This window comes from Candidatus Enterococcus avicola (genome assembly GCF_047470845.1).
Classification (GTDB): domain Bacteria; phylum Bacillota; class Bacilli; order Lactobacillales; family Enterococcaceae; genus Enterococcus_D; species Enterococcus_D casseliflavus.
Genome location: NZ_JBLGTY010000011.1, coordinates 57,672 through 110,772 on the forward strand (window position 1 = coordinate 57,672; position 53,101 = coordinate 110,772).

The 53,101-nt window shown below is 44.7% G+C and carries 53 protein-coding genes (1 of these 53 running past the window's edge); 40 read left to right on the forward strand and 13 right to left on the reverse strand.

Translation table 11 applies throughout. From position 1 onward, the window contains the following. Together ACI3E5_RS10550 and ACI3E5_RS10555 are read left to right on the forward strand one after the other, a co-directional pair. Nucleotides 1-231 carry the 3' portion of an ABC transporter ATP-binding protein gene (locus tag ACI3E5_RS10550; RefSeq protein WP_005230626.1) on the forward strand. The gene continues 552 nt to the left of window position 1, outside the view, so the window shows 231 of its 783 coding nt (coding positions 553-783); the start codon falls outside the window, past its left edge; the stop codon is at nt 229-231. After that, nucleotides 224-1,237, forward strand: coding sequence for an ABC transporter substrate-binding protein (locus ACI3E5_RS10555; RefSeq protein WP_005230628.1), 1,014 nt, complete (start codon nt 224-226; stop codon nt 1,235-1,237). Before ACI3E5_RS10550 ends, ACI3E5_RS10555 begins: the two co-directional genes overlap by 8 nt. Nucleotides 1,238-1,386: 149 nt before the next feature. Here the strand turns inward: ACI3E5_RS10555 and ACI3E5_RS10560 are convergent, their stop codons facing one another. Further along, nucleotides 1,387-1,728, reverse strand: coding sequence for a MazG nucleotide pyrophosphohydrolase domain-containing protein (locus ACI3E5_RS10560; RefSeq protein ID WP_005230638.1), 342 nt, complete (start codon nt 1,726-1,728; stop codon nt 1,387-1,389). A gap of 86 nt (nt 1,729-1,814) precedes the next feature. Between ACI3E5_RS10560 and ACI3E5_RS10565 the strand changes: the two genes are divergently transcribed. The 7 genes from ACI3E5_RS10565 to ACI3E5_RS10595 all read left to right on the forward strand — a co-directional run bounded on the left by ACI3E5_RS10565 (nt 1,815) and on the right by ACI3E5_RS10595 (nt 9,723). Beyond that, nucleotides 1,815-2,375, forward strand: coding sequence for an LOG family protein (locus ACI3E5_RS10565; protein WP_005230646.1), 561 nt, complete (start codon nt 1,815-1,817; stop codon nt 2,373-2,375). Between the two features lie 146 nt (nt 2,376-2,521). Further along, entirely contained in the window at nt 2,522-3,508 is a 987-nt protein-coding gene (locus ACI3E5_RS10570; protein WP_005230648.1) for a tRNA dihydrouridine synthase, read from the forward strand. A 150-nt stretch (nt 3,509-3,658) separates the two neighbouring features. Next, the gene (locus ACI3E5_RS10575) at nt 3,659-4,099 is read left to right on the forward strand and encodes a MarR family winged helix-turn-helix transcriptional regulator (protein WP_005230651.1); all 441 of its coding nucleotides are present in this window, start codon (nt 3,659-3,661) and stop codon (nt 4,097-4,099) included. Beyond that, nucleotides 4,096-5,532, forward strand: coding sequence for an MDR family MFS transporter (locus ACI3E5_RS10580; protein ID WP_034869469.1), 1,437 nt, complete (start codon nt 4,096-4,098; stop codon nt 5,530-5,532). The genes ACI3E5_RS10575 and ACI3E5_RS10580 overlap by 4 nt, the downstream gene beginning before the upstream one ends. A 155-nt stretch (nt 5,533-5,687) precedes the next feature. Then, nucleotides 5,688-6,593, forward strand: coding sequence for an EamA family transporter RarD (gene rarD / locus ACI3E5_RS10585; protein ID WP_005230654.1), 906 nt, complete (start codon nt 5,688-5,690; stop codon nt 6,591-6,593). A gap of 278 nt (nt 6,594-6,871) precedes the next feature. Next, nucleotides 6,872-7,714 carry a BglG family transcription antiterminator LicT gene (gene licT, locus ACI3E5_RS10590; RefSeq protein ID WP_005230655.1) on the forward strand — a complete coding sequence of 281 codons (843 nt, stop codon included), beginning with the start codon at nt 6,872-6,874 and terminating at the stop codon, nt 7,712-7,714. A 137-nt stretch (nt 7,715-7,851) separates the two neighbouring features. Then, a complete protein-coding gene (locus ACI3E5_RS10595) occupies nt 7,852-9,723 on the forward strand; it encodes a beta-glucoside-specific PTS transporter subunit IIABC (protein ID WP_005230656.1) in 1,872 nt (623 codons plus the stop codon). A gap of 187 nt (nt 9,724-9,910) precedes the next feature. Here the strand turns inward: ACI3E5_RS10595 and ACI3E5_RS10600 are convergent, their stop codons facing one another. Further along, complete coding sequence (locus ACI3E5_RS10600) at nt 9,911-10,582, reverse strand: cyclic nucleotide-binding domain-containing protein (protein ID WP_005230657.1); 672 nt, start codon at nt 10,580-10,582, stop codon at nt 9,911-9,913. Between the two features lie 196 nt (nt 10,583-10,778). On the opposite strand from ACI3E5_RS10600, the gene ACI3E5_RS10605 reads away from it, so the two are divergent. From ACI3E5_RS10605 to ACI3E5_RS10625, 5 genes are all read left to right on the forward strand, one after another. Beyond that, nucleotides 10,779-11,711 carry a phosphate/phosphite/phosphonate ABC transporter substrate-binding protein gene (locus ACI3E5_RS10605; RefSeq protein WP_005230658.1) on the forward strand — a complete coding sequence of 311 codons (933 nt, stop codon included), beginning with the start codon at nt 10,779-10,781 and terminating at the stop codon, nt 11,709-11,711. A gap of 160 nt (nt 11,712-11,871) precedes the next feature. Continuing rightward, nucleotides 11,872-12,663 (forward strand): phosphonate ABC transporter ATP-binding protein, encoded by a 792-nt coding sequence (gene phnC / locus ACI3E5_RS10610; RefSeq protein ID WP_005230661.1) that lies wholly within the window; start codon nt 11,872-11,874, stop codon nt 12,661-12,663. Next, a complete protein-coding gene (phnE, locus tag ACI3E5_RS10615; protein WP_010748971.1) occupies nt 12,635-13,414 on the forward strand; it encodes a phosphonate ABC transporter, permease protein PhnE in 780 nt (259 codons plus the stop codon). Before phnC ends, phnE (ACI3E5_RS10615) begins: the two co-directional genes overlap by 29 nt. After that, entirely contained in the window at nt 13,411-14,193 is a 783-nt protein-coding gene (gene phnE, locus ACI3E5_RS10620) for a phosphonate ABC transporter, permease protein PhnE (protein ID WP_005230666.1), read from the forward strand. The genes phnE (ACI3E5_RS10615) and phnE (ACI3E5_RS10620) overlap by 4 nt, the downstream gene beginning before the upstream one ends. Before the next feature lie 4 nt (nt 14,194-14,197). Beyond that, a complete protein-coding gene (locus tag ACI3E5_RS10625) occupies nt 14,198-15,010 on the forward strand; it encodes a metallophosphoesterase family protein (RefSeq protein ID WP_005230667.1) in 813 nt (270 codons plus the stop codon). A gap of 69 nt (nt 15,011-15,079) precedes the next feature. Here ACI3E5_RS10625 and ACI3E5_RS10630 read toward each other — a convergent pair whose 3' ends face one another. Then, nucleotides 15,080-15,556, reverse strand: coding sequence for an ImmA/IrrE family metallo-endopeptidase (locus ACI3E5_RS10630; protein ID WP_005230668.1), 477 nt, complete (start codon nt 15,554-15,556; stop codon nt 15,080-15,082). A gap of 5 nt (nt 15,557-15,561) precedes the next feature. Then, nucleotides 15,562-15,894: a helix-turn-helix domain-containing protein gene (locus ACI3E5_RS10635; RefSeq protein WP_005230670.1), complete on the reverse strand. Its 333-nt coding sequence runs from the start codon at nt 15,892-15,894 to the stop codon at nt 15,562-15,564. A 163-nt stretch (nt 15,895-16,057) separates the two neighbouring features. Between ACI3E5_RS10635 and ACI3E5_RS10640 the strand changes: the two genes are divergently transcribed. Next, complete coding sequence (locus ACI3E5_RS10640) at nt 16,058-16,423, forward strand: hypothetical protein (protein ID WP_005231942.1); 366 nt, start codon at nt 16,058-16,060, stop codon at nt 16,421-16,423. Between the two features lie 41 nt (nt 16,424-16,464). On the opposite strand, the gene ACI3E5_RS10645 is transcribed toward ACI3E5_RS10640, so the two are convergent. Together ACI3E5_RS10645 and ACI3E5_RS10650 are read right to left on the reverse strand one after the other, a co-directional pair. Next, entirely contained in the window at nt 16,465-18,216 is a 1,752-nt protein-coding gene (locus ACI3E5_RS10645; protein WP_034869465.1) for an ABC transporter ATP-binding protein, read from the reverse strand. A gap of 59 nt (nt 18,217-18,275) precedes the next feature. After that, on the reverse strand, nt 18,276-19,121 hold the full coding sequence (locus tag ACI3E5_RS10650; RefSeq protein WP_034869462.1) for a MarR family winged helix-turn-helix transcriptional regulator: 846 nt from the start codon (nt 19,119-19,121) through the stop codon (nt 18,276-18,278). A gap of 201 nt (nt 19,122-19,322) precedes the next feature. Here ACI3E5_RS10650 and ACI3E5_RS10655 point away from each other — a divergent pair, with 201 nt between their 5' ends. From ACI3E5_RS10655 to ACI3E5_RS10670, 4 genes are all read left to right on the forward strand, one after another. After that, on the forward strand, nt 19,323-19,928 hold the full coding sequence (locus tag ACI3E5_RS10655; protein WP_005230680.1) for an NADPH-dependent FMN reductase: 606 nt from the start codon (nt 19,323-19,325) through the stop codon (nt 19,926-19,928). A 36-nt stretch (nt 19,929-19,964) separates the two neighbouring features. Next, entirely contained in the window at nt 19,965-20,486 is a 522-nt protein-coding gene (locus tag ACI3E5_RS10660; protein ID WP_005230681.1) for an NADPH-dependent FMN reductase, read from the forward strand. A 224-nt stretch (nt 20,487-20,710) separates the two neighbouring features. Next, nucleotides 20,711-21,544: a glycosyltransferase family 8 protein gene (locus ACI3E5_RS10665; protein WP_005230685.1), complete on the forward strand. Its 834-nt coding sequence runs from the start codon at nt 20,711-20,713 to the stop codon at nt 21,542-21,544. Nucleotides 21,545-21,684: 140 nt separating this feature from the next. Then, nucleotides 21,685-22,152 carry a TspO/MBR family protein gene (locus ACI3E5_RS10670; protein ID WP_010748985.1) on the forward strand — a complete coding sequence of 156 codons (468 nt, stop codon included), beginning with the start codon at nt 21,685-21,687 and terminating at the stop codon, nt 22,150-22,152. A gap of 47 nt (nt 22,153-22,199) precedes the next feature. Here ACI3E5_RS10670 and ACI3E5_RS10675 read toward each other — a convergent pair whose 3' ends face one another. Then, nucleotides 22,200-24,005, reverse strand: a complete 1,806-nt coding sequence (locus ACI3E5_RS10675) for a M3 family oligoendopeptidase (RefSeq protein WP_060791883.1) — start codon at nt 24,003-24,005, stop codon at nt 22,200-22,202. 399 nt (nt 24,006-24,404) lie between these two features. Here ACI3E5_RS10675 and arcA point away from each other — a divergent pair, with 399 nt between their 5' ends. The 8 genes from arcA (at nt 24,405) to ACI3E5_RS10715 (ending at nt 31,940) form a co-directional block, all read left to right on the forward strand. Next, nucleotides 24,405-25,628: an arginine deiminase gene (arcA, locus tag ACI3E5_RS10680; RefSeq protein WP_010748983.1), complete on the forward strand. Its 1,224-nt coding sequence runs from the start codon at nt 24,405-24,407 to the stop codon at nt 25,626-25,628. 19 nt (nt 25,629-25,647) lie between these two features. After that, nucleotides 25,648-26,667, forward strand: coding sequence for an ornithine carbamoyltransferase (argF, locus tag ACI3E5_RS10685; RefSeq protein WP_005230693.1), 1,020 nt, complete (start codon nt 25,648-25,650; stop codon nt 26,665-26,667). Between the two features lie 17 nt (nt 26,668-26,684). Next, nucleotides 26,685-27,620, forward strand: a complete 936-nt coding sequence (arcC, locus tag ACI3E5_RS10690; protein WP_005230702.1) for a carbamate kinase — start codon at nt 26,685-26,687, stop codon at nt 27,618-27,620. Between the two features lie 41 nt (nt 27,621-27,661). Beyond that, nucleotides 27,662-28,351: a Crp/Fnr family transcriptional regulator gene (locus ACI3E5_RS10695; protein ID WP_005230704.1), complete on the forward strand. Its 690-nt coding sequence runs from the start codon at nt 27,662-27,664 to the stop codon at nt 28,349-28,351. A gap of 63 nt (nt 28,352-28,414) precedes the next feature. After that, nucleotides 28,415-29,866, forward strand: coding sequence for a YfcC family protein (locus ACI3E5_RS10700; protein WP_005230705.1), 1,452 nt, complete (start codon nt 28,415-28,417; stop codon nt 29,864-29,866). A 77-nt stretch (nt 29,867-29,943) separates the two neighbouring features. After that, complete coding sequence (locus ACI3E5_RS10705) at nt 29,944-30,450, forward strand: arginine repressor (RefSeq protein ID WP_005230706.1); 507 nt, start codon at nt 29,944-29,946, stop codon at nt 30,448-30,450. A gap of 214 nt (nt 30,451-30,664) precedes the next feature. Continuing rightward, nucleotides 30,665-31,180 carry a VanZ family protein gene (locus tag ACI3E5_RS10710; RefSeq protein ID WP_034869460.1) on the forward strand — a complete coding sequence of 172 codons (516 nt, stop codon included), beginning with the start codon at nt 30,665-30,667 and terminating at the stop codon, nt 31,178-31,180. Nucleotides 31,181-31,244: 64 nt separating this feature from the next. Then, nucleotides 31,245-31,940, forward strand: coding sequence for a YoaK family protein (locus ACI3E5_RS10715; RefSeq protein WP_005230708.1), 696 nt, complete (start codon nt 31,245-31,247; stop codon nt 31,938-31,940). A gap of 33 nt (nt 31,941-31,973) precedes the next feature. Here ACI3E5_RS10715 and ACI3E5_RS10720 read toward each other — a convergent pair whose 3' ends face one another. The 3 genes from ACI3E5_RS10720 to ACI3E5_RS10730 all read right to left on the reverse strand — a co-directional run bounded on the left by ACI3E5_RS10720 (nt 31,974) and on the right by ACI3E5_RS10730 (nt 33,863). Further along, complete coding sequence (locus ACI3E5_RS10720; RefSeq protein ID WP_005230709.1) at nt 31,974-32,303, reverse strand: SdpI family protein; 330 nt, start codon at nt 32,301-32,303, stop codon at nt 31,974-31,976. 159 nt (nt 32,304-32,462) lie between these two features. Continuing rightward, nucleotides 32,463-32,945, reverse strand: a complete 483-nt coding sequence (locus tag ACI3E5_RS10725; RefSeq protein WP_005230712.1) for a VOC family protein — start codon at nt 32,943-32,945, stop codon at nt 32,463-32,465. 39 nt (nt 32,946-32,984) lie between these two features. Continuing rightward, the gene (locus ACI3E5_RS10730; RefSeq protein WP_370447899.1) at nt 32,985-33,863 is read right to left on the reverse strand and encodes an aldo/keto reductase; all 879 of its coding nucleotides are present in this window, start codon (nt 33,861-33,863) and stop codon (nt 32,985-32,987) included. A 97-nt stretch (nt 33,864-33,960) separates the two neighbouring features. On the opposite strand from ACI3E5_RS10730, the gene ACI3E5_RS10735 reads away from it, so the two are divergent. After that, entirely contained in the window at nt 33,961-34,329 is a 369-nt protein-coding gene (locus ACI3E5_RS10735; protein ID WP_005230715.1) for a winged helix-turn-helix transcriptional regulator, read from the forward strand. A 62-nt stretch (nt 34,330-34,391) separates the two neighbouring features. Here the strand turns inward: ACI3E5_RS10735 and ACI3E5_RS10740 are convergent, their stop codons facing one another. The 3 genes from ACI3E5_RS10740 to ACI3E5_RS10750 form a co-directional block, all read right to left on the reverse strand. Next, the gene (locus ACI3E5_RS10740) at nt 34,392-34,691 is read right to left on the reverse strand and encodes a hypothetical protein (RefSeq protein WP_005230717.1); all 300 of its coding nucleotides are present in this window, start codon (nt 34,689-34,691) and stop codon (nt 34,392-34,394) included. A gap of 154 nt (nt 34,692-34,845) precedes the next feature. Continuing rightward, nucleotides 34,846-36,243 (reverse strand): L,D-transpeptidase family protein, encoded by a 1,398-nt coding sequence (locus ACI3E5_RS10745; protein ID WP_060791884.1) that lies wholly within the window; start codon nt 36,241-36,243, stop codon nt 34,846-34,848. Nucleotides 36,244-36,527: 284 nt separating this feature from the next. Then, nucleotides 36,528-37,511, reverse strand: a complete 984-nt coding sequence (locus tag ACI3E5_RS10750; RefSeq protein WP_005230720.1) for an L-lactate dehydrogenase — start codon at nt 37,509-37,511, stop codon at nt 36,528-36,530. A gap of 354 nt (nt 37,512-37,865) precedes the next feature. Between ACI3E5_RS10750 and pth the strand changes: the two genes are divergently transcribed. The 12 genes from pth (at nt 37,866) to lysS (ending at nt 52,780) form a co-directional block, all read left to right on the forward strand. Next, a complete protein-coding gene (gene pth / locus ACI3E5_RS10755) occupies nt 37,866-38,426 on the forward strand; it encodes an aminoacyl-tRNA hydrolase (protein WP_015510502.1) in 561 nt (186 codons plus the stop codon). Nucleotides 38,427-38,437: 11 nt separating this feature from the next. Continuing rightward, nucleotides 38,438-41,956: a transcription-repair coupling factor gene (gene mfd, locus ACI3E5_RS10760; RefSeq protein WP_060791885.1), complete on the forward strand. Its 3,519-nt coding sequence runs from the start codon at nt 38,438-38,440 to the stop codon at nt 41,954-41,956. Between the two features lie 15 nt (nt 41,957-41,971). Continuing rightward, complete coding sequence (locus ACI3E5_RS10765; RefSeq protein ID WP_060791886.1) at nt 41,972-43,603, forward strand: polysaccharide biosynthesis protein; 1,632 nt, start codon at nt 41,972-41,974, stop codon at nt 43,601-43,603. Further along, complete coding sequence (locus tag ACI3E5_RS10770; RefSeq protein ID WP_005230745.1) at nt 43,590-43,856, forward strand: RNA-binding S4 domain-containing protein; 267 nt, start codon at nt 43,590-43,592, stop codon at nt 43,854-43,856. The genes ACI3E5_RS10765 and ACI3E5_RS10770 overlap by 14 nt, the downstream gene beginning before the upstream one ends. 83 nt (nt 43,857-43,939) lie before the next feature. Beyond that, on the forward strand, nt 43,940-44,386 hold the full coding sequence (locus ACI3E5_RS10775) for an FtsB family cell division protein (protein WP_005230746.1): 447 nt from the start codon (nt 43,940-43,942) through the stop codon (nt 44,384-44,386). A gap of 74 nt (nt 44,387-44,460) precedes the next feature. Then, nucleotides 44,461-44,904 (forward strand): S1 domain-containing RNA-binding protein, encoded by a 444-nt coding sequence (locus tag ACI3E5_RS10780; RefSeq protein ID WP_010748998.1) that lies wholly within the window; start codon nt 44,461-44,463, stop codon nt 44,902-44,904. Between the two features lie 100 nt (nt 44,905-45,004). Next, on the forward strand, nt 45,005-46,405 hold the full coding sequence (tilS, locus tag ACI3E5_RS10785; protein ID WP_060791887.1) for a tRNA lysidine(34) synthetase TilS: 1,401 nt from the start codon (nt 45,005-45,007) through the stop codon (nt 46,403-46,405). Between the two features lie 19 nt (nt 46,406-46,424). Then, nucleotides 46,425-46,970: a hypoxanthine phosphoribosyltransferase gene (gene hpt, locus ACI3E5_RS10790; RefSeq protein WP_005230750.1), complete on the forward strand. Its 546-nt coding sequence runs from the start codon at nt 46,425-46,427 to the stop codon at nt 46,968-46,970. 73 nt (nt 46,971-47,043) lie between these two features. Next, a complete protein-coding gene (gene ftsH, locus ACI3E5_RS10795) occupies nt 47,044-49,152 on the forward strand; it encodes an ATP-dependent zinc metalloprotease FtsH (RefSeq protein WP_010749000.1) in 2,109 nt (702 codons plus the stop codon). Nucleotides 49,153-49,294: 142 nt separating this feature from the next. Beyond that, the gene (gene hslO, locus ACI3E5_RS10800; RefSeq protein ID WP_060791888.1) at nt 49,295-50,176 is read left to right on the forward strand and encodes an Hsp33 family molecular chaperone HslO; all 882 of its coding nucleotides are present in this window, start codon (nt 49,295-49,297) and stop codon (nt 50,174-50,176) included. Continuing rightward, nucleotides 50,177-51,190 (forward strand): tRNA dihydrouridine synthase DusB, encoded by a 1,014-nt coding sequence (gene dusB / locus ACI3E5_RS10805; protein ID WP_060791889.1) that lies wholly within the window; start codon nt 50,177-50,179, stop codon nt 51,188-51,190. Nucleotides 51,191-51,286: 96 nt separating this feature from the next. Beyond that, nucleotides 51,287-52,780, forward strand: a complete 1,494-nt coding sequence (gene lysS / locus ACI3E5_RS10810; protein WP_060791890.1) for a lysine--tRNA ligase — start codon at nt 51,287-51,289, stop codon at nt 52,778-52,780. Nucleotides 52,781-53,101: the final 321 nt, after the last annotated feature.

Consider the following 53,101-nt stretch of genomic DNA (forward strand, 5'->3'; position numbering starts at 1 on the left):
AAGATTGGCTTGTTGGCGGCGCTGCACAATTTGGAACAAGCAGCCAATTATTGCGACATCATCTATGCCTTAAAAGATGGTCGGGTCGTAGGGTATGGCGAACCAGAAACGCTGCTGACAGAAGAACTGATCGAAGAAATCTATGGCGTGAAATGCAGTATTTACCATCATCCGATCACAGGCGGATTAGGGTTTCATTATTATTTTGAAAAGGAGCAAACAGATGAATAAATGGGGAAAAATGATTGGGGTAGGATTGGCAGTCTTTACATTAAGCGCTTGCGGCAATACGAAGGATGAAGGAACTTCGGCTTCTTCCTCACAGGCAGAAAGTACGTATCCCTTAACCATCAGCAACTACACCAAAGCAGAAGGCGGTACGCAATGGACCGCCAAGGACCAAACCTTTAATGAAGCACCGAAAAAAGTCGTAGCCAACACACGACCAGCAGCGGAATTGCTGCTGCATCTCGGCCTCAAGGATCAGATTGCGGGTGTCGGTGCAACCTTTGGTGCCGCTGATAAGGAAGTTGCTGCTGATTACGCAGAACTAAACGACCTGGGCAGCGACTATATCAGTAAAGAAACGGCGCTCAGTGTGGATCCAGATTTGATTTTTGGCCGCGGAGGACTTTTTGATAATCAAGATTGGGGCGTTGGCACCGTTGATTCCTTGAACGAGATGGGCATTCCGACTTACGTCCAAGAAACCTCTGTCACTGGGGCGACGTTTGATTCTGTGTATCAAGACATTGAAAACCTTGGTAAGCTCTTCAATGTCCCCGAGGCAGCCGCTGCTTTTGAAAAAGAATTAAAGGATCGCCAGAGTGCCTTGGAAGAAAAAGTAGCAGACAAAGAAGAGCAAACATTTGCCCATCTCTTTATGTCTGATCCAAGTGTGGTCAGTGTCTATGCCGCTCAAGACGAGTCTTTTTTCAACAGTAACTTTGACATGATCAAACTGAACAATGTGTTTCAAGACTATTCAGGAGAAGTCAGTGTCGAAACCTTGATCGAAACGGATCCCGATGTCTTGATCGTCGGCGACTGGTCAACGATCGAAGGCAGTGTTTCTGGTCAAGAAATCATTGAAGGCTTGTACAAAAATGACAAACTCTCCAGCATGAAAGCCATCAAAAACAAACAAGTCTACAGCATGGACTACAATTATCTCTTTGGCTACGGCTACCAAGCCTTGACTGGTTTGGAAGAACTGGTAGAGCAAATGGCACAATAAACACCTCCTATTGCATAAAAAGGAGAACCAACTTTTTATATAATAGAAGAAAACCAACGTTTCACTGGCCGATCGACCACAGAAACGTTGGTTTTTTGTATTTAAGAAAAGCAACCTTTGCCGCTGCCCGTTCCGCAACAAGTATCCCGTTAGCTATTTTTTTCTGTCATATGGTTCATTTGATAGCGAGACAATAGCTTCTCTTTGTGTTTTTGCATGATCGTTTCTAGAGAAATATCGTATTTATCGGCGAGAATAAATAAGTTATCCAGTACATCGCCCAATTCTTCCGTCAGATTTGCCAGTTTTTCTTCCGGCAAGCCTTCTTGTTCATCGGGACGGTCACGGCCAATCTCCAATGTCCGAATGGCACGGCTCACTTCCCCGACTTCTTCTGCTAAAAAATTCGCCCGAATAAACGGATCATATTGATACCAGTTGCGGGCTTTGTAGAAGTCACTGATAAATCGTTGATATTCCTCAATGTTCATAATTTTTTTTCCATCCTTTCCCAGAACCTTTATCAGAATCATGATATACTATTTCAAAATGATTGAGAAGGATGATGGAGAGTTTTATGAAAATTGCAGTCTATTGTGGTGCCAGTGTCGGTAATGAACCTAGTTTTGCAACAGCCGCCCAAGAATTGGGGCAGTGGATCGCTTCACGGCAAAATACGCTGGTCTATGGCGGCGGAAAAGCGGGCTTGATGGGCGTGCTGGCAGATGCTGTCTTAGAAAATGGCGGTCAGGTGATCGGGGTGATCCCAACCTTTTTGAAAGATCGGGAACTAGCACATCCTGGATTGACCGAACTCCATGTCGTCGAGACGATGTCAGAAAGAAAACGAAAAATGTTCGAATTGTCGCAGGCCTTTGTCGCACTGCCAGGCGGTCCTGGTACGCTGGAAGAAATCACGGAGATGATCTCATGGTCAAGAATCGGTCAAAACCCGAATCCGTGTGCTTTTTATGATGTGAACAATTTTTACCGCGCAACGAGAGCCTTGTATGACAATATGGTGGAAAATGAGTTCTTGACGCAGGCCGATCGCGAAAAAATCGGTTTTGCGCAAACAACCCAGGAGCTTGAAGCTTTTATTCAAGCCTACGAACCGCCAGTTATTCGGCAGTATTAAGTATCTGTTGTAAAAGAGCAAGGCGAAGCACCGGCGGGTGTCGTCTTGCTCTTTTGCTTCTTTGACGCATTCTTAGTATAATGGGGTTTGTTTTGCAAGTGGGGTCATAAAATAAGATCCTTGGACAAAGAAATGGAGCGTAAATCATGACAACAAATTTTTGGGCTGAATTGCCGAAGCCTTTTTTTATCCTAGCACCAATGGAAGATGTCACCGATGTCGTTTTTCGACATGTCGTTCAAGCTGCCGGCGCACCAGATGTTTTCTTTACGGAATTTACCAACTCCGATAGTTACTGCCATCCAGAAGGACGCGACAGTGTGCGGGGACGTTTAGTCTTCACCGAAGATGAGCAACCGATGGTAGCCCACATTTGGGGCGACAAGCCAGAGTATTTCCGTGAGATGAGTATCGGCTTAGCGGAGATGGGCTTTAAAGGGATCGACTTAAATATGGGCTGCCCAGTGCCAAACGTTGCTGGACGAGGCAAAGGCAGCGGCTTGATCTTGCGACCAGAAGTTGCTGCAGAGCTGATCCAAGCAGCCAAAGCTGGCGGTCTGCCGGTCAGTGTCAAGACGCGTTTGGGCTATACCGAACTAGGAGAAATGGAAGCTTGGTTGACCCATGTCCTGCAACAGGATATCGCCAACCTTTCGATCCATTTGCGAACCCGCAAAGAAATGAGCAAGGTCGATGCCCATTGGGAATTGATTCCTGAAGTGGTTGCCTTGCGGGATAGAATCGCCCCACAAACGAAGCTGACGATCAACGGCGATATCCCTGATCGTACCAAAGGTTTGGAGCTAGCAGAAAAATATGGCGTAGACGGAATCATGATCGGCCGGGGTATTTTCAAGAATCCCTATGCCTTTGAAAAAGAACCGAAAGAGCATACCTCAGAAGAGCTATTAGGCTTGTTGCAGCTGCAATTAGATCTGCAGGACCATTACGCCAAAATGGTGCCACGCTCGATCGCAGGATTGCATCGTTTCTTTAAAATCTATGTCAAAGGCTTCCCTGGAGCCAGTGATTTGCGGGCAAAATTGATGAATACCAAATCAACGGATGAAGTCCGGCAACTGCTGGCAGAGTTTGCGGAGAAAAAGAACCACGAGGAAAGTATTGAAGCGTAAGTTTCAATGCTTTTTTCGTTTTTGGTTGCTGTACCCGCTCTCATTGTCAATCCTTCCTTGACAATAGGTAGGTACCTATGTAAAATGGAGAACAGACTTTTAATTAGGTACCTATCTAAATAGTGAAGAGGCGAAAGGAGCTGAAGGTCGATGGTTTCCGAACAAGAAATCGTGGAACGATTGTTTGAAGTGTATAAATTAAATCGGCGGTATGCGGAACAAAAATATGGGCGTTTTATGCCAGGTCGGGGACAGTTCAATTGCCTACTGGTATTGGACGAAAAAGGGACGTTGACCCAAAAAGATCTCGCCGCGTATTTAGCGATTCGCTCGACATCCACTGGCGAACTACTAAAAAAACTGGCTGAAAAAGGGCTGATCCAAAAAGAAGTCGATCCGAAAGATAAACGCAGCCATCTGATTTCGCTGACGGAAGCAGGCAAGGAAGAGGCACAGCGAATGAAAGAAAAACGCAGCAAGGCGCACCAAGAAATGCTGACCTATTTGACGGCAGAAGAAAAACAAGCCTTTGGTCAAGCCTTAGCAAAAATCGAACAGTTTTATCTTGAGAAGGAGGCGGACGTTGATTGAGTGAAACAGTCCAACGAACGGAACGTCAGCGGACGCTGATTTTTATTAATTTAATGATTACATGTATTGCCGTATCCATGTTGGCGACCGCCTTGACGACGGCTTTACCCGCCATTGTCACTGACCTGCAGATTTCCGTCACTACGGGCCAATGGCTGACTAGCGGTTATTCCTTGGCGATGGCGATCGTTATGCCCTTGACGGCATATCTTATGAATCGTGTGCCAACCAAAAAGCTGTATCTCGCTGCCTTAGGAATTGCGTTGGTGGGCTTGCTGCTTTGTGCTGCAGCGCCCAATTTTCTAGTCATGATGCTTGCTCGTATTTTGCAGGCCGTAGGCAATGGAATCTTGACCGCGATGGCGCAAGTGATCCTCTTATCGATCTATCCGATCAATCGTATCGGTGTGGTGATGGGCTGGTATGGATTATCGATCACCGCGGCACCCGTGATCGCACCGACTCTTGCTGGGGTGATCGTGGACCGCTTGAACTGGCATGCGATTTTTTATATCGTTGCCGTGATCGTTTTGATTTCACTGATTTGGGCCATAAAGGTTTTTGATGATGTGTTGCCAGTAAGCAACAGTAAATTTGATCAGACCTCTTTTGTTTTGAGTGCCTTCGCCTTTGGTGGGATCACTTTAGGCTTTGGCAATATCGGCAGCTATGGCTTTTTCAGCTTGCCGGTTTTAGGAACCTTAGGGATCGGTTTGGTAGCAGGGGTCTTCTTTGTCTTCCGTCAGTTAAGAGCGAAAACCCCATTTTTGGATCTGCGGGTCTTAAAAACAAAAGAGTATGCCATCAGTGTCTTTGGCAGTATCATGCTTTACTTGGTCTTGATGGGTTCGGCGATGCTGATGCCGCTTTACGTGCAGTCGATTTTAGGCAAATCAGCGACGATCTCGGGATTAGTCGTTTTGCCAGGCTCACTGGTCTCGGCTTTCTTAAGTCCCGTGGCTGGGCGAATCTATGACAAAGTCGGCATCCGTCTGTTGACACTTTTTGGCGGCGGCTCACTGGTCTTGAGCAACATCGGTATGTATTTCATCCATATGCACACGGGTATTTGGGTAGCAGTGGTTTTGAACATGCTGCGCTGTGCCGCCACAGGCTGTTTGTTGATGCCCTTCGTGACGTGGGGAAATAAAAATATTCCGCCGCAGCTGACGGCGCATGGAACAGCGTTATTGACTTCTTTGCGAACGGTGGCAGGCGCCATCGGGACAGCATTATTTGTCGGGATCATGAATAGTGTGGCGCAAAAAAGCACGACCTTAACAGGAACAAGTGCACTGCTTCATGGGATGAATGTTTCTTTCTTATTGATGACGATCGCTTCGGGAATGTTGTTTGCAACGGGGGTATTCTTGATTCGTGATCAGAAGCCAGAAGCCGTGTGGCTGGAAGGTGCAGAAGAACCACTGGAATAAAGAGGGCACCTTTCTTTGAAGGGTGCTTTTCTTGATTTATTTCATGAAACTCTATGAAAAACCAAAAAATTCGATATAATAAGATAACTTATGGTTTAGGAGGAGTATTTTTTTTCAGGAAAGACTTGTTTTAATGGAAAAAAATCAGGGAGAAAATGAAGAATAAAGGCGTTTATTTTGGGTTGTCTGCCTATGTATTATGGGGCTTGGTCACACTATATTGGAAAATAATCGTTGGGGTTTCGCCATTAGCAACGATGTGCTACCGAATCGTGTGGTCCTTTGTTTTTATGGTGTTGTTTATCGTGCTTTCTGGGAAGAAAACGCAATTTTTACAAGAAGCGCGTCTGCTGTGGAAGAACAAAGCATTTGCTGGACTGATCGTTTTAGCTTCTGTGCTGATCTCCATCAACTGGTTCACCTTTATCTTCGCGGTGAGTGCGGGCCACGTGATGCAAGCCAGCTTAGGCTATTATATCAATCCGCTTGTCAATGTCTTGTTAGCGACCGTTTTTTTGAAGGAACGTCTTAGTCGTACTGGCATGCTGGCGTGTCTGCTGGCAAGTATCGGGGTGATCTTATTATCGATCCAAACAGGAACGATTCCTTATGCCTCACTGATCATGGCCTTTTCCTTTAGTACGTATGGCTTGATCAAAAAAAGGATCCCCATTAGTTCGGTTACTGGGTTAACGATCGAAACGATGGTGATTTTCCCCTTTGCCCTCGTGTATATTTTAGGATTTTCAACCGTCGGCTTTATGAATTATCCCTTGCAAACCAATCTCTTATTGATGGGTGCTGGGATCGTGACGGCTATTCCGCTATTGCTGTTTGCGGAAGCCGCGAAAAATGTTTCTTACATTACGCTTGGGTTTATTCAATACGTCAACCCGACAATCATGCTTTTGTTAGCCATCTTTTTGTTTCACGAAACCTATTCACTGGCCCAATTTTCCGCCTTTGCGTTTATTTGGCTGGGGATCGCTGTCTTCACCTATGGTACGTTAGGAACGGCGATGAAAGAGCGGCGCATGGGACAGCAAAGAAAGCAACTTTGATACATTAGGAATGGCTGCAGCTGAGCCATTCCTTTTTTTATTAAAAAACAACTCAATTTAGATAGTGAAGGAAGTTGCAAGGAGAATTGTTCAATGGTATAACAAAGGAAAAGCACGTTGCAGAAATTCTGATTGAAAAGGGTTGCATCTGCCACAGGGGTGTGTTATTATTCTTTCAGTTACAAGGATTGTTACTGTTCGGCAGGCAAAACCAGAATTGACCGTAGCGCGCTAATGGGGAGATTCTAGGTTTTTTTATTTTGGAGTGAGGGAAAGCGATGATTATTGGAAAAATTTTAAATAATAATGTCGTCATCTCGACCAATGATGCCGGTCAGGAAGTGATCTATATGGGTCGCGGCATTGCGTTTAAGAAAAAAGTCGGCGATCCAGTGGATGAAGCCTTTGTCGAAAAAGAATTTGTGTTAAAGGATACCTTTACCGCAAATCAGTTTCAGCAATTGTTTTCAGACATTCCTGTGGAAGAAGTCGAAGCCGTCAAGCAAGTGGTGGATGATGCAGAAGCGTCCTTGGGGATCGAGCTGTCGCCAAATATTTATTTGACACTGACCGACCATATCCATTATGCGCTGGTTCGGGCACGTGAAGGCATTGAGCTGCCGAATCCATTGTTGTTTGAGACCCGCAAATTTTATCCGAAAGAGTATGCGGTTGCAGCAGATGCCGTTGCTTATTTTGAAAAAGTCTTCGGGATTTCATTGCCGGAATCGGAAATTGGCTTTATCGCCTTTCATATCGTCAATAGCGAACAAGCCAATGGTACGATGGAAACCACGATGCAAGCGGTAGAGATCGTTCGTGACGTACTGGCGATCATCAGTCGTTTTTATGGACGAGTCTTTAACCTAGATTCCTTGAACTATCAACGGATCACCACGCATTTACAGTATTTTGCGCAGCGCTATTTAAGCGATGAACTTTCGGGGGAAAAAGATGAATTTTTATTTGCCCTTGTGCAATCGAAGTACCCTAAAGCGTTTCAAACGGTCCAACGGATCAACGAGTACTTGATCAAAACCTACGACAAATCGATCGGTGAATCAGAAATGATCTACTTAACGATCCACATCGAACGTGTCGTCAATGATCAAACCAATTAACATTCAATCATTAACGGATTGTTACTGTCAGGCAGGCAATACCCAGATTGAAAAGACAACAGTCAGCGAGGAAAAGACTCGTTGGACGGTCGTTTTTTCAATCTGGGTTTTTTTATTAAAAAAGGAGTGTTGAAAAAATGAGTTCAAATAAAGAAATTGCAGTTCGCGTCCTCGATGCGGTGGGCGGCAAAGAAAATGTCAACAGCGTGGTGCATTGTGCGACCCGCTTGCGTTTCAAATTAAAAGATGAGAACAAAGCGGATACGGCACGCTTGAATCAAGACGACGACGTGATCCAAGTCGTTCAAAGCGGCGGACAATACCAAGTGGTGATCGGCAGTCATGTCAGCGACGTTTACCGTGAATTGAATGGAGTAGCGAACTTCGATGGCGAAGCAGACAGCAAAGGCGACAAAGGCAACCTCTTGAATCAACTGGTGGATATTATTTCGTCGATTTTTACGCCATTTTTAGGCGCAATGGCAGGTGCCGGGGTCTTAAAAGGATTCTTGACGCTGGCAGTCACCTTGAATTGGCTGGCAGCTGATTCTGGGGTCTACACCGTATTGTATGCGATTGCTGATGGGTTATTTACCTATTTACCAGTGATGTTGGCTTTTACTGCAGCGAAGAAGTTTCGTACCAATGAATTTCTAGCGGTTTCCTTAGCGATGGCATTGGTTCATCCAAATATTACCGCTTTGGCTGGACAAACCTTGAGTTTCTTAGGCCTCCCTGTCATTATTGGTGCGAGTGCTTATACGTCTTCCGTCATTCCGATTATTTTAGCGGTCTTTTTACAAAGTTATGTGGAGCGTTTCTTTAAAAAAGTCATTCCTAGCTTCTTACAGATCATCTGCGTGCCTTTAGCGGTCTTCTTGATCATGGCGCCGTTGACCTTTATTGTCGTCGGTCCACTAGGAACGATTTTAGGAAACTTGTTAGGTAGTGCTTACGACAGCATTTACCACTTCAGCCCACTGATCGCTGGCGCTGTCATGGGTGGTTTATGGCAAGTCTTTGTGATGTTTGGCATGCACTGGGGCTTTGTACCGATCATGATGTTGAATCTCAGTCAAACCGGTGTCGATACCATGGTGCCGATGCTGTTGCCAGCTGTCCTTTCTCAAGGGGGTGCAGCGCTAGCAGTGTTCTTTATGACAAAAAATGTGAAATTGAAAGGGTTGGCCCTTTCTTCAACGATCACCTCAATTTTTGGGATCACAGAACCGACGGTGTATGGGGTAACCTTGCCATTGAAAAAACCATTTATCGCCGCGTGTATCAGTGGTGCCATCGGGGGAGCCTTCATCGGCTTCAGCCAAGTCGAAAACTATACCTTTGGGTTAGTCAGCTTACTAAGTCTGCCTTCCTTTATCCCACAAGATACGAAAGATCTAAGTGGTCTGATCGCCGCTTCGATCGGAACGGCTATCGCTTTTGGCGCCGCGTTTGTCTTGACCTTCTTCTTACGTTTTGAAGATCAGCCAGCAACCGATGCCAGTGCAGCACCAGCAAAAGAGCCAGTTACACCCACCGATAGTTCGTCTAAAGAACGTGTGATCCTCAGCAGTCCGTTAGAAGGCAAAGTGGTTCCCTTAGCAGAAGTCAAAGACCAAGTCTTTTCTTCTGGTGCATTAGGAAAAGGTATCGCTATCGAACCAACTGTCGGGGCTTTATATGCGCCAGCAGATGGCACCATCACGACGCTCTTTCCTACCGGCCATGCCGTTGGTTTGACCACCACGGATGGAGCCGAAGTTCTGATGCATATTGGTATGGATACTGTGGAACTAGACGGCAAAGGCTTTGAGGTCTTTGTTAAACAAGACGATCAAGTCAAACGCGGCGATTTGTTAGTGAAGTTTGATCTAGATACGATCAAAGCAGCTGGCTTATCCACGATCACACCGATCGTTGTGACGAACACCCCGCAATATTTAGATGTGATGGATATGAACCAAACCGATGTCTTGCAAGGAGAAGACTTCTTAGCCATCGTGAAATAAGCAAAAAAAACCCGATCCTCGACTGAATATCAGCAAGGATCGGGTTTTTTGTAAGAAAATAAGGCGCAGTTGCCCTTCTCGCTTGCCTGACACGGTAGCAAACGCTTGTCACAGCGCGAGTTAAGGGCAAGACCAACATCAGGAACGCCTGCTCAGGGAAAACCCGAACATTCTTGGGGACTGCTCCTTACACATGGCTTAAATTTTCGGCAAGCGACTCTAAAGCGGGGAAATCGAGAATCGCATAGCCCTGTTTTTGTTTTTCGATCAGCTTGTCTTCCCGAAAGCTGGTAAAGGTTCGCAGCAGGTGGCGATAGCTGACATTCAAGATCGCGGCACAGGTGGTCAACTGAAAGGAAAAGTGTTGATTTTCTTGATGCGCAAGAATAAATTTGGCCAACCGTGTCTCTACAGGTTCCGTCAATGAATTCGCTAAGTTGATCCCCGAATTCAAGCGGGAACTTAGCAACTGACAGATGGTTTGCAAAAAGCGGACGTCTTGTTGCAAGGTGTTGCGGTAGCGATTCAAAGGGATGCAGACGCAGACGCAAGCAGAAGCGGCTTTGACACTGCTTTTCGGCAAGAGTTCCCACAAAGAGGAAGCTTCCCCTAAAGGTGCAGCCGGCTTAGCGTAATCAATACAAATCGTTTGGGTATCCGAAGAGAAGGAGTAGACCATCACGGTTCCTTCTACGAGAAAATACAAGTATTCAGAAGGCGTGCCCGTTCGAATCAGGTGCTCTTCTTTTTCAAAGGAATGCAAAGTGGCCATCGCTAACAAATCATTGTCCATATAAGATTGCAGATCGTATGTGTCAATGTAATTGCTGAGGCGTGCGGTATCATCGATTTTTTTCATGGGAATCAGCCACTCCTGAATGGTTTTCTTTAAGTATAGCTTAGTTCCCCTTTTGACTCAACACGAACGATAAATAAAAACTAATGTAAATTGTATGTAAAAATAAGGTAAAATAGGACATGTGTCACTTCATTTTGACGGGATACTTGGTATGATTTGAATGTAAGAATGCTTCAAACCATTAGGAGGAGAAAAAATGCCATTGAAACGAATTGTTAAAGGAATGTTAGGAATTGCGTTAGTTGCCGCATTGACCGGCTGTGGGAATGGGAGCAGCAGCAGCGACAGCAGTGCCGCAGCCGAAAAAGAAAAGCTGGTGGTACAATTCGTACCGACCAATAATGACGGCTCGATGCAAGCCAAAGCAAAACCGTTTGCTGAGTATTTATCAAAAAAATTAGACCGTGAAGTAGAAGTAACGTTAGCAACGGATTATTCGACGATCGTAGAAGCTATGGCTTCTGGACAAGTTGATTTAGGGATCATGCCGCCAGCCGCTTATGTTCAAGCCAAAGACATGGATGCAGCTGAAGCGATTTTGACTTCTCAATTAGGTGCTTATGATCCAGAGACGGGCTTGCCATTAGAAGGGGAAAAAACCAATACCTTCAAAGGGGAGATCTTGGTCCGTGCGGATAGCGACATGACAGAATTGACGGACTTAAAAGGGAAAAAAATCGCTACATTGAGTCCAAACTCTGCTAGCGGCTATATTTACCCAGTTGCCGAGTTGAAAGATGCAGGAGTTGATCCAACGACGGATGCTACATTAACGACCGTGAATGATATTCCAAGTGAGATCACTGCAGTCTTGAATGGTCAGATGGACGCCGCCTTTGTGTTCCAAGGGGCACGAAATGTCTTTGCGTCAAGCTTCCCAGACAACGACTTATTCAAAGACCTAAAAGTCCTTTACTTGACCGAAGGGGATATTCCAAATGACGCCATTGCCGTCCAACCATCAATGGATGCTGAACTAAAAGAGCAGATCAAAGAAGTGTTCTTGAACATGGCAGATGATGAAGAGGGTGCCGAAGCAATGAGCTTGTGGGGACACCAAGGGTATGAAGAAGCAGCAGATTCTGCTTACGATACCATTCGCGATTATACACAACGAGCAGCAGAGTAAAAAATCAGGGATTGCGGTAGAAGGATAACGGGACACGGAGATGTGCAGCGATTTACTAGGGGAATAGGTGGAATACGCAGTACCAGTGCATTTTTTAGTGAGATAGACCGTGACCGATTGGGGAAACTTTGCCGCGGTCCCTACATAATGGAGAAAACAGATGATAACTTTTGAGAATGTATCCAAAGTCTACCCAAATGGGGTCAAAGGATTACAGAACATAGATGTAACGATTGAGCAAGGTGAATTTGTGGCCATCATTGGCTTGAGCGGTGCTGGTAAGAGTACCTTTTTGCGCTCGATCAATCGCTTAGTGCCAATCACTGAAGGAGATATCCGAGTAGACGGCAAATCAGTCACGAAAGCCAATAAAAAAGAATTGCGCTTGATTCGTCGACAAATCGGATTGATCTCGCAAAGCTTCAATTTGGTCAAACGCAGTACCGTTCAAAAAAATGTTTTGTCTGGGCGTTTGGGGTATTACGGGACCTGGAAAAGTATTTTAGGGTTGTTTACGAAAGAAGACTACGAAAGAACGAAAGAAGCGCTAGCGACTGTCGGCTTGTCAGACAAACTGCAAACGAGAAGTGACCAGTTGAGTGGTGGGCAACAGCAGCGGGTATCCATCGCCCGTGCCTTGGTCCAACAAGCGCCGGTGATTTTAGCAGATGAACCCGTGGCATCACTAGATCCCATCACGACAGAGAAAGTGATGGAGGATCTGAAGAAGATCAATCAAGAAATGGGCAAAACGATTGTCATCAATCTGCATTCGATTCCCTTGGCTCGTCAGTATGCGACAAGGATCATTGCCTTAAAAGCAGGTGCGATCGTTTTTGACGGCAACGCAGCCGCTTTGACAGATCAGCGTTTAGAACAAATCTATGGCAAAGCAATTTTTGAAGAAAAGGCAGGAGAAATCGATGAAACTGAAAGAAACAGTTCATTTTAATTGGTACAAACACCTGCTGCTGGTTCTTTTATTGCTGCTCTTTTTTCAAAGCAGTGCCTGGATCACAGGGGCTGATTTTGCCCAAGTGTGGTCGAATCGCAGCCAGATGACGGCTTTCATGGCTCGCTTTTTGCACCCAGACTTTAGTTATCTACCGCAACTGATGATGCCCTTGATCAAGACATTGCAGATGTCCTTTTTAGGCACCGTTTTAGGAGTAGTCGCAGCGATACCGGTGAGTCTGTTGGCGACAACAGTCGTGACAGAAAGCCGTTGGGTCTCGGTGCCGATGCGTTTTCTCTTAGGGCTGGTGCGGACGATCCCCAATCTATTGTTGGCGGCATTGTTCGTAGCGATTTTTGGGATCGGTGAAGCCACTGGTGTTTTGACCATCGCGGTCTTTACCTTTGGTATGGTTTCACAGCTGATGTTCCAAGCGATCGAAACCATTGATTTTGCGCCGATCGAAGCAGCAGCAGCGGTAGGAGCGAATAAATTTCAAGTGACCGTTTGGGCGATCATTCCCCAAGTCATCAGCCAGTTTGCCAGCTATACTTTTTATGCCTTTGAAGTCAATGTTCGAGCTTCGACGGTGTTAGGGTATGTTGGTGCCGGCGGGATCGGGGTCATCTTGAACGCCTCATTGGCATTGTTGAATTATGAGCGGGTCTCGATCATTATCTTGACGATTTTGCTGACGGTAGCGATCGTTGATTTTCTCAGTGAGCGGGTAAGGAGGTCTTTCCTATGATGATCAGAGAAGTGAAGAAAACGACTTGGCTGTTATGGGGACTCTTTGCTATCTTACTGGCATTATCTGCAGCGACGCTGGATTATTCCGGATTGAGTACTTTTTCCTTAGCGATGGGAAGAGATGTCCTGCAAGGGTTGAGTCAGCCAGACTGGTCTTTCTTTTACGACGGTAGCGGGGAGGATCTGTGGAGCTTATTGTTACTGACGATCGGGATCGCTTGTCTAGGAACGATGATCGCAACAGTCTGCGCGATACCGGTGACCTTGCTGAGTGCCGCCAACCTATGGTCTTCTGCACCGTGGGTCGCAAAAATCGGCAAAATGATCTGCAATATCTTGCGGGCATTTCCCGAGCTGGTTTATGCGATTATTTTTGTCCGTGTGGTAGGTCCAGGACCTTTTGCTGGAGTTATGGCGATCGGTGTCCACCAGATCGGTATGCTGGGCAAGTTGTTTACCGAAGAAATGGAAGCCATGGATGAGCGCTTGACGGAAGAGATGCAAGCCGTCGGTGCCAACTTTTGGCAGACGATGTTTTTCGTGCGGGTCCCTTACTTAGCGCCTATCTATAGTTCCTTTGCACTGAATCATTTTGAAATTGCGGTCCGCAGTGCGGCAACGTTAGGGTTAGTCGGTGCTGGCGGGATCGGTGCACCATTGATTTTTGCTATTCAAACCAGAACCTGGAGCAAGGTAAGTATTATTTTGTTGGGCGTCGTTGTGACCGTCTTCTTATTAGACCAGTTGACTGGAATCATCAGAAAGAAATTGAGATAAACCTATGAATGTATTGCATATATCAGATATCCATTTTCGAGAAAGTTACCTGCCTTGTGAAGAAGGGTATCAAGGAATGCTGGCAGCTATGCAAAATCCCTTGATTCCTCTTGAAGAGTGTATCCAAGATGCCAAGGCGCGAGTAGCGATCGATTTGGTGGTGATCAGTGGCGATTTGACCGAAGATGGCGCGCCTGCCGATTATGCCTCTTTGAAGCGATATTTAGAAAAAGCCTTTGGCTCAGTGCCCATCGTAGTAACGCTAGGTAATCATGATATCAAACGGCATTTTCGCCAAGGCTGGCAAGGCAAGTCAGTAGAAACCGCCAGTGATACACCTTTTAATCAAGTCTATGAAACGGAGACATTGGCGATCGTGACTTTCGATAATTCCTGCTATGGCTATGCCAACGGTATCGTGGATGAGCGACAGTTTGAATGGCTGCAAGCCACGCTGGCGCAGCTCAAAGAGAAAAAGATCGTTTTTGTGACGCACCATCATTTGTTGCCCGACCAAGCAAGCACGCCGGCATGGGCCGGTGCCAATCGTTTGGTGGCATTATTGCAGCAGTATCAAATCTCTTGTATTCTCAGTGGACATACCCATCATGCGTTTACGGGAACGATCGCAGGGATTCCTTACTATACTGTGGCAAGTATGTCGTTTGTCGGGGAAGATGAAGGCGATGGGATGGTCCGTTTTGAAGAACGCTATGGATACAATTTGTATCGTTTTGAGGAAGGTGCATTGGTTCATCAATCCTCAGAAAACTATCGACCAAACCGTGTATTGATGCGGGTCAACATGCAAGGATAAAAAATAGACGTTCCGTCAACGCTGCACTTAGCAGCAGAAAAGGAACGTCTGTTTTTGTGTGAAAAAGGCTTAGCCTTGATTGCCAAAGGTTTTGATAACTTCAATCGTGCCGTCGATATGGAAAAACAAGGTATAGTTCTCTTCGGTTTTGATACCGTCAAAGCGGCGAGCATAATACGTGACCGCGTCTTTGAAGGTTTGTGGGGGAACCCCTAAATAATCAGCGCATGCCGCCAATGTTTTGCAGCCTTCTTCAAAACAAGCGATGATATCATAGGGCGTGACCACGATCGCAGAACCAATGTCGCGGGCTTTGCGTTCTTGTTTGCGTTTTTCGTTGGTGTCTTGGGCGGTAATGTCGCCAGCACTGGTCAGATAATGACCGATTTCTTCACCGATGGTGCTCAAGAGGTCTTCTTGTGATTGGTCAGGGTTCAAGTAAATATGGTGATCGATGTACAATCCTTGCTGACCATCAGGCATATTTTTATCGAAAATAAAGTGCAAGTCTGGGTAGGCGGCCATCAGTTCTTCTACTTTATCCATTTCCATCATTCCTTTTGGGCGTGCCGCTGTTTTATAAATTCAATATAGCTGAGGATGTCTTCCATCTGCTCATCGGTGACGTCATCATCAATATGGGCCGCAACGGTTTGAACTTTTGCAGAGGGTGGCGTGAAGCCTGCCGGGACTTGTCTGCCTAATAAAAAATCGGTGGATACTTGAAAAATCTCCGCGAGTTTGACGATGGTCTCGCCATCGGGTTCGTTACGATCATTTTCGAAATGCGAATACGCTGCGCGGGTGATCCCTAGCTGATCTGCGATCTGCTGTTGTGTTTGGTTGGTTCGTAGTCTGAGTGTTCTTAGCCGTTCGCCAAGCATGAGTGATCGCCTCCTTTTTTGTAGTATAGCACGTTAGATATAATTTGTATCTATTTTTGTATTATTTGATATAAAAAATATCACATCAGTTGACGATACGAATCGTATCTTTTATACTGGAAACAGATGATATGAATTGTATCAAAAAGAATGGGGGAGGATCATGGATACATCGATCGTAACAGTTGTCTTGCCGTCACTCATTACTGGTGTACTTACTTATTTGGCTACCCGAGTATCCAGCAAAGCGAATTTGGAACAAACGAATATCGAAAATGCCCAAAAGCTTTACCTAAAATATGAACAGATCAATCAAGAATTGACCCATAAAATCGATCAGTTAGAAGAAGAAGTCCAAAAGACCGCCAAAACCTACCAAGAAGAAGTCTTGGTCTATCAAGGAAAGCTTGCTACTGCCCAAAGCGAACGGGATTTTTTGCGGGCAGAAAATCAGGTGCTGAAAGAATTGCAGCGAGTGAATCAAGTGCCTGGGACGCGTGAAGGGAAGCAACATTCAGCCGTTGGCTAATAGAAAAAAACTGCTTATCCGTCAATAAGCAGTTTTTTCGATTAGTTGATCATTTGTTCATTGACATAGGCAGCATAAAGCGGGTGGTTGTTGATCAATTGTGCATGGGTACCTTGACCGGTAATGGTGCCTTTTTCTATAAAGTAGATTTGGTCGGCATCCACGATGGTCGATAAGCGATGAGCGATCACTAATGTCGTGCGCCCTTCCATCAGATGATCCAACGCCCGCTGGACTTTTTCTTCTGACTGAGAATCTAGGCTGGCAGTCGCTTCATCCAGCATCAGCAGCTTGGGATCCCGCAAGAATGCTCGAGCGATGGCGATCCGTTGTTTTTGACCACCAGATAGTTTGACGCCGCGTTCACCGATTTGTGTTTCTAGTTTTTCGGGGAACTCTTGGACGAACTGATCGGCATAAGCCAATGCCAGTCCTTGCCACAATTCCTCCTCTGACAGTGTTCGGCCCAATCCGTATTGCAAGTTTTCCCGAATCGTACCAGCAAAGACCGCACTGTCTTGGGAAACATAGCCGATCTGTGCCCGCCAGTCCTGTAGATCAATGTCAGCTATCGGCTGATCTCCAATCAGCAAGCGCCCGCTGGTGGGTTCATAAAAGCGTTCTAGTAAAGCGAAGATCGTGGATTTTCCGCCGCCGCTTGGTCCTGCAAAAGCAATCACGGTGTTGGGTTTGGCTTCAAAAGAAATGTTTTGCAAAATCGGCCGTTTGGGATCGTAACTGAAATCGATTTGTTCTGCTCGTAAGACTGCGCCATCGATGGCGGCTTTGGGTGCTGCCTGGATCGGCTCCAGCGGCGTATCCAAAATTTCTTGGATCCGTTCCGTAGCACCCATCGCTTTTTGGACTTGTGAAAAGAACATCGCAAACGTCGTCACAGGCGCAATAATATTAAAGAGATACAGTAGAAAAGCGATCAATGCGCCGCTCGTCAAGGTGCCGGCTTGCACACGGATCGCGCCATAACCGAGGATTCCTACGAGTAAGCCCAGCATGGCCGTCGTCATGATTGGCTGCAAAATCGCACTGACTTTCGCATCCTTGACCCCGAGGGTAAAAATTGCCCCAATGTTGCGCCGACCGTTTTCTTGTTCACTGGCTTCTCCGTTGCTGGCTTTGATCAAACGGATCTCTGAGAGCTTTTCGCTGGCATCCGCATTGAAATCGGCGGTCGCTGCTTGCAACTGGCGTCCTAGTTTTGACATGATCTTGCCGATTGGCCACATGATCAAGGTGATCAAAGGCACCGCACTGAACATGATCGCAGCCATCTTCCAATCCATCAAAAACAAGATGATCATCGAACCGACCAATTGGATCAAGCCAGTGACAAAGCTGGGAAATTGCGAGGTGACTAGTTCTTTGATCACGGAAGTATCATTGACGAGTCGCGAACTGCTTTCCCCCGACTTGTGGTCATCAAAATAGCTGACTGGCAAATGCAGCAGATGTTTCCAAAGACGTTCCCGCAACGTTTTCACAGCACTTTCTCCCACATAGCGCAAGAGAAAACCGCCTAAAGTCCCTACGCCTAATTGCAGCACAAAGGCTAGGATCAAAACGACCAGCATGGAGGTGCTAAACGTGGGGGTGCCGCTGGCATCGACCAGTGTTTTCGTCAGCTGCGGCACGACCAAACTGGCGGCACTTGTGATCAGGCTAAAGAGCATCCCTAAAAGAAACAAGCCTTTTTTAGGATTGACACTGACGATCAGGTGGATAAAGTCTTTCATTTTAAATTTGTTTTTGTTCACTGTTGGTGTCGTTGTTTCCATTCGTTTTCCTCCGCAGCAAGCAAGATGGCTCACCGCTTTTTCTTTTTAATTAGGTGTTATTAGAAATCCTGCCAATCCTCCTCGGCTGCTTCGTCTTTAGAAGCGGAAGTCGGTCTTGCTTTGCGGTCTTGTCCAAACCCATAGGCATCAAAAAAGTTGCCTTTTACCCATGTGTACCGTGGATCATTCGCCTCGCTATTATCAAACGGCCCAAACGGCCCAAATGGCCGATTGCCAAACATGCCGCGATGTCCAGGAAACGGCATTTGCCGCATGGCTTCCTTGATCTGTTTTTTCGTTTGGCGTCGCTCATCAACGCCCATTTCTTGCCAAGTATCTTTCATTTGTTGCCTCATTTTTCGGCGCTCGTCATTCGACATTTCCTGCCAATTTCCGCCCCATTGCTTCATCATTTCTTCCCGAATCTCTTGCATGGCTTGCAAACGATCCATTGGGTCAATAAAGCGTTGTGCCTGCTGTTGGAAGTCCGTCTCCCATCCAGCAGCAATGTTTTCAAGAAGACGAGCAAATTCGGTTTGTTCCTCCTCTGAGAGCCCTGCAAAAAACGACTGACTGCTGGCTGCTTCTTTTTGTGCCAGTAATTTTTCTGCTTTTTTTCGGCCAGTTTCTGTCAGATAGATTCGTTTGATCCGTTTGTCAGCAGCATCTTCTTTGCGCTGAATATCGCCACTATTTTCCATTTTCTTCAATAGTTCCGCTAGAGAGCTTGGCCGTAGGTCTAAGACTTCTGCAAGATAACTTTGCACCAAGCCGTCTTCTAAATTTAAAACGGCCAGGACACGTTGCTGTCCCGAAAGGCGCTGGTTGTTTTGACTCATAAAGGCATTGCTGGCTTCGCTGATAAAACGAAGCTGTTTCATTAAGTGGTCGGTCATTGTACTCATGGTGTACACTCCTTTTGGTTTATCGTTCGGTACCTAACGATATCGATGAGTTGATTATAGTTCGGTACCGAATGAATGTCAATAAGAAGCAGCTGAGATTTTTTTCTAACAAAAAGTAAGCAGAATGATTGACTTACTAAAAGTAAGTTTGGTATGCTGAGTCCATCGTTAAAGAAACCACAACAAAAGGAGTACAAAAGAATGGTCTTTGGATTTGGGAAAAAAGAACAAATAATTGAAAAAGAAGTAATTAAAGAGGTGTATCGCACCCCTGAAAAGAAAAAAGCGCAAAAAATCGGGATCATCGTTGGCAGTACGAGAGAAGGCCGCGTGAGTCCGCAAGTAGCCGATTATGTTTTACAAACAGCACGCGCGCATAGCGACCGCTCGTTTGAAATCATTGATATCAAAGACTATGACTTGCCCTTTATGGGTACAGGTGAAGTGAACCAAGCGTGGAACGAAAAAATCGCTGAGTTAGACGGCTACATCTTCATCGTACAAGAATACAATCATGGCATATCAGCTTCCTTGAAAAATGCGTTGGACAGCGCTCGAGAGGAATGGTTCAACAAAGCAGCAGCGATCGTCAGCTATGGTTCGGCAGGAGGGATTCGTGCCGCTGAGCAAGTTCGCTTGATTTTGGCGGAACAAAAAGTAGCCACGGTGCGCACCAATCCTGCCTTCAACTTATTTACTGATTTTGAAAACTTTGCCACCTTTACCCCTGGCGAGCATATGACTGTAGGAATGAACGACATGTTGACGGAATTATTGGACTGGGCAGACACATTTGCCAATCGTTAAGAAAACAAAATAAGACAACCTTAGGAGGAACCTATCATGAAATTTGGTATTATTTTAGGCAGTACAAGAGAAGGACGCGTAAGTCCGCAAGTCGGAGCATATATTCAAGAAATTGCTAATCAACGGTCAGAGCATCAGTTTGAGATCGTTGATGTAAAGGCATTTGATTTACCGTTTATGGGAACGGCTGAGCCAAACTTGGCATGGAACAAAAAAATTTCTGAATTAGATGGCTATATCTTCATCGTGCAAGAATACAACCACGGTTTTGCAGCTTCCTTGAAAAATGCCGTAGATTCTGCTCGGGAAGAATGGTTTGATAAAGCTGCTGGGATTGTCAGCTACGGTTCTGGCGGTGGGATTCGGGCCGCTGAACAATTGCGCAACGTATTAGCTGAACAAAAAGTTGCCACCGTGCGGACCAACCCAGCCTTCAACTTATTTACTGATTTTGAAAGTTTCAGTACCTTCAAACCCGGTGAGCACATGGCTGCGGGTGTCAATGATATGCTAGATGAATTGTTGTTGTGGTCAACGGCTTTTGCCACGATTCGCTGATCTGTTTTTAAGACGCAATCATTTATAAGCGATCCTTTGCTGTTTCATCCCATGGATGGAACAGCTTTTTTGGCGTCTGCCAATCAAGGGTTCGATTGGCAAGGGTGTTTCACTGAAAGAAAGACCAAAAATCGGGTATACTAGAAGAACAGAAGATGCGGGCAACTGCTTTCGATTTTTCCAAAAACGAGCACGCAACCAGTAACAGAGGAGTGAACAAGAGCATGAATCTACTTTTTGCGATTGATGATCGGTTCAGCGAACAATTAAAAACAACGTTATATTCAATCAAACGTCATACGACAGCAGCATCTTTCGATGTCTATGTCTTACAAGAAAAAGAATTGAAACAAGGTGCAGAGCTCAAGGCTTTTTGTCAAAAGCTGGCGATGACCTATCATCCCATCATCATCGGTTCTGGCTCGATTTTTAAAACCGCGCCAGTCAGTGATCGCTACCCTGAGTCGATCTACTATCGATTATTGGCACAAAATTACTTGCCGCAGCAAGTGGAAAAAATCCTGTATCTGGATGCGGATATTTTGTGCATCAATGATTTGCGCCCCTTGTATGAGCTGACGTTAGGGGATTTTCTGTATGCCGCTGCCAGTCATTCCAAGCTGACAGAAGTGACGACGGTCATCAATAAAGTCCGTTTGCGCAATTATGAGTCAGAAGGCTACTATAATTCAGGTGTCTTGCTGATGAATGTGCACCAGCTGCGGCAAGAGGTCAAAGAAACAGAGATCGCTGCGTTCATTGAGAAAAATCATTTGAACCTCTTTTTGCCAGATCAAGACATTTTGAATGGGTTGTACGGCGATCGGGTGCTGGCGATTCCTGATCAGCTCTATAACTATGATGTACGGAAAAACCGTACGTATGAAACGATCAGTTTAGGGGAATGGAGTTTGGATTGGGTCATCGAGCATACCGTTTTGTTACATTTTTGCGGCAAAGAGAAGCCATGGAAAAAAGGCTACCGCAGCCGCTACGGGGCGCTATACAAATATGTAGAAAATGAACGCCGGAAGTTTGAAGAGGAACAATCAAAGTAGCTGTCATTGAATATAATCAAAATTACCTTGAAAGAAACGTCCACACGGCCGTTTCTTTTTTTAAGCGTTCTATTCTGCTTTTTTTCGATTCGATGGTACGATTAAATGAGAGAGTCATGAAAAAAGAAGGAGTGGAGAACATGAAATTTTTGATTTGGCTGGTCTGTGTGATCGGCATCGAAGCAACAGGAATCATCTCGAGTTTGTTTGCAGGAGACATCGCTGGAACGTATGCGCAAATGGAAAAACCTTTTTTAGCCCCTCCTGGTGGGATCATTGGGATCGTTTGGACGATTTTGTATGCCTTTATGGGAACAGCGTTGTATCTGTTGATCGTAGCCAAAGTCAATCCAGCGCTTAAAAAGAATGCCTATATCTTCTTTGCGATCCAGCAAGTACTAAACTTCTTGTGGAGTATCGTTTTCTTTGGCTGGAATGCTTACTGGGCAGGAACGGTCATTATTGTCTTGTTAGTCCTATCAGTGATTATTTGCATGATCCTCTTTGCTCGCATCGACAAAAAAGCAATGTACTTGTTTATTCCTTATTTGATTTGGTGTCTGTACGCAGGCTACTTAACGATTGGCTTAACTTTATTGAATGCCTGATAGAAAAACCCTCTTCCAAGCGTCGTGTTGGAAGAGGGTTTTTTCTTTTAGATATAGTCTTCAGTCAATTCCATAAAGCTGGCAACATCTTTTAGGACCATATCGATCCCTGCTTGCCAGAAGTCTGGTTTTGTTAAATCAACACCAAGGTGTTTTTGCGCCAGTTCTTCCGTCGTCATTGAAGCAGTATCTTGCAATAAAGCAATGTACTCTTCTTCAAAGCTAGACCCTTTTTCATTGGCATACGCATAGATCCCCATGCTAAAGAGGTAACCAAAGGTGTAAGGGAAGTTGTAAAACGGCACATCATCAATAAAGAAGTGCAATTTGGCTGCCCAGAAATGTGGATGATAAGTTGCTAACCCATCCGCATAGCTTTCTTTTTGCGCCGCTGTCATCATTTCCGTGATTTGCTCCGCTGAAACTAAGCCGTTTTGACGGGCTTGGTAGAAGCTGTTTTCAAAAATAAAGCGTGCATGGATGTTCATGAACATCGCGATCGCATTTTGCATTTTGGCATCCAATAGATTGATTTTTTCTTCCTTCGTTGTCGCTTCTTTGAGGGTTGCATCAGCAACGATCAATTCAGCAAAGGTACTTGCTGTTTCGGCAACGTTCATGGCATAGTTGCGGTTTAATTCCGGCAGCTCCCAAAGAACGCTGCTGTGAAACGCGTGACCTAACTCATGGGCAAGCGTCGCTACTTCGTTGACTGAATTGCTGTAGGTCATGAAAATACGTGACTCTTTGGTTTCTGGCAAGCTGGTGCAATAGCCGCCAGGACGTTTGCCAGGACGATCTTCTGCTTCGATCCAGCTTTTTTCAAAAGCAACTTGGGCAAAGTCAGCCATTTTAGGACTGAACTTACGGAAGTTGGTCAAAATAAAGTCAGCTGCTTCATCAAAGGTGTAGGTTCTTTCTTCCATGTCACCAAGGATGATCGGTGCATCTTGGTCTTGCCATTCCATTTTTTCTTTGCCGAAAAGCTGGGCTTTGCGGGTCAAGAAATCAACGATCGGCTGTTTGTTCTTTTGGATCGTGCCCCACATAGCATCCAATGTCGCTTTTTGCAGACGATTGTATTCTAATGGTTCTTTCAAGTAATCAGTGACCCCGTGAAGCTTGAAGGTAGAAAGGCGGAAGCCGTCTAAATGGTTCAAGGTATCTGCAAAGAGATCTTCTTTTTCTGCCCACGTCTTTTCCCAAGTGTCAAATAAACGCGCACGAACTTCTGGATCTGGATCACCCATCATTTTATTGAAGGCTTGACCAGCGGACAAGTTGATCGTCGTGCCGTCTTCTTGAAGGAAAGGAATTTCGATTGAGGCAACGATCGTATCGTAATGTTGGCTCCAAGCATTTAAGCCATCTAAATTTAACGTGTTGATGATGGTTTCTTCTGCTTCGGATAACAATTCTTTGCCGTCGCGACGAATCTCGCTTAGACGAAAGGCGATTGGTGCTAAGTTTTCCGCGGTAAGTAATGCGGTCCAATCATCCTCAGAAATTTCTGTCAATTTTTTCGAGAAAACGGTTTGTGCTGCTTGCAGTGCTGGCAGTTTTGCGTAGAGGTCGCCGGTCAGGATTTTGGCTTTGCTGTCGTTGACATTCGCTGAAAGCAAGGCATTGATAAAGCTGCCACATTGTGAAAATCCTTGATTGATTGTGCCAGAAAGTTCGATTAATTCCTCTAATTTTGTCGCATTGTCTGAAGCGTTTGGTACCCAAGCGTCAACTTTTTCACGGTAAGTTTTGATTTCTTCTTCCAGTTGGTTCATGCGTTCTTTTAATTGAACAGAATCACTGCCTCCTGGAAAAATTGTTTCTAGATCCCAATTGATTGAATAGGTCATTCCTATCAAACCCCTTTCTTTTCCTACGATCTTATTAAGTATAGCATAGCCACATTTAGTCGCAACCATCGGATTTTTTTAATCGAAAAAGGAAAGCTATTGGTTGAAAAAGTTCTTTTCTTTCGTAAGCTTTGCCTGCATTGGGCGGGGAGGTCAAAATCAAAGAAAAGAACAAAATCGATCATTTTTTGATTCTCATCAAATTCTTATTTAAAAATTGCTGAATAAATATTACATAAAAAAAATAACAACGAGTAAAAAAACGCTCGCAAGAAGATATTCACTCTTTATTGCATAATGACAAATGCTTTGCATAATGAAGGCGAAATACGTCGCTTGGTAAGCGCATACATTCTTGTACTATGTAGGCGTAATCAAAACAAAGGAGGATGTAAAGAAATGTCAAATGCTATTCATGTTTTTTCAGAAATCGGCCGCTTGAAGCAAGTCATGCTCCATCGCCCTGGTCGAGAATTAGAAAACCTCGTGCCTGATCATTTAAATCGCTTGTTATTTGATGATATTCCCTTTTTGGAACAAGCAAGGGCTGAACATGATCAATTTGCCGATGTATTGCGTAATAATAATGTGGAGGTGTTGTATTTAGAAGATTTAGCAGCAGAAGCGTTAACTAGTCAAGAAATCAAAGAGCAGTTTATCAAGGAATATTTAGAAGAAACAACGTTACAAAGCCCAGAAATCATTGCTGAAATTACCGATTATTTCTTATCTTTTGAAGATAACCGTCAATTCATCGATAAAACGATGGCAGGTCTAGCGAAAAATGAACTGAAATTGCCCCATAGTCAAAGCTTAGCTGGTGCTGTGGATGACCAGTATCCGTTTTTGATCGATCCAATGCCGAATTTGTATTTCACTCGTGATCCGTTTGCGACGATCGGTAACGGGGTTTCCTTGAATCGCATGTATTCAGAAACAAGACGTCGTGAAACGTTGTATGGCAAATACATTTTTGCTCATCATCCAATGTTCCAACAACAGCCACCGCACTTGCTTTATGACCGTGATCAGCCAACACGAATTGAAGGTGGCGATGAATTGGTTCTGTCAAAACGAGTGTTAGCGATCGGGATCTCCCAACGAACAGATGCCACTTCCATTGAACAGTTGGCTCGTAATGTGTTCCAACATGAACCAAGTTTTGAGTACGTCTTAGCTTTTGATATTGGTCAAGAACGCAAATTCATGCATTTAGATACGGTATTTACAATGGTTGATTATGACAAATTTACGATCCATCCAGAAATTGAAGGAGAACTGACCGTTTATTCAATCTCACGTGACGGGGATGGCGTAACCATCAAAGAAGAAAAAGATACGTTAGAAAACATTTTGTGCCGCTACTTAGAATTAGATGCAGTGGAATTGATTCGCTGTGGGGGGAACGATTTGGTCGCTGCAGCTCGGGAACAATGGAATGACGGTTCCAATACCTTGACGATCGCACCTGGCGAAGTCGTGGTCTATGACCGCAACACGATCACCAATCAAAAATTAACTGAAGCCGGCATCAAATTGCATAAAATCTCCGGCAGTGAATTGGTTCGCGGCCGTGGCGGCCCTCGCTGCATGAGCATGCCATTTATTAGAGAAGATATTTAATCTAGAGGAGGAATTACTAATGAAACAAGTATTTAAAGGAAGAAGCTTCTTAGCAGAAAAAGATTTTACGAAAGCCGAGTTAGAATACCTGATTGATTTTTCAATCTATTTGAAACAGTTGAAAAAGCAAAATATTTCTCATCGCTATTTGGAAGGCAAGAACATCGCCCTCTTATTTGAAAAAACGTCGACTCGGACACGGGCGGCATTTACGACGGCTGCCATCGATCTTGGTGCCCATCCAGAATTTTTAGGTGCGAATGATATCCAGCTAGGCAAAAAAGAATCCGTTGAAGATACCGCCAGAGTTTTAGGCAGCATGTTTGATGGCATTGAGTTCCGCGGGTTCAGCCAACAAGTCGTTGAAGATTTAGCCAAATTCTCTGGCGTTCCTGTTTGGAATGGCTTGACCGATGAATGGCATCCAACCCAAATGATCGCTGACTTCATGACGATCAAAGAAAACTTCGGTACATTAGAAAACATTACGTTAGTCTATGTGGGCGATGGCCGAAACAATATGGCGAATAGTTTGTTAGTGACGGGGGCGATTTTAGGTGTCAATGTTCGCATCTGTGCACCAAAAGAACTTTTCCCAGCTGAAGAAGTGACAGACTATGCCAACAAATTTGCCAAAGAATCTGGCAGTCAGCTGATGGTAACAGACGATATTCAAAAAGGCGTCAAAGATGCCGATGTTCTGTATACCGATGTTTGGGTTTCAATGGGGGAAGAAGACCAGTTTGAAGAACGGGTGAAGCTGTTGAAAGATTACCAAATCAACCGCGAAATGGTAATGGCGACTGGAAAACAAGACGATGGCTTGATCGTGCTTCACTGCTTGCCAGCGTTCCATGATACGAATACGACGTATGGAAAAATGATCGAAGAAAAATTCGGCATTTCTGAAATGGAGATCACAGACGACATTTTCCGCAGTCACTGGGGCCGTCAATTTGAAGAGGCTGAAAACCGAATGCACTCGATCAAAGCAATCATGGCAGTAACCTTAGGCGATCTCTTTATTCCTAGAGTGTAAGAAGGAGCAGTGAGCAGATGAGTGAAAAGAAACCAACGATCGTTGTCGCCCTTGGCGGCAACGCTATCCTAGCAGATGATGCCAGTGCCAAAGGGCAAAAAGAACGGCTTAAACAGACCGTCGAGTATTTAATTCCCCTGATCCAAAAAGACGTTCATTTGATCATTACCCATGGGAATGGGCCTCAAGTGGGAAATTTGGTTTTGCAGCAACAAGCCAGTGATTCTAGCAAAAACCCAGCGATGCCTTTAGATACTTGCGTGGCAATGACGCAAGGCAGTATTGGCTATTGGCTGCAAAATGAGCTGAGAATCCAGTTGAAAGAAGCCCAAATGGCTAAGCCGGTGGTAACAGTGGTGACGGAAATTACAGTCGATGCGCAAGATCCAGCATTTGCCCATCCGACCAAACCGATCGGTCCTTTCTTAACGGAAACAGCTGCCAAAGAAGCCATGGCAGCAACAGATGCCATCTATCGTGAAGATGCTGGTCGTGGTTGGCGGAAAGTCGTTGCCAGTCCTGCACCACAAGCGATTCAAGAAGTTGCCAGCATCAAGGCGCTGATTGAACAAAACACGATCGTTATTTGCGCAGGCGGCGGGGGCATTCCCGTGTTAGATAATGGGCTGGGGGTTGAAGCCGTGATCGATAAAGATTTTGCTTCTGAAAAATTGGCTCGTTTAGTCGATGCGGATCAGCTGATCATTTTGACGGGCGTGGAAAAAATCGCTTTGAACTTTGGCAAGGAAAATGAGCAGTGGTTGGATCATGTGACCGCCGCTGAATTGGAAACCTATGTCGATGAAGGGCATTTTTCACCGGGAAGCATGTTACCGAAAGTACAAGCAGCTTTGAATTTTGTCAAAATGGGCACAGAGAAACGGGCAGTGATTACTTCCTTAGATAAGCTGGCAGAAATTGAAGACGCTGGTACACAGATCACCTGGAAATAAGCGAAGTAGCAAAGCAAGTCCAAAACATTGGAGTGAGAGAAATGATCGACTACCAAATAAAAGATCCATCAACAAGAGCGAATAGCTTTCAATGGCTGGAAGAAGAAAATCAACAGCGATTGAAGGAGCATATTTACTGCCGTACGTACAAAAAAGGCCAAGTGCTTTTTTATGAAGGCGACGTAAGAGATCGGATATTCCATGTGATCGAAGGTCTCGTACGGATCGAAAAAACCGACGGAACTGATTCCTATTGTTATGTAGATTTTGTTGGGCCTGATCAGTTATTTCCTTTGATTGGCTTGTTTGAAAGAGACAACTATGATGTATCGGCATTCGCTGCAACAGACATTGTCGTGCAGTTTGCAGCGATGTCGCTGTTTGAACCGCTGGTTGTTTCATCTACAAGTCAGTTGCTGTGGCTGAATCAGCAAATGAGCCAGCAGTTGGAGAAGCAAAGACGCCGAGTGGAGTACTGTGTCACCTCTAGCGCGCAGACAAGAGTCGTCAATACGATCGGTCTCTTGATGATCGAGCACGGACAGTCACAAGGAGAGCAGATTCGCATTCCTTTTCCAGTTTTTATCAATGATATTGCTAAATACAGTGGAACGACGCGAGAGACGGTCAGTCAAACCATCAAGGCGCTCGTGCATAAAAGAAAGATTTATTATCGTTACAAAGAACTCATTATTTATGACAAAGATTATTTTTCCCATGTTGCGAATTGACCACAGACAGATTAGCTGTTGGCAATTTGCATCTAAGATTGATTCAATAGAGGAGGAACGAAGATGAAAAAAAAGCAAAAAGAAAAAAAGTCGCTGACATCGTTCAGTATCTTATTTCTGATCATTATTGCGTTGACGGTCGCTTCTTGGCTACTAGCCGGTCAGCCCTTTGCACCTTCATTACCAGCAGGGCAAGAAGAGATGGTCAGCCAAGTCGTCGGTGCCAAGTTTTCTGATTTCTTTATGGCGCCTTTTAACGGATTTCGTGATGCGATCGAGATCTGTGTGTTTATTCTTTGTTTGGGTGGCTTTTTGAATATTGTCACACGAACAGGCGCTTTAGAAGCTGGTATTCAGCATTTGGTCAAAAAACTCAAAGGCAACGAGTTGATTTTGATCCCGATTTTGATGGTGTTGTTTTCGATTGGTGGCTCAACTTATGGAATGGCGGAAGAAACGATTCCGTTCTATTCCTTATTAGCAATCACAATGGTGGCATCGGGCTTTGATACGATCGTCGCAGCAGGAACCGTCATGTTGGGGGCGGGTGCCGGTGTGATCGGCTCCACCGTTAATCCCTTTGCTACAGGGGTGGCAATGGATGCTTTACGAAGCATCGATATTGCTCCGAATAATGGCACGATCCTAGTAGTTGGCGCATTGCTTTGGCTAGTCACGACCGCGTATTGTATCTTTGTGGTGATGTCTTATGCCAAAAAAGTTAAAGCCGACAAAGGCTCCACGATCTTATCGCTGCAAGAGCAAAAAGAAATGGAAGAACATTTTGTCAAAGATACGAACGAAGACTTAGCGTTTACGCAAAAGCATCGCCTGATTTTGACGATTTTTGGCTTATCCTTTGTGATCATGGTGGTTTCCTTGATTCCTTGGGGCGACTTTGATATCCACGTGTTTGACGGTTGGACCGCCTTTTTGACCGGTAATAGCTTCGGTGAATGGTATTTTGGTGATTTGGCTATGTGGTTCTTCTACATCAGTATCATCATTGCATTGATTCAAGGATTCTCAGAAAAAGAAATCGTGACCAACTTTATCGATGGGGTCAAAGACATTTTATCCGTTGTCTTGATCATCGTTGTGGCACGGGGGGCTTCCTACATTATGCAAACGACGTACTTGGATCTGTTTATTTTGGATCGGGCTTCCCATCTTTTAGAAGGGTTATCACCTGTCCTGTTCGTAATTGGCGCCTATATTTTGTATCTGCTCTTATCGTTCTTGATTCCATCGACTTCAGGACTGGCATATGTATCGATCCCTATCATGGGTGCCTTGGCGCAAAGCATCGGACTCAATCCGAACGTCATGGTCATGATCTTTACTGCTGGTTGCGGATTAGTGAATTTGATCACACCAACTTCTGGCGTCGTGATGGGCGGATTGGAGCTGGCGCGGGTCAACTATTCTACTTGGACTCGCTTTATGCGCAAACCGTTACTGGTTATCGGAATTTCCAATCTTGCCATTTTAATCTTCTCGATGCTGTTCTTGTAAGCTGCGTTTCAAGAAGTGAACGAGACGGATCAACTATTTCAGTAAGCGAGGCGACTTGAGAGGAGCGGATCAAGTAAATGAAAAAAAAAGAGCGACAAGCAATTATCAAAAAACTCTTTGTCCTGCATCGGATTGAGTCTCAAGAAGAATTGATGAATTTATTAAAAAAAGAAAATGTTTCAGCTACCCAAGCCACGATTTCTAGAGACATGCGGGAAATGAACATCGCTAAAACGTATGCCAAAAATGGCCGACCGTATTATTCGATCTTTGAATCCAAAGAGCAGGATCTAGAAGACAGAATTGCGTTTTCGATGTATGAGTATCTAAAAAAGATTACGCAGATTGACTTTTTAGTTGTCGTTCATACGGCTGAAAACGGCGCCGATGTGATCGCCAATTATCTTGATGAAATGGAGCTGCCAGAAATTGTCGGCACGATTGCAGGGTTTGATATTTTATTGATCATCACGCCGTCACAAGAAGCGGCAGCAGAGGTCGTCGAGCGGTTGAATCATTATGTAGAAGGCTACGAGATGGGTTCGTCATTATTTACTGGAGAAAAAAACGCAAAACAGCCCTGAGAATCGTTGAGGAAGCTGAACGTCACAAGCCCAAAGATCTCACAACCAAACGGGTGACGGCTTTTCATACCGATGGCTATTTTTAAAAAGAAAGAGTGCTTCTAAACTTGACGGAAGCACTCTTTTTGTGTGTGCAATGTCTCCACGGTTTGCTGGAAAAACAGTTGCATCACCAAATGAAAATGGTAAGATAGGAAAATGAGGAGTGAAAACTATGAAAAAATTACTGAAAGAACCGAACTTTTACTTTTGTATCGCAATTGCGGTAATGGTCATCCTCTTTATCAGCTCTTCACAAACCTATGAGCAGCAATCACAAATCGGGTTGCTTTCACGAATCTTAAAAAATGAACCATTGAAAGATTGGTTGGAGACGATCTCTTTTTCCTATGCTGGGTCGGAGATCAGTATTGCGGAAAAAGGCTATTTCTCATTTGTGGAATTTTTCATTCGCAAAGGTGCGCATTTCTTCACTTATTTTGTCTTAGGGGGCAGTTTGTTCTTAACGCTTAGTTTGCGAAAACAGCCTTTTTGGCTAGCCGCTTTTTTTGCTTGGTTGGCAGCCACCGGCTACGCTGGGATCGATGAATACCATCAAATGCTGACGGGAGGACGGACGCCGCTTTTTCAAGATGTCATGCTGGATTCAGCTGGAGCACTGACCGCCGTTCTTTTGGGGTGGTTGATTTGTCAGCTATCGAAAAAGTCACCTAAACGCCGCAAAACATAACGAGTTGTCGACGTTTTTTAAGCAGTAAGCTGTCAGAAAGTATAAAAAACAAGAGGCGAAACCAATGGAAAAAAGTTTGAGCAGTGTTAAAAGCAAATCGGAGTTTGTCGTGCATGAAAGTTTGCCGGTGGGGATTCTTCTTGCGATGGCAGGTGGTTTTTTAGATGCGTATACCTACTTGTTTCACGGGGAAGTATTTGCAAGTATGCAGTCGGGGAATGTCATTTTGTTAGGGATCAATCTTTCAACGGGGCAGTTTGAACAAGCCTTTCGATATCTGCCGCCAATCTTCATGTTTTTAGTGGGGATCGTAGTGACGAATTATCTGCAGCATCATTTTCCGACAGGGGGCTGGATCGTTTGGCAAAATGCCGCATTGATTTTTGAAGCAATCGGTATTTTGGTTCTGGGCTTTTTTGCTCGATCATTCCCCAATGTCATGATCGATTCGGGGTTATCTTTTTTTGCAGCGATTCAATATGCCGCCTATCGTCGATTGGCAGGGATGCCCTATGCCACCACGATGACCACCGGCAACTTACGTTCACTGGCTGATTATGTGTACATGCGCTGGTTTAAAAAGGACCGATCAGTGACACCCAAGATCATTTCTATTTCCTTGATCATCGGCGGCTTCTTTTTTGGTGCAGTCTTAAGCAGCTTGCTAGGGATTTTCTTATTCCACCGCACTATCTGGGTGGTTTCAGGGATTTTAGCCTTGGTGTTGGGGATCACGATCCATCATCAAAATAAACAATAGAAAAAAGACATTCGCTGGAATGTCTTTTTTGTCTTACTTTTTGGTGCTTGTGCGTGAATCTTTGAGATACAGTGCCGTTTCTACGAGTAGCGCTGCTAGAAGATAGCTGCCAAAAACGGCTACTTGGTAAAAAGCCTCTGCGATCAGCTCGTTGTGATGCAATAAAACGACCCCGCCTAGAAAGAGCATCGCTAACAAGGAGAACCACTGCTGGGCAAAACGCCAATTGCTGACACTGGCTGTACTGCGCTTGGTGCGAAAGCCGAATACATAATTGGGTTCTTCTCGGAAAAAGCACCAGAAGACGATGAAAAAAATACCCGTAAAAATCAACAACAAAAGTCCAATATCGATCGAGATCACTACCTTTCACGTGCGATTTGTTGGATAAGTAAGTGAAGCAACTAAAGATGAGTACATACTTATTGTATCCGCTATGAACGCTTCTATGAAGGGGAACAATCGAAAAATACGTGCTTCTAGCAAAAAAACGGCTGGCGATTTGCAGCGCCATCCGGTTTTTTATCCCCGTTGAAAAGGGCCTTTTGGTGCAATCAATTCAAGATTGGTACCGTCTGGATCTGTAAAGTAGGCAACACCTGTCCCGAAACCGCTTTTTAAACCATCTTGTTCTTCAAAAACGATGGGGGTGCCGTCAGGCTCAACGCCAATGGCTTTTAGACGAGCAACGGCTTCATCGATAGCTTCGACTTCAAAACAAAGATGCATCGCGCTGATTTGCTCATTGGAATAGCTAGCTTTGTTGGATCTTGGTTCGACGTATTCTAAAAGATCGATGTTGAGATTGTCTAAATGAAGATTGGCATATTTGATCAGTGTATCTTCTAATCCTTGCGTTTGCGCCATGCGTTTGCCGCCAATCGTATCTTGATTGGCGATTTTTTTTCCCGTTAATGCTTCATAAAATTGGATGGAACGTTCGAGATTGCTGACGGTGATTCCCACGTGGTTAACCATTGAAAAGCCTGTGTTTGTGTTTGTCATTATACTTCCTCCTAAGGTTTTGTTTAGTATATCGTTTGGTTAATGAAAATCGAATGTGTCTGGATCTGGACCCACTCGTAAGTCTTCATTTAATGCGTTCAAGCGGGCCATGTCAGCTTCTGATAAATGGAAATCAAAAATCGCTGCATTGGCGATCATTCGCTCGGGGTGTGTCGATTTGACATTGACTAAGATCCCTTGTTGAATAGCCCAGCGTAAAAGCACTTGTGCCGCTGATTTTTGCTGTGCATCGGCGATCGCCAAGACGGTGTCATCTTTCAGCAGTTTGCCTTGCATCAAAGGTGACCAGGCTTGGATCGTAATTGCTTTTTCGGCACAAAAAGCCCGCAGGTCTTGTTGCGTCAGTTTGGGGTGCAGTTCGATCTGATTGATAACAGGAACGACCTTAGCAACGGCCAATAATTGCTCCAGATGATGGATCTGGAAGTTGCTGACCCCGATCGCTTTGATTTTTCCTGCCGCATAGAGGTCTTCCAAGGCACGCCAGGACTCTTGAAATGCTTGATTTCCTGGCCAATGGATCAAGTACAAGTCGAGATACTCGAGGTTTAAGCGGGCCAAACTTTCATTGAAGGCGTGGATCGTTTCATCATAAGTTAAATGATCGTTCCAAAGTTTGGAAGTGACAAAGAGTTCTTCACGAACCAACCCCGTTTCTTGCAAGCCTTGTTTGATTCCTGCCCCTGTTCCTGTTTCATTGCCATAGATAGCCGCCGTATCAATCAAGCGATAGCCATTGATAATCGCTTGCTTCACAACCTCTGCTGTGTCAGCTTCAGGGATTTGAAAGACACCTAACCCTAAACCAGGGATTTTGCTGCCGTTGTTCAGGGTGACGGTATCTGATAATTTTTCGATCATAAAAACATCTCCTTTATTTTTTTCTGGTATCATCATATAATGAGGTGGTGATACTGTATAGTACGTACTTTTTTGTTTGATACCCACCTTTTGGTAACCTTTGTGTGGTATCAAGCGTAATGAGGTGGAAAAAATGGCAGAAAAAATTTATAATATCGGTGTTGAAGCAACGATGGATATCATCGGTGGGAAGTGGAAACCCATCATTCTTTGTAATTTGCGCCATGGGGCATTACGTCCCAGTGATTTACGGCGGAAGATCCCTGGCATCAGTCAAAAAATGTTGACCCAGCAATTGCGGGAATTAGAAGAATCTGACATCGTTACTCGCAAATCCTATAATCAAGTACCACCCAAAGTTGAGTATTCCTTGAGTGAATATGGAGAAACCTTAGGCGGCTTATTGGATACTCTTTGCCAGTGGGGCACGATGCACGTTGCTGCACTGCAAGGCAAAGGAGAGCAAGTTACTTTGTTAGAACAAGAAGAAGCGATGGTCTAACAAAGGGCAAGTGGCATGAGAAAAGGCGGCAGAAACCATTGGTTTCCGTCGGCCTTTTTAGGTTATGTTTGTTGGATCAATTCTAGAATGGCTTCAGTATTCATCCCGCTGTAATGATTGACAGGAAACGAAAAGCGCTTGATGCGTGGTGGGATGGCCTGCTCGATCATCGGATCTGTTAAAGAAAGCAAGGGATCGACCAAAACGAGTTTTTCTTGCGCAAAACGATAATTCGCCAGACGTTCTGGTGTCACAACAGTTACGCTGATTTGATCCTCGGACAGCAGTTGGATGTTGCGGGCGAAAATTTTAATTAGACTTCCAGCCAAAGTAGAACGATCAATAAAAACGACTTTTTCCAAAATGATTCTCCTTATTAATTAAAATGATTAATTAAGTATATTAATTAAATGGTTCTTTGTAAATAGGAACATTTGGGAGACAACAAAAAAGCCGCAAAAGATCTTTCTTTTGCAGCTTTTGGTTCGTCTATAAAAAGGTTTGATTCTTTTTTGATTAAATCACGATCACGGGTGTACCGACTTCGGCTTTGCTGTACAATTCTTTCATCACGCCTGGCGGAGTATTGATACAGCCGTGAGAACCACGGGTTTTCCAAAGATCGCCACCGTATTCCGTCTGCCAATCAGAATCATGGATACCGACACCGGTCCAATCGATGGGCATCCAGTAATCAACAGGGGACGCATAATCTTCACCAGTCAAGGTTGCATCTTCTTCTTTGTTCCAGACATAGAAGACGCCAGTTGGTGTTGGTGTGGCTGGTTTTCCGGAAATTATGGCTGTTTCAAGAACAAGCTGTCCGTCTTTGTAATACCACATGTGTTGGTTTTTTAGATCAACTTCGATATAGGTGTTGCCAAACAGCGGGCTGCCTGCATCGGTGCTTCCTTGAGCGATCGGTGTGCGGGTGAAGTCTTCACCTGCTTTTAACGCCTCGATCAATGCTTCTGTTTCTGCATCGGTTTGGATCGTCCAGCTAAGAGTACCGGCTGGGACTGTCACTTCGCCTTGCTTGGTACTTTTGAAGGTCGAAGAATTGGTGCTAGTATTGTATTGTTCGCCGATCGATGTGACATAGCTTCGTACTTTGTCTTCGTCGATCGTTGTGTTGCCGTCTTTATAAGAGAGCCAATCCATGATCGTTTCTCTTGGGATTTGAAACGTATTTCCGTTGATCGTATAATTGCCGGTTACTTTGGCGATTTTATTCAACGAATCCATTTCTTTCGTTAAGTCTGGATCATCGGCGGTCACACTTGGTTTTGTGACATAATCAACGAGATTCAATTCCTTTTCGCCGCTGACGATGGCTTCTTGCAAGTCTGCCACTGCTTTGTCAACATCGATGGCATCGCCGTCAACTTCTGGTTTGATAGAAAAGCCGTCTTCGCCTTTTTCCAACGTGGCATTAGCCGATTTGGTACGATCTTCATTTAAGGTTTCGAGTTCTTTTTGGATCGTGTTGGTCTCGCTAGTCAAGGTGTCTTGGTCTACTGAGAGATTGTCTAGCTTCTTTTCTTCGGCAGCCGAAACGTAAGCCATTCCCCAGCTCCACTGATTTTGTTCATCTTTTAATGATTGCAGCTCATCGGTGAAATCCGTCTGCAAACCAAATTGAGCAAGGTTGACTGTTTTCCATTCGCTATCACCATCTTTGATGGTAAAGTCTTCTTGTGAATAGCGATCATGCAGCAGGTCGTTGGCCTCGGCAACGGTTTTGTTGCTGATGTCGATTCCATCGATTTCAGTCTTTGGTAGAAAACGGTTTGCATAATATGTACTTCGGTAGGTATAGCCGCCAGCGATCACGACGAGTAAAGCAGCCACAACGATCAGAACAATTTTCTTCGTATTATTCTTGGCGTCAGTATGTTTGTTTGAACGAGTCATTCAACTACTCCTTTTTTCTAATGGCATAATAGATAATAACGCTTAAATCATACCATATTCCCACGGGAAAGCGAATATGGCAAATGAAACTTCCATGAAAAATAGAAAATTCTTAAACTATCTTTAGGCAAGCTGTAGAAACGCATTTCTTACGATAAAAAAACTGAACGAATCGGCAGCAAGCCATCTTGATCAAAGGGGTCTGAAAAAGAGTGAGCTGGAGGATTCGTTCAGTCGCATAATTGACTAACTAAAATTGACTATTTAACACGAGGGAAAAGAAATTATTGATTGTCTTCCGCATCTAATTTTGCAAAAGCTTCATCAAGAATATCTTTTAATTGTTTTGCTGAAGCGGCCATCCGGTCTTTTTCACCATCTGTTAATGGGATCTCAATTACTTTTTGAATCCCTTGAGCATTGATGACTGCAGGCGCACCGATGTACAAGTCGTTTAAGCCGTATTCGCCGTTCATGTACACAGATAATGGGAGAACAGCATTTTCATCGTCTAAGATCGCACGAGTGATCCGTGCTAAGGCTACCGCAATCCCGTAGAAGGTCGCACCTTTTTTCTCGATGATGGTGTAGGCTGCATCACGAACACTGAAGAAAATGTTGACCATTGCTTCTTCATCGATGTCTGGGTTATTTTTGACCCATTCATAGATTTGTAGGCCAGCTACGTTGGCATGAGACCAAACAGGGAATTCTGAATCGCCGTGTTCCCCTAAGATATAGGCATGGACGTTACGGGCATCGACATCGACCAATTCAGCCAATGCTTGACGGAAACGGGCAGAGTCTAATGAGGTACCTGAACCGATAACGCGCTCTTTCGGGAAGCCTGAGAATTTCCAAGTAGAATAAGTCAAAATATCGACTGGGTTTGCTGCAACTAAGAAAATTCCGTTAAAGCCTGAATCAACGATTTGGGTAACTACTTCACGGTTGATTTTCAAGTTTTTATGAACTAAGTCTAAACGGGTTTCGCCTGGTTTTTGAGGCGCACCAGCAGTAATAACGACTAAATCAGCATCATGTGCATCTTCATAAGAAGCGGCATAGATTTTTTTAGGGGAAGTAAATGCCAAAGCATGGGACAAGTCAATTGCGTCGCCTTCTGTTTTTGCTGTATTTATATCAATGATTCCGACTTCTTGCGCAATGTTTTGGGTCACCAGCGCAAACGCGTAACTAGAACCAACCGCACCGTCTCCAACAAGAATTACCTTTTGGTGATCTTTTTTGTTCGTTTTTGCAGTCATCTGTGTATCATTCCTTCCGCATAATTGTTTTACTCGCTATCATCCTACCATTTTCAAGTATGTTTGTCATGTGATTTGCACAACAATATTACACAAAATATCGCTGTTTCAGTTGTAAATGCTTTCTTTATTATTACGTCAAAAAGAAGATATATCAAGGTTTTATTAAGATTCGTTAAGAAAGATAAAAACTGAGCAAGAGGGTGCCACCATAACAGTCCATTTCGTGTTATAATTACCTAAGCAAAAGAACTGGGCGCATTTGTGTGCCCAGTATTTTGTGTTTGGATAAGAAAACCGATAAAATAGATGAAGAATCAGCTTGAAACTAGAAATAATGGAGCGTAAATAAAAATGAAAATGATTGTAGGCTTGGGAAATCCTGGCAAAAAATATGAAAAAACCAAACATAATGTTGGCTTTATGGTAGTGGATGCGTTGGCACAAAAGTACCAAGCAACCTTTAAAAAGTCGGCTTTTGAAGCAGAGGTGGCAGAGTTTTTCTTGAAGGGTGAAAAAATCCTTTTGGTCAAACCACAAACCTTCATGAATGAATCGGGTCGTGCGGTAGGCCCGTTGATGACCTATTTTGGTATCTACCAAGAAGAACTAGTGGTGGTCTATGATGACCTCGATTTAGCATTAGGGAAAATTCGTTTGCGCCAAAAAGGCAGTGCAGGTGGCCACAATGGGATCAAGAGTTTGATCGCTCATTTGGATTCAACAGTCTTTGACCGGATCAAAATCGGGATCGATCGTCCACGTCCAGGACAAACCGTGGTCAATCATGTCCTGAGTCCTTTTGCAAAAGACGATCTGCCCATCGTTTTACAAAGTATTGATAAAGCGGTCGAGGCAAGTAGTGATTACTTGACCAACGGCGACTTTCTTGCCACAATGAATCGATTTAACTAAGGAGGGCCGAGATGGATTTAATTGAATTAATAAATAAAGTGCCGACAGTGGCGGCTTGGCATACAGGTTTACGTGAACAGGCCCCCCGGCAATTACTGACCGGTCTAGCTGGATCGGCAAAAACATTAGCGATCACTGGTGTGTATCAGGCATTTCAAAAACAAGTGATCGTCGTGACACCAAATCTCTATTATACAAATCAACTAGCCGAAGATCTGCGCAATGTGACGGAAGATGTCTATGTTTTTCCAGTGGATGAAGTGTTGTCAGCCGAAATGGCTTTTTCTTCACCAGAAGCACGAGAAGAACGAGTGGCAGCGCTGAATGCTGTTTCTCAAGGGAAAACGGGGATCTATGTGTTGCCGGTAGCGGCTTTGCGAAAGTATTTGCCTGAAAAGAAAACCTGGTTAGCCAATCAATTTCAATGGCAGATCGGCGATGAGATCGATTTAGAGCGTTTGCCGCAACAATTGATCTTGATGGGTTACGAACGTCAGTCAATGATTGGCAAACCTGGCGAATTCAGTATTCGTGGGAGCATCCTCGATATTTATCCATTAAACGCCGAATACCCCGTACGGATCGAGTTATTCGATGTAGAAATCGACTCGATGCGTTCTTTCAACGTGGAAACGCAACGCTCAGTAGAAACGCTGCAGCAAGTGGCTATTTTACCCACTACTGAATTGGTTTTCTCAGCGGAAGATTTAGCGGCGGGGCAAAAGCAGCTGCAAGAATTATTGAACAAACGCTTGGCAGTCACCAAAGAAGCAACCGATCGCGCCTTTTTAGAAGATTATTTTGGCCAGTTGGCTTCTCAATGGCAAGCAGGGATTCCTGGTGAAAGTGCCCGTTATTACACGGATTTACTGTATCGTCAGCAAACGAGCGTCTTAGATTATTTTTCTGAAGATGCCTTTTTGATGATCGATGATTATGCTCGGATCATGGAGACCAATCGTGAGATCGAACGGGAAGAGGCGGAGTGGCATACCCAAAAATTAGCGGAGCTGCGGGTCTTTTCTGAACAGCAATTCGGGATCGATGTCCATCAGCTGCTGCAAAAAGAAACCTTTGTGACCAGCTTCTTTTCTTTATTCCAAAAAGGAATGGGGAATATTCGCTTCCAAGCGATCCATCAATTCCAATACCGGCCGATGCAACAGTTTTTCAGCCAAATGGGTCTCTTGAAAGTTGAGATCGATCGCTGGGAGAAGCAACAGCAAACGGTGATTTTTCTGGTCAGTGACCAAGAACGGGCCAAGAAGTTAGAGCAAGATCTGCGAGATCATGATATCTATGCCGTGCAGACGCAACCAGATCGCCTGTTTACGGGACGCACCCAAATCGTGGTGGAACGTTTGCAAAGCGGCTTTGAAATGCCGCAAGACAAGCTAGTGGTGGTTACGGAAAAAGAAATTTTCCAAAAGATGAACAAAAAAAGAGCCCGCAGGCAAAATGTCACCAATGCGGAACGGCTCAAAAGCTACAATGAGTTAAAAGCCGGCGATTATGTCGTCCATGCGAATCATGGGATCGGGAAGTACATCGGCATGGAAACCTTAGAAGTCGATGGCGTCCATCAAGATTACATGACGATCTTGTACCAAAACGAAGACAAGCTCTTTATTCCAGTCACCCAGTTGAATTTGATTCAAAAATATGTGGCTTCCGAATCGAAAACACCGAAAATCAATAAATTAGGTGGCAGCGAGTGGGCGAAGACCAAGCGCAAAGTGACGGCTAAAATTGAAGACATCGCGGATGATTTGATTTTATTGTATGCCAAACGCGAATCAGAAAAAGGCTATGCTTTTCAACCAGACGATGCCTATCAAAAAGAATTTGAAGATGCCTTTCCTTATTCGGAAACCGATGATCAGCTGCGCAGTACGGCAGAGATCAAGCGGGATATGGAAAAAGAAAAGCCGATGGACCGTTTGTTAGTTGGGGATGTCGGTTTTGGGAAAACAGAAGTGGCGCTGCGGGCTGCTTTTAAAGCGATCAAAGAAAGCAAACAAGTGGCTTTCTTAGTGCCGACAACGATCTTGGCGCAGCAGCACTATGAAACGATGGTCGATCGTTTTGAAGGATTCCCCGTCAATGTTGGGGTGCTGAGTCGTTTTCGGACGAAAAAACAGCAGAATGAAACGATCGAGCAAGTGCGCAAAGGGCAAGTCGATATTTTGGTGGGGACCCACCGATTATTGTCAAAAGATGTCGAGTTTGCTGATTTGGGCTTGTTGGTGATTGATGAAGAACAACGTTTTGGGGTCAAACACAAAGAGCGCTTGAAACAACTGCGTTCGCAAGTCGATGTGTTGACGTTGACGGCAACGCCGATCCCACGAACATTGCATATGTCGATGCTAGGGGTGCGGGATTTATCTGTGATCGAAACACCACCGGAAAATCGTTACCCGATCCAAACCTATGTGATGGAGATGAATCCAGGAGCGGTGCGAGAAGCGATCCAACGGGAGATGGCACGCGGGGGCCAAGTGTTTTATCTCTATAATCGTGTCGATACGATCGAGCGAAAAGTCGAAGAACTGCAGGCGTTAGTGCCAGATGCACGAATCGCGTATGCCCACGGGCAAATGACCGAGATCCAATTGGAAAATACCCTGTTTGACTTTATTGAAGGGCAATACGATGTGTTGGTGACGACGACGATCATTGAAACCGGTGTGGATATTCCCAATGCCAATACGTTGTTTGTGGAAAATGCCGATTACATGGGGCTTTCGACGTTGTATCAGTTGCGTGGCCGTGTCGGTCGGAGCAATCGAGTCGCTTATGCGTATTTCATGTATGAACAGCAAAAAGTGTTGAACGAAGTCAGTGAAAAACGGCTGCAAGCCATTAAGGACTTTACGGAGTTAGGTTCAGGATTCAAGATCGCGATGCGAGATCTTTCGATTCGTGGGGCAGGAAATCTATTGGGGGCGCAGCAGCACGGCTTTATCGATGCAGTCGGGTTTGACATGTACTCGCAAATGCTTTCTGAAGCAGTCACTCGTAAACAAGGGAAAAATACCCAAACAGAAAAAACGACCGTCGAGATCGATCTGGGGATCGATGCCTACTTACCGACTTCGTATATTGAAGACGAACGGCAAAAAATCGAGATTTACAAACGAATTCGTGAGCTGGAATCCCAAGAAGCAGTTGATGAACTTCAAGATGATCTGTTAGACCGTTTCGGTGAATACCCTGTAGAAGTGGCGCATCTCTTAACGGTGGGCGAGATCAAAATGAACGGCGATCGTGCCTTGTTAGAAACTATCCGCAAGCAGCAGCAGACGGTGTCGTTTACTTTGAGTAAAGTCGGCACGAAAAATTATTCGGTGGAGCAGCTGTTTGAAGCATTGAAAGCTACTAAATTAAAAGCCACGATGGGTGTCGATCATGAGCAAATGACCATCAAATTACAGATTCCGCCAGTGATGAAGGAAAGCACCTGGCTATTAGAAATCCAAGATTTTGTCAAAGCGTTACGGGAACAAAAATACGCCAGCCAAGGCTAGAAAGGAACCAGCGGGATGCCGAAATCACAATTGAAGCGTACGATGGAAGGGGCGTTTATTTTAACGATCGCTTCCTTTATCGCAAAAATCTTAAGTGCCGTTTATCGGGTCCCTTTTCAGAACCTGGTAGGGGACGAAGGGTTTTATGTGTATCAACAAGTCTATCCGATTTATGGATTGGCGATGACGTTAGCGTTGTCAGGGTTGCCACAGTTTATCTCCCGCATCGTCGCTGAAGAACCCGATCCTTTGAAAAGCAAGGAACGGCTGCAAGCGTTGACGCCTTTCGTGCTTTGGTCTGCGATTGGTTTATGGGCGGTGACCTTTTTATTTGCCGGTCCGATTGCGCAAGTGATGGGGGACCACCAACTGGCGGGCTTGATTCGAGTCGTTTCTTTTACCTTCTTATTTGTCCCGCCTTTGACCTTTTATCGAGGAATGTTTCAAGGAAATTTGCAAATGGTGCCGACAGCAGTTTCCCAAGTCGTAGAGCAGCTGCTTAGAGTTGGTGTGATTTTAGGTGCTGCGGCAGCTTTCCAGCAATTGGGCTGGACGATTTATCAAACGGGGACTGTCGCCATGATGGGTGCCTTAGTCGGGGGCCTTGCGGCGTGGTGGATCTTAAGTTATTATAGCCGACAAATCAACGGTAAACGCCTATCGCTATGGCATAAACCAGTCACCAGTACAGGAGAAAATCCCGCTGTTTTATCCGCCTCGTTGAAGAAACGGTTCTTCTTAGAAGGCGGTCTGTTGACGATTTATAGCGGCTATTTGATCTTGTTCCAGTTAGCGGATTCGTTTTTATTGACCAATGCGCTAGAAGCGGGGGGGATGACGGCACAAGCAGCCCGAATTTCAAAAGGGATCTATGATCGCGGACAACCCCTCGTCCAACTAGGTCTTGTGGTGGCGATGGCGTTAAGCTCGACGTTTTTGCCAACGTTGACCAAGTATTTGACGGTAAAAAATCAGCAGCTGTTTGAAAAGTCGGCAAAAATGTATTTGCGCCTGACGATCGGGATTGCTTCGGCTTCCGCCGTGGGCTTAGCGATTTTGCTGCCTTATATCAACTTTGCCTTATTCAAAGACGGTTCTGGCAATGCGGCGCTGGTATTGTTTGTCTTTTCCATCGCTCTGATGGCGACGATCCAAGCCTATCAAAGCATTCAACAAAGTCGCAATACCTACACCTTCGGCTTGCTCGCTGCGGGGATCGGTCTTTTGATCAAATGTCTATCGATGTGGCCGCTGACTGCTTCTTATGGGACTGCAGGAGCGAGTATCAGTACACTGTTGGGGTTAGGCGCGACCTTATGCTGTTTTGTGGTTTCCGAACAGCGTCGAGCACAAAGCAGCATCAATCACTTTTGGCATGAAGGAAATTATGGAAAAAAACTATTTATTTGTTTAGGGATCATGGCAAGCGTGCTATTCTTATATTATAGCTTCGTTGCGATCTTATTGAACGGTCATTTGACCCATCGACTACAGGCACTGCTTTTTTGCCTAGGCGGTGTCGGTCTGGGAGGCGCAGCCTTTATCGGGGCAGCGATCAAAATCAAATTGTTAACGATTCGCGAATGGCTGTTAGTTCCATTTGGAAAGAAACTATTAAGAAGAGGTGAAAAACATGAGATTAGATAAATTTCTTAAAATCTCCCGCATCATCAAGCGTCGCTCTGTGGCCAAAGAAGTGGCAGACAAGGGACGCATTCAGATCAACGGCAAATTAGCCAAGTCAAGCAGTGACGTCAAAGTAGGCGATACCATGCGCATTCAATTCGGGAATAAGGTCTTGGAAGTAAAAGTCAATGAATTGCATGAATCGACGAAAAAAGAAGACGCTGCAAAAATGTATGAGATCGTTTCAGAGGAAAGAATCTCAGAAAATGCTTGATTTTTACGGCATTTTCAGTTAGACAAGCTTTGCGGATGTTGGTATAATGTAAAAAACAAAGACAGCGACGGGAGCGAGTTCAGGTGGCAAAAGAATCAAATAAAAAAATAGAACTATTGCAGACCGATTATGCGAAAGAGCAATTTGCCAAGTTTGAAAAAGAGCGGCGGCAAGTGGTGTTTCGCCGACGTCGGCTGGTGGCGTTTTTCGTGGCGGCATTAGCGATATTTGCGATCGTAGGGATTCAAATGTTCAACGATCAAATGCGCCTGCAAAAGCTAAAGGAATATAAGGCGGAAACAGTCGCCGAACAAAAAGAGGCAGAACAAAAGGTGGCTTCACTGGAGCGAGACGTTGCCTTGCTGCAAGACGATGAGTATGTGGCAAAATTGGCCCGCAGCCGATTCTTCTACTCAAAAGATGGTGAAAAAATCTATCCAGTCTTGCCAGACGGGACGGATTCTCAAAACACCAATGAGCGTTCTTCGCAAAGCGGACAAGAATCATCATCCACAGAGTCACAAGATTAAGCAATGTCATACCTACTCAGCGCAGTAGTTTGAATTATTTTAAATGGGTAAAAATTAGGAGGAACATTTTTTATATGTCAATCGAAGTTGGAGCGAAACTAAAGGGCAAAGTGTCTGGTATTACAAATTTTGGTGCGTTCATTGATCTTGGTGAAGGGAAAACTGGTTTGGTGCATATCAGTGAAGTATCAAACGGATTCGTCAAAGACATTCACGACGTGTTGTCTGTTGGGGATGAAGTGACAGTACTTGTTACGGCAATCGGCAACGATGGAAAAATCGGCCTATCGATCCGCAAAGCAGAAGATAAACCGGAAGAAAAACGTGAATACCCGAAAAAAGAATTCAATCGACCAAATCCGAAAAAATCTTTTTCACGCAATCAAAATACGAATGTAAATAAACAAGACTTCGATTCATTGATGAGTTCTTTTCTAAAAGATAGTGATGATCGTCTTTCGTCATTACGTCGAAATACAGAAGGAAAACGCGGTGGCCGCGGCGGACGCCGTAACTAAACATGAATAGCAAGTTGGAAAAAGCTGGAACAAAACTGTTGGTTCGTTTTGTTTCAGCTTTCTTTCTTGTGGGATTACCATATGAGAAGGAGGGCAAATGATGGTCATTCAAACCGTTCGAGCGCAACTCAGTGCCATCGATCCTGAAAAAAAACGCCGCTTTTTGTTGGCGGTATCGACGGGCGTCGATTCGATGGTCTTGTTGCAGATCTTTTGTCAGTTGTTTCCTGAAATGCAAAAAGAGCCATGTTTTGGTGTGGCACATGTGAACCATCAATTGCGCCCAGCATCTGCCAAGGAAGCGGCTTTTTTACGGCAGTACTGCCAAGAACGCGGCATTCCTTTTTATGAACGGTGCTGGGAAAATCCGCCAGAAACCGGCGTAGAAGCTAGCGCTCGAAACTTTCGCTATACCTTTTTTGCCGATGTCATGTCTCAAGAAGGCTATGATGTTTTGCTAACTGCTCACCACAGTGATGACCAAGTAGAAACGATGTTGATGAAGATGATGCGAGAAGGTCGTTTGCGATCGGCTGGCGGGATGAAACAGCAGCAGCCTTTTCACACAGGGATCTTGTTGCGTCCACTGCTTACTGTCAGCAAGGCAGCGATTTACGACTATGCGCAAGCACAGCAGATTCCCTACTTTGAAGACGAAAGCAATCACGAACCGCTGTATTTGCGAAACCGACTACGCCAGCAAGTAGTGCCAGCCTTAAAAGCGGAAAATCCGCAGCTGCTGCCGCATTTTCAACAGCTTTCTGAAGAAGTACAGTTTGCCAATCAGTTGATCCAACAAGAGCAGCAGCAATGGTTGTCTGCGTTCGTTCAACAGCAAGCTGCTCGCTTAGTGATCGATCTGCAACAGCTGCCGACGTTTTCTCCAGCGCAGCGCTATTTTTTCTATGCGGGTTTTTTACAGCAAGCAGAAGCTTTTACGAAGCAGCCCCTCAATCAAAAACAGCTGCCGCAGTTATTGCGTCTACTGGATGAAAAGAAAGGGCAATGGCAATTGGCGTTGCACAAACAGTGGCAGCTGCGGCGCAGTTATGATCAATTGTTATTGGAACCTGTTACTGTTTCCCAAAGGCCTGCAGCGCCGTTGACAGAAGTTAGTCAGCGACTGGTTTTAGGGGAGGGGATCTATCTTTCTGAAAAGGAATGGATTGGGTATTTTCCGATAAATGAACAGCATATTCCCAAAAAAATCACAAATTGGTCAGAGTTTTCCCAAGATTTACCGCTAAACTATTCCTCTGAGCTGGTGGTGCGTAAGCGCCAGCCGGGAGACCGAATCCGCTTGGCGCGTGGTCTGACCAAAAAGATCAGTCGTTTTTTTATCGATTCAAAAATTCCTAATGAAGTGCGAGAAAAAAGTTGGGTCGTCACAAACCTTGAAAAAGAGGTGATTGCCTTACTACCTCATACATTTTCCTATTTGAGTATTGCGCCAGAAACTGATAAAATACACTACATACTTCTTTATAAATACCAGAAGTAAGAGTTGGAAGGAGAACTTTATGCTAGATAAAGATATTGAGAAAATTTTGATTTCCCGTGACGAAATCAAAAATCGTTGTGTGGAACTTGGTCAAGAATTAACGGCGGCTTATGCGGATAAAAATCCTCTAGTCGTAGGTGTGCTGAAAGGTGCCGTTCCTTTCATGGCAGACATCGTTCGTGAGATGGATTGTTACTTGGAGTTAGACTTCATGGATGTCTCAAGTTATGGCAATGCCATGATTTCATCTGGAGAAGTCAAGATCATCAAAGATTTAGATACAAATGTTGAGGGCCGCGATCTTTTGATCGTTGAAGACATCATTGACAGCGGTCGCACATTGGCTTATCTGGTGGATCTATTCAAATACCGTAAAGCGAAATCAGTGAAAATCGTAACGTTATTAGATAAGCCAGAAGGTCGTGTTGTTGAGATCGATGCAGATTATGTCGGCTTCGATGTGCCAAATGAGTTTGTTGTTGGATATGGACTGGACTATGCAGAGCAATATCGAAACTTACCTTACGTTGGCGTCTTAAAACCTAGTGTTTATCAGTCAAATTAGTGACTGTTCTAAATCAATTGTGATACAATTAAATGGTCAGGATTGATAAAACAAAATAGCCAGGGAGGTACGCATGAATAAGAAAAATAACGGTATGGTAAAAAATACCTTATATTATGTACTTGTCTTGTTGGCGATGGTCATGGTCGTATATTTCATTTTTGGAAATGGCAATCAGCAGACCCCAACGATCGAGTACTCCACGTTTACAGAGCAGCTGAAAGACGGGAAGATCAAACAGTTTACTGTTCAACCCGCTAACGGTGTGTATCGAATCGTGGGTGAATACAATGAAGAACAAACCGTCAGCAATGACAACAGCTTGTCTGTTTTAGGTAATACACAGGCGAGTTCGACCCGCTTTTCAACGATCATTTTACCGAATGATTCCACACTAAGCGAAGTCACCAGTTTGGCCTCGGCAGAAGGGGTCAAAACCACGATCGAAGAAGAATCCAACAGCGGCATTTGGTTATCGCTTTTGGTTAGCTTCTTACCACTTGTGATCATCATTTTCTTCTTCTACATGATGATGAGCCAACAAGGTGGCGGCGGTGGCGGTGGCGGCCGTGTGATGAACTTTGGCAAATCAAAAGCCAAAGAAGCAGATAAAAAAGCCAACCGCGTGCGTTTTTCAGACGTAGCCGGTGCAGAAGAAGAAAAACAAGAGCTTGTCGAAGTCGTGGAATTCTTGAAAGACCCTCGACGCTTCGTTGAATTAGGTGCTCGTATCCCAGCAGGTGTCTTACTTGAGGGGCCTCCAGGAACCGGGAAAACATTACTAGCCAAAGCCGTTGCTGGTGAAGCTGGCGTACCGTTTTACTCGATCTCTGGTTCAGATTTCGTTGAAATGTTTGTCGGTGTCGGTGCAAGCCGGGTGCGTGACTTATTTGAAACAGCGAAGAAAAATGCACCAGCCATCATCTTTATCGATGAAATCGATGCAGTCGGTCGCCAACGTGGTGCCGGTATGGGTGGCGGACATGATGAGCGGGAACAAACATTGAACCAGTTGTTGGTTGAAATGGATGGTTTTGATGGGAATGAAGGCGTGATCGTCATTGCCGCAACGAACCGTTCGGATGTTTTAGATCCAGCGTTGCTACGTCCAGGTCGTTTTGACCGTCAGATTTTGGTTGGTCGTCCAGACGTGAAAGGTCGTGAAGCGATCCTCCGTGTCCATGCCCGCAACAAACCTTTATCAGATGATGTTGATTTGAAAGTCGTTGCCCAACAAACACCAGGCTTTGCCGGTGCGGATCTGGAAAACGTCTTGAATGAAGCGGCATTAGTTGCTGCTCGTCGTAACAAGAAAAAAATCGATGCTTCAGATATCGATGAAGCAGAAGACCGCGTGATCGCTGGTCCAGCGAAGAAAGATCGGGTCATCAACAAACGCGAACGTGAAATGGTTGCTTACCATGAAGCAGGACATACCATTGTTGGGTTAGTCTTGAGTCGTGCCCGTGTGGTACACAAAGTAACGATCATTCCTCGGGGACGTGCGGGTGGTTACATGATCGCCTTACCGAAAGAAGATCAATTCTTGATGACCAAAGAAGATATGTTTGAACAAATCGTTGGGTTGCTTGGCGGACGTACGGCAGAAGAAATCATCTTCGGTGTACAATCAACAGGTGCTTCCAATGACTTTGAACAAGCAACTGCGCTTGCAAGAAGCATGGTGACAGAATATGGAATGAGCGACAAATTAGGTCCAGTTCAATATGAAGGAAACCATCAAGTCTTTGTCGGTCGTGATTATGGTCAAACAAAAGCGTACTCTGAACAAGTTGCCTTTGAAATCGATCAAGAAGTTCGCAAGATTTTAATGGATGCCCATCAAAAAGCCCATGAAATCATTGAAGAACACCGTGCGCAGCACAAATTGATCGCTGAAAAACTGCTTGAACATGAAACATTAGATGCAAAAGCAATCAAATCCTTGTTTGAAGAAGGCAAAATGCCTGAAGGAACCGAAAGCTCTGAGTATCCTAGTGAAAAAGCTCAAACGTTTGAAGAAGCGAAACGTGCGCTGGAAGAAAAAGATGCAGAGAAGCAAGCTGCAGAAAAACACAGCGAAGATGCACCATCAAACGATTTTGATCAACAATTGGAAGATGTTCGCCGCAATAGCGAAAGCCAACCGACTGATCAAGAAAACAAAGATGATAACGCCTAAAATAAGACGTATCAAGGCACCGAGGAAACTCGGTGCCTTTTTGTTTCTATTTAAGAAGACTTTCCTTAAATTCAAACACATTCAGTTGAAAAAAGCGGCGCTTCCTAGTATGATTCATTAATGAATAAAAAGGAGAATCAAGATGAAGGATTATTTAGTAAAAGCACTAGCATATGACGGCTTCGTCCGAGCATATGCAGTATCGGCAACAGAAACGATCGCCGAAGCACAACGACGCCATGAAACATGGAATACGGCATCCGCTGCTTTAGGGCGAGCGATGGTGGGAAGTTTGTTATTAGGCAGTACCTTAAAAGGGGAAGACAAATTGACCGTCAAAATTCAAGGAAATGGTCCTGCTGGGGCAATCGTCGTAGACAGCAATGGCCGTGGGGACGTAAAAGGATACATAAAAAATCCGCAGATCAGTCTGCCGTTGAACCCTCAAGGGAAATTGGACGTTCGGGGCGCAGTGGGTGACCAAGGGATCTTTACTGTGATCAAAGACTTAGGGCTAAAAGAACCCTTCTCTGGACAAACACCGATCGTCTCTGGGGAGCTTGGGGAAGACTTTACTTATTATTTAGCAGTGTCAGAACAGATTCCTTCTGCTGTTGGTCTGAGTGTATTAGTAGAAACCGATGATTCGATTCGGGCAGCCGGTGGGTTTATGCTGCAGATCATGCCTGGTGCCAGTGAAGAGATCATTGATGCCATCGAAAAACGTTTGGGAGAATTGCCTCGAGTATCAACCTTGATCGATGAAGGACAATCACCAGAAGAGATCTTAGAGACATTGTTGCCAGACACGACGATCGAAGTACTAGAAAAAATGCCAGTCCAGTTCCATTGTGATTGCACGAAAGAAAAATTTGCGACGGCGATCATTACCTTGGGGGCTGATGAGATCCAAGCGATGATCGATGAAGACCACGGGGCAGAGGCAGTCTGCTCGTTTTGTGGCAACAAGTATCATTTTGATGAAACGGAATTGGCGGCATTGAAGAAAGAGGCGGAAGCGTAAGTGAAAGATAGACAAACATGGCAGATCGGCTCGGTTGAGATTCCCAACCGCGTCGTCGTTGCGCCAATGGCAGGGATCACCAATTCTGCGTTTCGTGTGACAGTCAAAGAATTTGGCGCGGGTTTAGTCGTCTGTGAGATGATCAGTGATCGAGGGATTCAACTGCGGAACAAGAAGACCCTTGAGATGCTATTTATTGACGAGACCGAGCATCCTCTTAGTATTCAGATTTTTGGTGGGAATAAAGCATCCTTAGTAGAAGCAGCGCAATTTGTCGCAGAAAACACAACTGCCGATATCATTGATATCAACATGGGGTGTCCTGTAAACAAAATCATCAAAGCAGAAGCTGGTGCGAAGTGGCTTTTAGATCCCGACAAGGTTTATGAAATGGTCCATGCTGTTTCCAGTGCGATCGACAAGCCCGTTACCGTAAAAATGCGGATCGGCTGGGATGAGCAGCATATCTTTGCGGTTGAAAATGCCCAAGCCGCAGAAGCAGCGGGTGCCGCAGCGATCGGTATGCATGGCAGAACCCGTGTACAGATGTATGAAGGATCGGCTGATTGGGACGTGTTGAAACAAGTGAAGCAAAGTATCACGATTCCCTTTATGGGCAACGGCGATGTCAAAACCCCTGAAGATGCCAAGCGAATGTTGGAAGAAGTCGGTGCAGATGCAGTGATGATCGGACGGGCAGCGTTAGGCAATCCATGGATGATCCACCGCACCAAGCAATACTTGGAGACAGGCGAGTTATTGCCAGAACCAACACCGCGAGAAAAAATTTCGACAGCGAAACTTCATTTAGAACGTTTGGCTGATCTAAAAGGGGAAAAAATCGCTTCGCGAGAATTTCGTCAACATGCTGCGTACTACTTAAAAGGTATTTCGCGGGCAGCCAAAGTCAAAGCGGCAATTAACCAAGCGGAAGATAAGCAGACGATTTTTGATTTATTAGATGCATTTGTGGAAAAGACCGAAAAACAGCCGCTAGCAACTCTTAAGGAATAAGAAACAAATCAAGTCGATTCGAAAGTTCGGCTTGATTTTTTGCGTCATCATTGGCATTATAAGAAGGAAACCCAAGTTAAGAATGGAGGAAAACTCGTGACAGAGGAACGACAAACACAAGAAGAATTGAATGATCAAATGTTGGTTCGCCGTGAAAAGATGGAAAAACTACGGGAAGAAGGCATTGATCCTTTTGGCAAGCGATTCGAACGCACCCATAATTCTGCCGAGTTACATGAGTTATTTGATCAAAGAACCAAAGAAGAATTAGCCGAAATGAATCTTTCAGCAAGCATTGCAGGAAGAATCGTTACAAAACGTGGAAAAGGTAAGGCTGGTTTTGCGCATTTACAAGACCGCGAAGGCCGTATTCAAATATATGTACGTAAAGACCAAGTAGGGGATGAACCTTACGAAGTATTCAAACACGCAGACTTAGGTGATTTCTTCGGCGTATCTGGTGAAATCATGAAGACCGATACCGGTGAAGTGACCATCAAAGCCAAAGAAATCGTGATCTTATCAAAAGCATTGCGTCCATTGCCTGACAAATACCACGGCTTGACGAACGTAGAACAACGTTACCGTCAACGTTACTTGGATTTGATCAGTAATAAAGAAAGTTTTGATCGTTTCATGAAACGAAGCCAAATCATCAGCGAAATTCGTCGTTACCTTGACGGTCATGGGTATATCGAAGTCGAAACGCCAGTATTGCATAATCAAGCAGGTGGTGCAGCGGCTCGTCCCTTCATTACCCACCACAATGCCTTAGACATGGATCTGTATTTACGGATCGCTCTTGAGCTTCACTTAAAACGATTGATCGTGGGCGGCATGGAAAAAGTCTATGAGATCGGCCGCGTTTTCCGAAATGAAGGGATCGATACGACCCATAATCCTGAGTTTACGATGTTAGAAGCGTATACGGCATATACAGATTTCAAAGATGTGATGGATCTGACCGAAGGCATTATCCGTAATGCTGTTGAAAAAGTCTTGCACACAGCAACGATCCAATACGATGGACAAGAAGTAGATCTAGCTAGCGACTTTGCACGAATCCATATGGTCGATGCAATCAAAAATCAAACAGGTGTTGATTTCTGGCGACCAATGTCCGTTGAAGAAGCCCGCAGCTTAGCGAAAGAACATCATGTTGAAATCACTGATACCATGACTGTTGGCCATATCATCAATGAATTCTTTGAGACATTTGTTGAAGAAACGTTACAGCAGCCAACCTTTGTCTTCGGTCATCCAGTGGAAGTTTCGCCATTAGCGAAAAAGAATCCAGAAGATGAACGCTTTACCGACCGCTTTGAATTATTTATCGTTGGTCGTGAATTTGCGAATGCCTTCACGGAACTAAATGATCCAATCGATCAAAGAGAACGTTTTGAAGGGCAAGAAAAAGAGCGCGAAGCAGGAAATGATGAAGCCCATGGGGTGGATGAAGATTTCTTAGAAGCACTTGAATACGGTATGCCGCCAACTGGTGGATTAGGGATCGGGATCGATCGCTTAGTGATGCTATTGACCGATGCGCAATCGATTCGCGACGTTTTATTATTCCCAACAATGAGATAAAAAAACTCCGTCCACTCGCAAGAGATGGGCGGCTTTTTTTCTTGTCTGCTGGATCAGGGAGAAAAACAGCGAGGAATTAGAGGGAAAAACGCCACGATAGTTGCCAGAAAACGGATTAAATGCGAACGATAAAAGCTGGATCCAATGCGATTAGACGGGTTTGTAAAAATTGAAAAAAGCCATAGAAAATGATTGACCGTAAGGGATTTAGTTGGTATATTATTACATGTGCCAAATGACTAAATGAATTCCTAAAAAGAATTGAAAAAAGTAGTTGACGCACAGCTCGACAGATGATATTATAACGAAGTCGCAATTTTA

Excerpts from the sequence above, each read along its gene's own strand:
- ACI3E5_RS10555 (WP_005230628.1), top strand. The coding sequence starts at position 224 with ATGAATAAATGGGGAAAAATGATTGGGGTAGGATTGGCAGTCTTTACA.
- ACI3E5_RS10560 (WP_005230638.1), bottom strand. The coding sequence starts at position 1,728 with ATGAACATTGAGGAATATCAACGATTTATCAGTGACTTCTACAAAGCC.
- ACI3E5_RS10565 (WP_005230646.1), top strand. The coding sequence starts at position 1,815 with ATGAAAATTGCAGTCTATTGTGGTGCCAGTGTCGGTAATGAACCTAGT.
- ACI3E5_RS10570 (WP_005230648.1), top strand. The coding sequence starts at position 2,522 with ATGACAACAAATTTTTGGGCTGAATTGCCGAAGCCTTTTTTTATCCTA.
- ACI3E5_RS10575 (WP_005230651.1), top strand. The coding sequence starts at position 3,659 with ATGGTTTCCGAACAAGAAATCGTGGAACGATTGTTTGAAGTGTATAAA.
- rarD (WP_005230654.1), top strand. The coding sequence starts at position 5,688 with ATGAAGAATAAAGGCGTTTATTTTGGGTTGTCTGCCTATGTATTATGG.
- licT (WP_005230655.1), top strand. The coding sequence starts at position 6,872 with ATGATTATTGGAAAAATTTTAAATAATAATGTCGTCATCTCGACCAAT.
- ACI3E5_RS10595 (WP_005230656.1), top strand. The coding sequence starts at position 7,852 with ATGAGTTCAAATAAAGAAATTGCAGTTCGCGTCCTCGATGCGGTGGGC.
- ACI3E5_RS10600 (WP_005230657.1), bottom strand. The coding sequence starts at position 10,582 with ATGAAAAAAATCGATGATACCGCACGCCTCAGCAATTACATTGACACA.
- ACI3E5_RS10605 (WP_005230658.1), top strand. The coding sequence starts at position 10,779 with ATGCCATTGAAACGAATTGTTAAAGGAATGTTAGGAATTGCGTTAGTT.
- phnC (WP_005230661.1), top strand. The coding sequence starts at position 11,872 with ATGATAACTTTTGAGAATGTATCCAAAGTCTACCCAAATGGGGTCAAA.
- phnE (WP_010748971.1), top strand. The coding sequence starts at position 12,635 with ATGAAACTGAAAGAAACAGTTCATTTTAATTGGTACAAACACCTGCTG.
- phnE (WP_005230666.1), top strand. The coding sequence starts at position 13,411 with ATGATGATCAGAGAAGTGAAGAAAACGACTTGGCTGTTATGGGGACTC.
- ACI3E5_RS10625 (WP_005230667.1), top strand. The coding sequence starts at position 14,198 with ATGAATGTATTGCATATATCAGATATCCATTTTCGAGAAAGTTACCTG.
- ACI3E5_RS10630 (WP_005230668.1), bottom strand. The coding sequence starts at position 15,556 with ATGGATAAAGTAGAAGAACTGATGGCCGCCTACCCAGACTTGCACTTT.
- ACI3E5_RS10635 (WP_005230670.1), bottom strand. The coding sequence starts at position 15,894 with ATGCTTGGCGAACGGCTAAGAACACTCAGACTACGAACCAACCAAACA.
- ACI3E5_RS10640 (WP_005231942.1), top strand. The coding sequence starts at position 16,058 with ATGGATACATCGATCGTAACAGTTGTCTTGCCGTCACTCATTACTGGT.
- ACI3E5_RS10645 (WP_034869465.1), bottom strand. The coding sequence starts at position 18,216 with ATGGAAACAACGACACCAACAGTGAACAAAAACAAATTTAAAATGAAA.
- ACI3E5_RS10650 (WP_034869462.1), bottom strand. The coding sequence starts at position 19,121 with ATGAGTACAATGACCGACCACTTAATGAAACAGCTTCGTTTTATCAGC.
- ACI3E5_RS10655 (WP_005230680.1), top strand. The coding sequence starts at position 19,323 with ATGGTCTTTGGATTTGGGAAAAAAGAACAAATAATTGAAAAAGAAGTA.
- ACI3E5_RS10660 (WP_005230681.1), top strand. The coding sequence starts at position 19,965 with ATGAAATTTGGTATTATTTTAGGCAGTACAAGAGAAGGACGCGTAAGT.
- ACI3E5_RS10665 (WP_005230685.1), top strand. The coding sequence starts at position 20,711 with ATGAATCTACTTTTTGCGATTGATGATCGGTTCAGCGAACAATTAAAA.
- ACI3E5_RS10670 (WP_010748985.1), top strand. The coding sequence starts at position 21,685 with ATGAAATTTTTGATTTGGCTGGTCTGTGTGATCGGCATCGAAGCAACA.
- ACI3E5_RS10675 (WP_060791883.1), bottom strand. The coding sequence starts at position 24,005 with ATGACCTATTCAATCAATTGGGATCTAGAAACAATTTTTCCAGGAGGC.
- arcA (WP_010748983.1), top strand. The coding sequence starts at position 24,405 with ATGTCAAATGCTATTCATGTTTTTTCAGAAATCGGCCGCTTGAAGCAA.
- argF (WP_005230693.1), top strand. The coding sequence starts at position 25,648 with ATGAAACAAGTATTTAAAGGAAGAAGCTTCTTAGCAGAAAAAGATTTT.
- arcC (WP_005230702.1), top strand. The coding sequence starts at position 26,685 with ATGAGTGAAAAGAAACCAACGATCGTTGTCGCCCTTGGCGGCAACGCT.
- ACI3E5_RS10695 (WP_005230704.1), top strand. The coding sequence starts at position 27,662 with ATGATCGACTACCAAATAAAAGATCCATCAACAAGAGCGAATAGCTTT.
- ACI3E5_RS10700 (WP_005230705.1), top strand. The coding sequence starts at position 28,415 with ATGAAAAAAAAGCAAAAAGAAAAAAAGTCGCTGACATCGTTCAGTATC.
- ACI3E5_RS10705 (WP_005230706.1), top strand. The coding sequence starts at position 29,944 with ATGAAAAAAAAAGAGCGACAAGCAATTATCAAAAAACTCTTTGTCCTG.
- ACI3E5_RS10710 (WP_034869460.1), top strand. The coding sequence starts at position 30,665 with ATGAAAAAATTACTGAAAGAACCGAACTTTTACTTTTGTATCGCAATT.
- ACI3E5_RS10715 (WP_005230708.1), top strand. The coding sequence starts at position 31,245 with ATGGAAAAAAGTTTGAGCAGTGTTAAAAGCAAATCGGAGTTTGTCGTG.
- ACI3E5_RS10725 (WP_005230712.1), bottom strand. The coding sequence starts at position 32,945 with ATGACAAACACAAACACAGGCTTTTCAATGGTTAACCACGTGGGAATC.
- ACI3E5_RS10730 (WP_370447899.1), bottom strand. The coding sequence starts at position 33,863 with ATGATGATACCAGAAAAAAATAAAGGAGATGTTTTTATGATCGAAAAA.
- ACI3E5_RS10735 (WP_005230715.1), top strand. The coding sequence starts at position 33,961 with ATGGCAGAAAAAATTTATAATATCGGTGTTGAAGCAACGATGGATATC.
- ACI3E5_RS10745 (WP_060791884.1), bottom strand. The coding sequence starts at position 36,243 with ATGACTCGTTCAAACAAACATACTGACGCCAAGAATAATACGAAGAAA.
- ACI3E5_RS10750 (WP_005230720.1), bottom strand. The coding sequence starts at position 37,511 with ATGACTGCAAAAACGAACAAAAAAGATCACCAAAAGGTAATTCTTGTT.
- pth (WP_015510502.1), top strand. The coding sequence starts at position 37,866 with ATGAAAATGATTGTAGGCTTGGGAAATCCTGGCAAAAAATATGAAAAA.
- mfd (WP_060791885.1), top strand. The coding sequence starts at position 38,438 with ATGGATTTAATTGAATTAATAAATAAAGTGCCGACAGTGGCGGCTTGG.
- ACI3E5_RS10765 (WP_060791886.1), top strand. The coding sequence starts at position 41,972 with ATGCCGAAATCACAATTGAAGCGTACGATGGAAGGGGCGTTTATTTTA.
- ACI3E5_RS10770 (WP_005230745.1), top strand. The coding sequence starts at position 43,590 with ATGAGATTAGATAAATTTCTTAAAATCTCCCGCATCATCAAGCGTCGC.
- ACI3E5_RS10780 (WP_010748998.1), top strand. The coding sequence starts at position 44,461 with ATGTCAATCGAAGTTGGAGCGAAACTAAAGGGCAAAGTGTCTGGTATT.
- tilS (WP_060791887.1), top strand. The coding sequence starts at position 45,005 with ATGGTCATTCAAACCGTTCGAGCGCAACTCAGTGCCATCGATCCTGAA.
- hpt (WP_005230750.1), top strand. The coding sequence starts at position 46,425 with ATGCTAGATAAAGATATTGAGAAAATTTTGATTTCCCGTGACGAAATC.
- ftsH (WP_010749000.1), top strand. The coding sequence starts at position 47,044 with ATGAATAAGAAAAATAACGGTATGGTAAAAAATACCTTATATTATGTA.
- hslO (WP_060791888.1), top strand. The coding sequence starts at position 49,295 with ATGAAGGATTATTTAGTAAAAGCACTAGCATATGACGGCTTCGTCCGA.